The sequence below is a fragment of the Mycolicibacterium flavescens genome (assembly GCF_001722335.1).
GTDB classification, from domain to species: Bacteria; Actinomycetota; Actinomycetes; order Mycobacteriales; family Mycobacteriaceae; genus Mycobacterium; species Mycobacterium flavescens.
Window position 1 is genome coordinate 1 of record NZ_MIHA01000012.1, and the last position, 57,671, is coordinate 57,671.

The 57,671-nt window shown below is 68.0% G+C and carries 47 protein-coding genes, 1 tRNA gene and 1 rRNA gene (1 of these 49 running past the window's edge); 11 read left to right on the forward strand and 38 right to left on the reverse strand.

What is annotated here, in order from left to right; all coding sequences use genetic code 11:
- Positions 1–60: ribosomal RNA gene (locus BHQ18_RS16605) — 16S ribosomal RNA — on the reverse strand; the annotation flags it as partial.
- A 329-nt stretch (positions 61–389) separates the two neighbouring features.
- Positions 390–1,643 carry a UDP-N-acetylglucosamine 1-carboxyvinyltransferase gene (gene murA, locus BHQ18_RS16610; RefSeq protein WP_069414747.1) on the reverse strand — a complete coding sequence of 418 codons (1,254 nt, stop codon included), beginning with the start codon at positions 1,641–1,643 and terminating at the stop codon, positions 390–392.
- A 70-nt stretch (positions 1,644–1,713) separates the two neighbouring features.
- Here murA and BHQ18_RS16615 point away from each other — a divergent pair, with 70 nt between their 5' ends.
- Complete coding sequence (locus BHQ18_RS16615) at positions 1,714–2,292, forward strand: cob(I)yrinic acid a,c-diamide adenosyltransferase (RefSeq protein WP_069414748.1); 579 nt, start codon at positions 1,714–1,716, stop codon at positions 2,290–2,292.
- Here BHQ18_RS16615 and BHQ18_RS16620 read toward each other — a convergent pair.
- From BHQ18_RS16620 to fadD1, 17 genes are all read right to left on the reverse strand, one after another.
- Positions 2,289–2,735 (reverse strand): DUF2550 domain-containing protein, encoded by a 447-nt coding sequence (locus tag BHQ18_RS16620; protein ID WP_069414749.1) that lies wholly within the window; start codon positions 2,733–2,735, stop codon positions 2,289–2,291. The genes BHQ18_RS16615 and BHQ18_RS16620 overlap by 4 nt on opposite strands.
- 10 nt (positions 2,736–2,745) lie before the next feature.
- Entirely contained in the window at positions 2,746–3,111 is a 366-nt protein-coding gene (locus BHQ18_RS16625) for a F0F1 ATP synthase subunit epsilon (RefSeq protein WP_069414750.1), read from the reverse strand.
- A gap of 29 nt (positions 3,112–3,140) precedes the next feature.
- A complete protein-coding gene (gene atpD / locus BHQ18_RS16630; protein WP_069414751.1) occupies positions 3,141–4,637 on the reverse strand; it encodes a F0F1 ATP synthase subunit beta in 1,497 nt (498 codons plus the stop codon).
- Positions 4,638–4,652: 15 nt separating this feature from the next.
- Complete coding sequence (locus tag BHQ18_RS16635) at positions 4,653–5,579, reverse strand: F0F1 ATP synthase subunit gamma (protein WP_069414752.1); 927 nt, start codon at positions 5,577–5,579, stop codon at positions 4,653–4,655.
- A 6-nt stretch (positions 5,580–5,585) separates the two neighbouring features.
- On the reverse strand, positions 5,586–7,232 hold the full coding sequence (gene atpA, locus BHQ18_RS16640) for a F0F1 ATP synthase subunit alpha (protein ID WP_069414753.1): 1,647 nt from the start codon (positions 7,230–7,232) through the stop codon (positions 5,586–5,588).
- A 49-nt stretch (positions 7,233–7,281) separates the two neighbouring features.
- Positions 7,282–8,619 carry a F0F1 ATP synthase subunit B/delta gene (locus tag BHQ18_RS16645; RefSeq protein WP_069414754.1) on the reverse strand — a complete coding sequence of 446 codons (1,338 nt, stop codon included), beginning with the start codon at positions 8,617–8,619 and terminating at the stop codon, positions 7,282–7,284.
- 6 nt (positions 8,620–8,625) lie between these two features.
- Entirely contained in the window at positions 8,626–9,144 is a 519-nt protein-coding gene (locus BHQ18_RS16650; protein WP_069414892.1) for a F0F1 ATP synthase subunit B, read from the reverse strand.
- Positions 9,145–9,152: 8 nt separating this feature from the next.
- Positions 9,153–9,398 (reverse strand): F0F1 ATP synthase subunit C, encoded by a 246-nt coding sequence (locus BHQ18_RS16655; RefSeq protein WP_069414755.1) that lies wholly within the window; start codon positions 9,396–9,398, stop codon positions 9,153–9,155.
- A 66-nt stretch (positions 9,399–9,464) separates the two neighbouring features.
- A complete protein-coding gene (gene atpB, locus BHQ18_RS16660; RefSeq protein ID WP_069414756.1) occupies positions 9,465–10,220 on the reverse strand; it encodes a F0F1 ATP synthase subunit A in 756 nt (251 codons plus the stop codon).
- Complete coding sequence (locus BHQ18_RS16665; protein ID WP_069414757.1) at positions 10,217–10,663, reverse strand: ATP synthase subunit I; 447 nt, start codon at positions 10,661–10,663, stop codon at positions 10,217–10,219. Before BHQ18_RS16665 ends, atpB begins: the two co-directional genes overlap by 4 nt.
- Before the next feature lie 236 nt (positions 10,664–10,899).
- On the reverse strand, positions 10,900–12,117 hold the full coding sequence (locus tag BHQ18_RS16670) for a glycosyltransferase family 4 protein (RefSeq protein WP_205866127.1): 1,218 nt from the start codon (positions 12,115–12,117) through the stop codon (positions 10,900–10,902).
- A 1-nt stretch (position 12,118) separates the two neighbouring features.
- The gene (locus BHQ18_RS16675) at positions 12,119–12,772 is read right to left on the reverse strand and encodes an L-threonylcarbamoyladenylate synthase (RefSeq protein WP_069414758.1); all 654 of its coding nucleotides are present in this window, start codon (positions 12,770–12,772) and stop codon (positions 12,119–12,121) included.
- On the reverse strand, positions 12,769–13,605 hold the full coding sequence (prmC, locus tag BHQ18_RS16680) for a peptide chain release factor N(5)-glutamine methyltransferase (protein WP_069414759.1): 837 nt from the start codon (positions 13,603–13,605) through the stop codon (positions 12,769–12,771). The genes BHQ18_RS16675 and prmC overlap by 4 nt, the downstream gene beginning before the upstream one ends.
- Positions 13,602–14,696 carry a peptide chain release factor 1 gene (prfA, locus tag BHQ18_RS16685; protein ID WP_069414760.1) on the reverse strand — a complete coding sequence of 365 codons (1,095 nt, stop codon included), beginning with the start codon at positions 14,694–14,696 and terminating at the stop codon, positions 13,602–13,604. Before prfA ends, prmC begins: the two co-directional genes overlap by 4 nt.
- Before the next feature lie 87 nt (positions 14,697–14,783).
- Entirely contained in the window at positions 14,784–15,017 is a 234-nt protein-coding gene (rpmE, locus tag BHQ18_RS16690; protein WP_069414761.1) for a 50S ribosomal protein L31, read from the reverse strand.
- A gap of 153 nt (positions 15,018–15,170) precedes the next feature.
- The gene (locus BHQ18_RS16695; RefSeq protein WP_131815701.1) at positions 15,171–15,611 is read right to left on the reverse strand and encodes a hypothetical protein; all 441 of its coding nucleotides are present in this window, start codon (positions 15,609–15,611) and stop codon (positions 15,171–15,173) included.
- A 79-nt stretch (positions 15,612–15,690) separates the two neighbouring features.
- Positions 15,691–17,265: a fatty-acid--CoA ligase FadD1 gene (gene fadD1, locus BHQ18_RS16700; protein ID WP_069414763.1), complete on the reverse strand. Its 1,575-nt coding sequence runs from the start codon at positions 17,263–17,265 to the stop codon at positions 15,691–15,693.
- A 100-nt stretch (positions 17,266–17,365) separates the two neighbouring features.
- Between fadD1 and BHQ18_RS16705 the strand changes: the two genes are divergently transcribed.
- Positions 17,366–17,971, forward strand: a complete 606-nt coding sequence (locus BHQ18_RS16705) for a TetR/AcrR family transcriptional regulator (protein ID WP_069414764.1) — start codon at positions 17,366–17,368, stop codon at positions 17,969–17,971.
- 55 nt (positions 17,972–18,026) lie between these two features.
- Here the strand turns inward: BHQ18_RS16705 and rho are convergent, their stop codons facing one another.
- The 6 genes from rho to argS form a co-directional block, all read right to left on the reverse strand.
- A complete protein-coding gene (gene rho / locus BHQ18_RS16710) occupies positions 18,027–20,054 on the reverse strand; it encodes a transcription termination factor Rho (RefSeq protein WP_069414765.1) in 2,028 nt (675 codons plus the stop codon).
- 297 nt (positions 20,055–20,351) lie between these two features.
- Entirely contained in the window at positions 20,352–21,296 is a 945-nt protein-coding gene (gene thrB, locus BHQ18_RS16715; protein WP_069414766.1) for a homoserine kinase, read from the reverse strand.
- A gap of 3 nt (positions 21,297–21,299) precedes the next feature.
- Complete coding sequence (gene thrC, locus BHQ18_RS16720) at positions 21,300–22,382, reverse strand: threonine synthase (protein WP_069414767.1); 1,083 nt, start codon at positions 22,380–22,382, stop codon at positions 21,300–21,302.
- Positions 22,379–23,704 carry a homoserine dehydrogenase gene (locus tag BHQ18_RS16725; RefSeq protein ID WP_069414768.1) on the reverse strand — a complete coding sequence of 442 codons (1,326 nt, stop codon included), beginning with the start codon at positions 23,702–23,704 and terminating at the stop codon, positions 22,379–22,381. Before BHQ18_RS16725 ends, thrC begins: the two co-directional genes overlap by 4 nt.
- Positions 23,705–23,706: 2 nt before the next feature.
- A complete protein-coding gene (gene lysA / locus BHQ18_RS16730; protein WP_069414769.1) occupies positions 23,707–25,125 on the reverse strand; it encodes a diaminopimelate decarboxylase in 1,419 nt (472 codons plus the stop codon).
- A complete protein-coding gene (gene argS / locus BHQ18_RS16735; protein ID WP_069414770.1) occupies positions 25,122–26,774 on the reverse strand; it encodes an arginine--tRNA ligase in 1,653 nt (550 codons plus the stop codon). Before argS ends, lysA begins: the two co-directional genes overlap by 4 nt.
- A 102-nt stretch (positions 26,775–26,876) precedes the next feature.
- Here argS and BHQ18_RS16740 point away from each other — a divergent pair.
- Positions 26,877–26,949 (forward strand) — tRNA-Arg (locus tag BHQ18_RS16740).
- Between the two features lie 450 nt (positions 26,950–27,399).
- On the opposite strand, the gene BHQ18_RS16745 is transcribed toward BHQ18_RS16740, so the two are convergent.
- Both BHQ18_RS16745 and BHQ18_RS16750 read right to left on the reverse strand, forming a co-directional pair.
- Positions 27,400–28,140, reverse strand: coding sequence for a hypothetical protein (locus BHQ18_RS16745; protein WP_131815702.1), 741 nt, complete (start codon positions 28,138–28,140; stop codon positions 27,400–27,402).
- A gap of 202 nt (positions 28,141–28,342) precedes the next feature.
- Positions 28,343–29,497, reverse strand: a complete 1,155-nt coding sequence (locus tag BHQ18_RS16750) for a serine hydrolase domain-containing protein (RefSeq protein WP_069414772.1) — start codon at positions 29,495–29,497, stop codon at positions 28,343–28,345.
- 281 nt (positions 29,498–29,778) lie between these two features.
- Between BHQ18_RS16750 and BHQ18_RS16755 the strand changes: the two genes are divergently transcribed.
- The 3 genes from BHQ18_RS16755 (at position 29,779) to BHQ18_RS16765 (ending at position 37,941) form a co-directional block, all read left to right on the forward strand.
- The gene (locus tag BHQ18_RS16755; RefSeq protein WP_069414773.1) at positions 29,779–32,661 is read left to right on the forward strand and encodes a PQQ-dependent sugar dehydrogenase; all 2,883 of its coding nucleotides are present in this window, start codon (positions 29,779–29,781) and stop codon (positions 32,659–32,661) included.
- 65 nt (positions 32,662–32,726) lie between these two features.
- Complete coding sequence (gene fabG, locus BHQ18_RS16760; RefSeq protein ID WP_069414894.1) at positions 32,727–33,503, forward strand: 3-oxoacyl-ACP reductase FabG; 777 nt, start codon at positions 32,727–32,729, stop codon at positions 33,501–33,503.
- 217 nt (positions 33,504–33,720) lie between these two features.
- Complete coding sequence (locus tag BHQ18_RS16765; protein WP_069414774.1) at positions 33,721–37,941, forward strand: cadherin-like domain-containing protein; 4,221 nt, start codon at positions 33,721–33,723, stop codon at positions 37,939–37,941.
- On the opposite strand, the gene BHQ18_RS16770 is transcribed toward BHQ18_RS16765, so the two are convergent.
- A complete protein-coding gene (locus tag BHQ18_RS16770) occupies positions 37,942–38,832 on the reverse strand; it encodes an SDR family NAD(P)-dependent oxidoreductase (RefSeq protein ID WP_069414775.1) in 891 nt (296 codons plus the stop codon).
- A gap of 386 nt (positions 38,833–39,218) precedes the next feature.
- Here BHQ18_RS16770 and BHQ18_RS16775 point away from each other — a divergent pair, with 386 nt between their 5' ends.
- Positions 39,219–43,430, forward strand: coding sequence for a cadherin-like domain-containing protein (locus tag BHQ18_RS16775; protein WP_109789324.1), 4,212 nt, complete (start codon positions 39,219–39,221; stop codon positions 43,428–43,430).
- A 1-nt stretch (position 43,431) separates the two neighbouring features.
- On the opposite strand, the gene BHQ18_RS16780 is transcribed toward BHQ18_RS16775, so the two are convergent.
- Entirely contained in the window at positions 43,432–44,316 is an 885-nt protein-coding gene (locus BHQ18_RS16780) for an LLM class flavin-dependent oxidoreductase (protein WP_069414895.1), read from the reverse strand.
- Between the two features lie 54 nt (positions 44,317–44,370).
- Here BHQ18_RS16780 and BHQ18_RS16785 point away from each other — a divergent pair, with 54 nt between their 5' ends.
- The 4 genes from BHQ18_RS16785 (at position 44,371) to BHQ18_RS16800 (ending at position 48,581) form a co-directional block, all read left to right on the forward strand.
- A complete protein-coding gene (locus BHQ18_RS16785; protein WP_069414896.1) occupies positions 44,371–45,636 on the forward strand; it encodes a DUF4032 domain-containing protein in 1,266 nt (421 codons plus the stop codon).
- A gap of 82 nt (positions 45,637–45,718) precedes the next feature.
- Positions 45,719–47,041 carry a sensor histidine kinase gene (locus BHQ18_RS16790; protein WP_069414777.1) on the forward strand — a complete coding sequence of 441 codons (1,323 nt, stop codon included), beginning with the start codon at positions 45,719–45,721 and terminating at the stop codon, positions 47,039–47,041.
- Positions 47,029–47,673: a response regulator transcription factor gene (locus BHQ18_RS16795; RefSeq protein ID WP_069414778.1), complete on the forward strand. Its 645-nt coding sequence runs from the start codon at positions 47,029–47,031 to the stop codon at positions 47,671–47,673. Before BHQ18_RS16790 ends, BHQ18_RS16795 begins: the two co-directional genes overlap by 13 nt.
- 20 nt (positions 47,674–47,693) lie before the next feature.
- Positions 47,694–48,581: a DUF4097 family beta strand repeat-containing protein gene (locus BHQ18_RS16800; RefSeq protein WP_069414779.1), complete on the forward strand. Its 888-nt coding sequence runs from the start codon at positions 47,694–47,696 to the stop codon at positions 48,579–48,581.
- Between the two features lie 5 nt (positions 48,582–48,586).
- Here the strand turns inward: BHQ18_RS16800 and BHQ18_RS16805 are convergent, their stop codons facing one another.
- The 9 genes from BHQ18_RS16805 to BHQ18_RS16845 form a co-directional block, all read right to left on the reverse strand.
- Positions 48,587–49,063 carry an Rrf2 family transcriptional regulator gene (locus BHQ18_RS16805; protein ID WP_069414780.1) on the reverse strand — a complete coding sequence of 159 codons (477 nt, stop codon included), beginning with the start codon at positions 49,061–49,063 and terminating at the stop codon, positions 48,587–48,589.
- Between the two features lie 27 nt (positions 49,064–49,090).
- Complete coding sequence (locus BHQ18_RS16810) at positions 49,091–49,690, reverse strand: cysteine hydrolase family protein (protein ID WP_069414781.1); 600 nt, start codon at positions 49,688–49,690, stop codon at positions 49,091–49,093.
- A gap of 49 nt (positions 49,691–49,739) precedes the next feature.
- Positions 49,740–50,468: a 3'(2'),5'-bisphosphate nucleotidase CysQ gene (locus BHQ18_RS16815; RefSeq protein ID WP_069414782.1), complete on the reverse strand. Its 729-nt coding sequence runs from the start codon at positions 50,466–50,468 to the stop codon at positions 49,740–49,742.
- Positions 50,465–52,351, reverse strand: a complete 1,887-nt coding sequence (gene cysN / locus BHQ18_RS16820; RefSeq protein ID WP_069414783.1) for a sulfate adenylyltransferase subunit CysN — start codon at positions 52,349–52,351, stop codon at positions 50,465–50,467. The genes BHQ18_RS16815 and cysN overlap by 4 nt, the downstream gene beginning before the upstream one ends.
- Positions 52,351–53,286, reverse strand: coding sequence for a sulfate adenylyltransferase subunit CysD (gene cysD / locus BHQ18_RS16825; RefSeq protein ID WP_372516624.1), 936 nt, complete (start codon positions 53,284–53,286; stop codon positions 52,351–52,353). Before cysD ends, cysN begins: the two co-directional genes overlap by 1 nt.
- 412 nt (positions 53,287–53,698) lie before the next feature.
- Positions 53,699–54,190 carry a beta-class carbonic anhydrase gene (locus BHQ18_RS16830; protein ID WP_069414784.1) on the reverse strand — a complete coding sequence of 164 codons (492 nt, stop codon included), beginning with the start codon at positions 54,188–54,190 and terminating at the stop codon, positions 53,699–53,701.
- A 78-nt stretch (positions 54,191–54,268) separates the two neighbouring features.
- Positions 54,269–54,559: a hypothetical protein gene (locus tag BHQ18_RS16835; protein ID WP_069414785.1), complete on the reverse strand. Its 291-nt coding sequence runs from the start codon at positions 54,557–54,559 to the stop codon at positions 54,269–54,271.
- Between the two features lie 22 nt (positions 54,560–54,581).
- Positions 54,582–56,465, reverse strand: a complete 1,884-nt coding sequence (locus BHQ18_RS16840; protein ID WP_069414786.1) for an ArnT family glycosyltransferase — start codon at positions 56,463–56,465, stop codon at positions 54,582–54,584.
- Positions 56,466–56,487: 22 nt separating this feature from the next.
- A protein-coding gene (locus tag BHQ18_RS16845; protein ID WP_069414898.1) for a bifunctional glycosyltransferase family 2/GtrA family protein crosses the window boundary here: on the reverse strand, positions 56,488–57,671 show its 3' portion. It continues 70 nt past the right edge of the window; 1,184 of the gene's 1,254 nt are visible here — the last part of the coding sequence; its start codon lies off the right edge, out of view — the gene reads right to left on this strand; the stop codon is at positions 56,488–56,490.

Sequence of the window (57,671 nt, forward strand, 5' to 3'; positions counted from 1 at the left end):
TTGCATGTGTTAAGCACGCCGCCAGCGTTCGTCCTGAGCCAGGATCAAACTCTCCAAACAAAACCTAAAAGGCAATTCAGAAAAATCTGACCTCAAAACAAGACACCAAAAACTGGCATCAAAAAAAACCACACCCACAAACGGGAAAACAGGGCATGGCAAAAAACAAACAACAAACAAAAACCACCAAACACACTATTGAGTTCTCAAACAACACGCCCGGTTTTGGGGCAACCCTGCCAGTCTATAACGATCTGTCGGGCCACGTCAAGCCCCGTCCTCCAGTCCGATTGGCCTGGGGCCGTGGGCTTATGAGTAAGAGCCTACGCCATACCGGCGCATAACCCAAAGCGGGTCCCCGTCGACGGCATCCGCCCAGATGGGGACCCTCAGACCACCCTCTCGATCTCGGCGCCCAGGCTCTTGAGGTTCTCGACGAACAGGGGATAACCGCGGTCGATGTGGAAGACGTCGTGCACCTCGGTGTCGCCGTCGGCGACCAGACCCGCGAGCACCAGGCCGGCGCCGGCCCGGATGTCGGACGACCAGACGGGTGCGCTCGACAGCTGCGGGATCCCCCGGACCACCGCGTGATGACCGTCGGTCCTCGCGTCGGCCCCGAGTCGAACCATCTCCTCGACGAACCGGAACCGCGCCTCGAACACGTTCTCGGTGATCATCGACGTGCCGTCGGCGATCGCCGCCAGGGCGATCGCCATCGGCTGCAGATCGGTCGGAAAGCCCGGGAACGGCAGTGTCGCGACATTGACCGCCTTCGGGCGCTCGTACTGGGCGATCCGGAAGCCGTCGTCGCTCTGAGTCACGGTCGCGCCGGCGTCGTGGAGTTTGTGCAGCACCAACTGCAGGTGCTGCGGGTCCACACCGGTGACCGAGATGTCCCCGCGGGTGATCGCCGCGGCAATCCCCCACGTCGCGGCGACTATCCGGTCGCCGATCACCCGGTGCTCGGTGGGATAGAGCCGATCGACCCCGGTGATGGTCATCGTCGAGGTCCCGGCACCGGTGATCTGCGCACCCATCTGGTTGAGCATCGCGCACAGGTCCACGACGTCCGGCTCCCGTGCGGCGTTGTGGATGGTCGTCACACCCTCAGCCAGCACGGCGGCCATCAGGATGTTCTCGGTCGCCCCCACGGAAGGAAACTCCAGCTGGATCTCGGCGCCGCGGAGGTGGTCGGCCTCGGCAACCACGCATCCGTGTTCGATGTTGCAGCGGGCACCGAGCTGCCGAAGCCCAGCTTGATGCATGTCCAGCGGTCGCGAGCCGATCGCGTCGCCGCCTGGCAACGCCACCTTCGCCCTCTTACACCTGCCGACGAGCGGACCCAGCACACAGACCGACGCGCGGAACTGGCGAACCGCAGCAAAGTCCGCGTCGTACTTGGGCTCATCGGGCGAGGTGACCCGCACGATGTCGCCGTCCAGTTCCACGGTGGCTCCGAGTCCGCGCAGCACCTCGGCCATCAGCGGCACATCGAGGATGTCCGGGCAGTTGGTGATGGTGCTGGTGCCCTCTGCCAGGAGGGCGGCGGCCATCAACTTCAGAACGCTGTTTTTTGCTCCCCCGACGGCAACTTCGCCTGATAACCGGTTTCCGCCGGTCACCACGAATCGCTCGCTCACGCGGGTAAGTGTAAACAGCGCCGCGAACCATGTCAGTTTCCTCGGCAAGGCGTTCCGGTACGGTCTGTGCATGGCTGTCCATCTGACCCGGATCTACACGCGTACGGGTGATGACGGGACCACGGGGCTCAGCGATTTCAGCCGGGTGTCCAAGACCGACGTCCGGCTCGTGGCCTACGCCGATTGCGATGAGACCAATGCCGCCATCGGCGTGGCGATCGCGCTCGGCGCGCCAAGCGAGCAAATCTCCAAAGTTCTCAAGCAGATCCAGAACGATCTCTTCGATGCAGGCGCTGACCTGTCAACGCCCGTCGTCGAGAACCCTGAGCACCCGCCCCTGCGGATCACCCAGAGCTACATTGAGCGGCTAGAGAATTGGTGCGACGAGTTCAATGAGCCGTTGCCCGCGCTCAATTCGTTCGTCCTGCCCGGCGGTACCCCGCTGTCGGCGCTGCTGCACGTGGCCCGCACCGCGGCCCGTCGCGCCGAGCGGTCGGCCTGGGCCGCGGTTGATACGCACGGCGATTCGATCAGCGTACTGCCGGCCAAGTACCTGAACCGACTCTCGGATCTGCTGTTCATCCTGTCGCGGGTGGCCAACCCGGACGGGGACGTCCTCTGGCAGCCTGGCGGTCCGGCAACGGATTAGAAGTTGCGTCGGCGCGCCCGCGGCGACGGCCTGGACTCCAACCAGGACAGAAACGCGGTCAGCGCACCGCGATCCAGCGCGATCTCGTATCCCTGACGACGGTCGGGTCCAGTGTCACGGACCTCCAGCACGACGATCTCGTGCGTCATGATGTCGAATTCGTCGCCTCGGGGTGCGCGCCTCGACACGATCTCCAGGCCACGCCGGCTCAGCCGACGATCCGGCCACCACCGCAGACTCGACAACCGGTAGAAGCCGGCTTCGCCTCCGCGGTAACGCATCACGCCGTGACGCCACCCTTGTCCGCCGACGGCGGGAACGTCACGCAGAATCGCCGCGGTCCCACCCACCTGCCGCAATTTCCACAGCCGGTAACACAGAGCGACGACGACGAGCAGCAGGACGCAGATGAGCGCGACCATGAGGTACATGAGCGCGCTCATCGAGCGTCCGCTAGTCGATCTTGCCCAGGGCGCGAAGCCTCGCCCGACCCTTGGCGGCGGTCGCGGGGTCGTCGGACTCGGCGTCGCGCTCGGCAGCCGCTTCGTTGATCTCCGAATCGAATTCGGCGCTCTCGGCGAGCACGGTCACGAGCTCTTCGGTGACCGACAGGAATCCGCCGTCCACCGCGATCCGCAGGTCGTCCTCACCTTCGCGCTCGACACGCACCATGGCGTCGTCGACCAGCTGTGCCACGACCGGAATGTGGTTCGGCAGGATGCCGATCTCCCCGGCCGTGGTCCGGGTGAACAGGAAGGTGCCCGTGCCCGACCAGATCTTGCGGTCCACCGCGACGATCTCGATGTTCAGTTCGGCCATTTCACGCTGCCTTCCGGTGCCGCCGAAGGCTAGTCATCCTTCTTCTCACCATCGCCCGAACCCGAGCTGGCGTCCTCGAGCTTCACGCCGAAGGTCTCCGCCTTCTTGGCCAGATCGTCGAGGCCGCCGATGAGGAAGAACGCCTGCTCCGGCACGTGGTCGAATTCGCCCTTGGTGAGGCGGTCGAACGCCTCGATGGTCTCCTTGACCGGCACGGTCGAACCCGGCTGCCCGGTGAACTGCTCGGCCGCCATCATGTTCTGCGACAGGAAGCGCTCGATACGACGCGCCCGGTTGACCAGCTGCTTGTCCTCCTCGGACAGCTCGTCGATACCGAGGATCGCGATGATGTCCTGAAGGTCCTTGTAACGCTGCAGGATTCGGATGACTTCCTGGGCGACGCGGTAGTGCTCGTCGCCCACGATCGCCGGGTCGAGAATCGTCGAGCTCGACGCCAGCGGGTCCACCGCCGGGAAGATGCCCTTGGAGAACACCGAACGGCTCAGCTCGGTGGTCGCGTCGAGGTGGGCGAACGTGGTCGCCGGCGCCGGGTCGGTGTAGTCGTCGGCGGGCACGTACACGGCCTGCATCGAGGTGATGGACCGGCCGCGGGTCGAGGTGATGCGCTCCTGCAGCTCACCCATCTCGTCGGCCAGCGTCGGCTGGTAGCCCACCGCGGACGGCATACGTCCGAGCAGCGTCGACACCTCGGAACCGGCCTGGGTGAACCGGAAGATGTTGTCGATGAACAGCAGCACATCCTGGCCCTGCTCGTCGCGGAAGTACTCGGCCATGGTCAGCGCCGACAGCGCGACGCGCATACGCGTGCCGGGCGGCTCGTCCATCTGACCGAACACCAGCGCGGTGTCCTTGAGCACGTCGGCCTCGCCGAGCTCGACCCACAGGTCGTTGCCCTCACGGGTGCGCTCGCCCACGCCGGCGAACACCGAAGTGCCGCCGAAGTTCCGAGCGATACGGTTGATCATCTCCTGGATCAGCACCGTCTTGCCCACACCGGCACCGCCGAACAGCGCGATCTTGCCGCCACGCACGTACGGGGTCAGCAGGTCGACGACCTTCAGACCGGTTTCCAGCATCTCGGTGCGCGGTTCGAGCTCGTCGAAGGCCGGCGGCTTGCGGTGGATCGGCCAGCGGTCGAAGTCCTTGCCGTACTCGGGGTCGTCGAGGCAGGCGCCCAGCGCGTTCCACACGTGGCCCTTGGTCCCGTCACCGACGGGCACCGAGATGGGCCGTCCGGTGTCGACGACGTCGACGCCGCGCACCAGGCCGTCGGTCGGCTGCATCGAGATGCAGCGCACCAGGTTGTCGCCGAGGTGCAGCGCCACTTCGAGGGTCAGCGTCTTGGCGAGCTCCTCGAAGGTCACCTCGGCGTGCAGAGCGTTGAACAGCTCCGGCACCGAGCCACGGGGGAATTCGACGTCGACGACCGGGCCCGTCACCCGGACCACTCGGCCGTTGATGTCCTTCTTGCTTGAGCTGCTGGTCTTTTCAGCGGTAGCGGTCATGTCTTCTTCTTCCTATTAACGACTGGCGTCGGCCAGCGCGTTGGCGCCACCGACGATCTCGCTGATTTCCTGGGTGATCTGGGCCTGCCGCTCCCGGTTGGCCTCGAGGGTGAGCGCCTTGATGAGGTCGTCGGCGTTGTCGGTCGCCGACTTCATCGCGCGCTGGCGCGCCGCCAGCTCCGAGGCCGCCGCCTCCAGCAGCGCCGCGTACACCCGGGTCGCCAGGTAGCGCGGCAGAAGCGCGTCGAAAAGCGTTGTCGCGTCGGGTTCGAACGAGTACAGCGTGCGCGGCCCGGTCTCTTCCTCGCCGACGTACTCGACGACCATCGGAGCGATCCGGTTGGCCACCGGTGTCTGCGACATCATCGACTTGAACTCGGTCGAGACGATGTGCAGTTCGTCGAGGCCGAGGATGCCGTCGGCACCGGGGTCGTCGCCTTCGTCGTCAGCGCCCGCCATGAACGCCTCGACCAGGGTTGACGCGATCTCCTGTGCGTTCTCGTAGGTCGGCTGCTCGGAGAAGCCGTTCCACGAGTCGGTGATCTCCCAGTTGCGGAACCGGTAGTAGTTCAGCGCCTTCCGCCCCACCGCGTAGACGAAGGGCGTCTTGCCCTCGCTCCGCAGAAGCGCGAACAGCTCCTCGGCGCGCCGGAAGACGTTCGAGTTGTACCCGCCGGCCAGACCACGGTCCGACGAGATCACCAGCACGCCGGCCCGCTTGGGCTCGTCGCGCTCGACGAGCAGCGGGTGGTCCAGCGCGGCCTCGGCGGCCAGCGTGGTGAGCATCGACGTGATGTCGAACGCGTACGGGCGCGCCGCGTCGAGCCGGGCCTGCGCCCGGCCGATGCGCGAGGTCGCGATCAGCTCCTGGGCCTTGGTGATCTTCTTGATCGACCCGGCGGAGCGGATCCGACCGCGTAACTCTCGGAGTGTGGCCGCCATTGCTACCTACTTCTTCTTCGGAGCGGGCTTGCGAACCTTGACCGTTTCCTTCTCGAGGTCCTCTTCGTCCAACGCTTCTACGTGCTCTTCGGGGACAACCGAGCTGCCGTCGGAGGCGGAGAAGCCCTTCTTGAAGTTGTTGACCGCGTCGGTCAGCTTCTCGGCGAGTTCGTCACCGAGCTTCTGCGACTCGCGGATCGAGTTGAGGATGCCGTCGTCGGCGCCCCGCAGGTGGTCGAGGAACTCGCTCTCGAAGCGCTGCACGTCCTCCACCGGCACCGAGTCCAGGTGGCCCTGCGTGCCGAGGAAGATCGAGACGACCTGCTCCTCGACGGCCAGCGGCTGGTACTGCGGCTGCTTGAGCAGCTCCACCAGCCGCGCGCCGCGCTCCAGCTGAGCCTTCGAGGTGGCGTCCAGGTCCGAGGCGAACGCCGCGAACGACTCCAGCTCGCGGTACTGCGAAAGATCCAGTCGCAGTGAGCCGGCCACTTCCTTCATCGCCTTGATCTGCGCGGCGCCGCCCACGCGGGACACCGACACACCGACGTTGATGGCCGGTCGCACACCCTGGTTGAACAGATCGGACTCCAGGAAGCACTGCCCGTCGGTGATCGAGATGACGTTGGTGGGGATGTAGGCCGAGATGTCGTTGGCCTTGGTCTCGATGATCGGCAGGCCGGTCAGCGAGCCGCCACCGAGTTCGTCGGAGAGCTTCGCGCAACGCTCCAGCAGCCGCGAGTGCAGGTAGAACACGTCGCCCGGGAAGGCTTCGCGGCCCGGCGGGCGGCGCAGCAGCAGCGAGATCGCGCGGTAGGCGTCGGCCTGCTTGGACAGGTCGTCGAACACGATCAGGACGTGCTTGCCGTTGTACATCCAGTGCTGGGCGATCGACGAACCCGTGTAAGGGGCAAGCCATTTGAAGCCGGCCGAATCCGACGCGGGGGCTGCGACGATCGTGGTGTACTCCATCGCGCCGCCCTCTTCGAGCGCACGCGCGACCGCGGCGATGGTGGTGCCCTTCTGACCGATCGCGACGTAGACGCAGCGAACCTGCTGCTTCTCGTCGCCGGTCTCCCAGTTCTTGCGCTGGTTGAGGATCGTGTCGACGCACACCGCGGTCTTGCCGGTCTTGCGGTCGCCGATGATGAGCTGACGCTGACCGCGACCGATCGGCGTCATGGCGTCGATGGCCTTGATGCCGGTCTGCAGGGGCTCACCGACACCCTGGCGCTGCACCACCGAAGGCGCCTGGATCTCCAGGGCACGGCGGGTTTCGGCCTCGATGTCGCCCTTACCGTCGATGGGCTGGCCGAGCGGGTTGACGACCCGGCCGAGGAACGCGTCGCCGACCGGCACCGACAGCACCTCGCCGGTCCGCTTGACCTGCTGGCCCTCTTCGATCTTCTCGAAGTCGCCGAGGATCACGGCGCCGACGCTGTGCTCGTCGAGGTTCAGCGCGACGCCGAGCACACCACCGGGGAACTCGAGCAGTTCCTGCGTCATCACCGAGGGCAGACCCTCGACGTGGGCGATGCCGTCGCCGGCGTCGATGACCGTGCCGATTTCCTCGCGCGCGGTGTCGGCGGTGAAACCGGAGACGTACTCCTCGATCGCACCCTGGATGTCGTCAGCGGAGATGGTCAACTCTGCCATGGCTTTTCGTCTTCCTGCTTCTACGGTGTGGGTCTTTGGTGTGGGTGGGTCAGTCCGGCAGTTTGGTCTCGGCGGCGGCGAGCTTGGATGACAGCGTGCCGTCGATCACCTCGTCGCCGACGGCGATGTTCAGCCCGCCGAGCAGTTGGGGGTTGATGTGCAGCTGCACCGACACCGGGTGGGCGTAGATGCGGCTCAGCACCTCGGTGAGCCGGGTGCGTTGCGCGTCGCTGAGTTCGGCGGCGGCGCTGACATGCGCGACCACTTCACCGCGACGGGCCACGGCCAGCTCCGCGAGATCGAGGACCGCCTCGTCGGCACGTTCCCCGCGCAGCAGCTCGATGGTCTGCGAAAGCAGTTGCGCGGCCAGCTTGTTGGCGCCGGTACCGCTGCCGAGCACGTTCTTCAGCAGCGCCAGCCGCCCCTCGGCCGGCGCCGTGTAGTCACCGAGCAGGGTGGCCAGGCGCGGCTCGGAGTCCAGGACCCGGCCGAACCGGAACAGCTGCTCCTCGACATCGGCGGCGGCGTCCTCGCGCTCCGCGCGCACCAGCAGTGCGAGACGCGCCACGTGCTCGACGGCGTCCACCAGGTTGTCGTTGGTCGACCACCGGCCCGACACTGCGGCCTTGAGCACCTCGAGCGCCGGATCGCCGACCTTGTCGCCGATCAGCCGTTCGAGCAGCCTGACCTTCGGCTGTGCATTGTCCGAGGGGTCGGCGAGGTGGCGGGTCAGGATGTGTTCGCGCGACAGCAGTTTGACCACCGAGGCCAGCTCGTCGGCCAGCTTGGAGAGGTCGTCGGGCTGTAGCCCGGACGTGACGTCGTCGAACTTCTCGACCAGCGCACCCAACGATTCCCGGCTTGCCGAGCGCAGGCGCGAGGTGGCCCTGTCCTCTACGACGGCCTCCGACGGCGCCATCGCGTCGAGTTCGTCGAGGAACCGGTCCACTGTCGCGGACTGTTCGCCGGGATCCGAGACGAACTCGCGCACGAGTTCGCCTGCCCGCGTGATCGATTCGCGGCCCAGATCCGCCCGCAGCTGACGGATCAGCTGGGCGCGCTGCAGTTGGACCTGCTGTTCGCCCTGCACCTTGATCCGCTCGACTTCGGCATCGGCCTGGTCACGCAGCTGCTGGAGGATGCGCTTGGCGTCGGCCGCGGCCTCCTCGGTCAGCCGCCCGGCCTCGGACTTGGCCCGCTCCACGGCCTTTTCGTGTGCCTTCGTGGCCTCTTCGAGCCGCTTCTTGGCCTCGGCACTTTCGTCGAGCTGGTTGCGGACGTTCTCCTGCTGGCTGGCCATCGCCTTGCGCACCGGCGGGACGACGAAGCGCACCAACAGGAACACGATGACAACGAACCCGAGGAGCTGACCGATGAATGTCGACACTTTGAGTTACCGCTCCTGCCCTGATGTGACCGGCACGGTACGAGTGGTCACCTCGACACCGAGCACCCTGCTGGCCAGCGTCCGCGACAGCGAGTCGACCGATGACCGCAGATCGCCGGAGATCGCGTCCGACTGCTGTTTGAGTTGCTCCTCGGCCCGCGCCATGGTGGCCGCCGCTTCCTCGGAGGCACGACCACGCATGTCGTCGACGATCTTTCGGCCTTCGGTCCGCGCTTCGTCACGGACGCGGGAAGCCTCGCCGCGCGCCTTGGCCATCTCGGATTCGTAGTCCGCCTCGGCGGCCGAGAACTGATCTGCGGCCTTACGGCTGTCCTCGGTCGTCTGCTTGACCATGGCCTCGCGCTCGTGCAGCACCTTGGAGATGGGCGGAACAACCCATTTCGCGATCACGCCGAGCACGATCAGGAAGATGATCAGCACGAAGATGAAGGTGCCGTTGGGGATGAGGAAGTTGCTCTGGCCCCCTTCCTCAGCCGCCAACAGAACGATGTCCGAGTCAGCCATGACGGGCATTAAGCAACCGGGGTGGCGAAGACGAACAGCGCCATGAACGCCAGGTTGATGAAGTACATGGCCTCCACCAGACCGACGGTGATGAAGAACGGCACGAACAGCCGGCCCTGAGCCTCTGGCTGACGGGCGACGCCGCTCACCAGTGCGCTACCCACGACACCGTCGCCGATCGCGGCACCGATGGCGCCACCACCGAGCAGAAGTCCACCGCCGATGAGTGCGCCGGCAGCGATAGTGGGATCCATTTTTCTATCCTCCTTGATAACTGGTAGCGGAACTACCAGGTGATTGGTCGAGCACTTGCGATTGGATCAATGGTGTTCGTCTTCGAGCTCCATCGACTGGCCGAAGTACAGGATGGTCAGCAGCGCGAAGATGAAGGCCTGGATCGCGCCGATGAACAACTCGAAGGACTTCCACAGCGCGTTGGGCGCCCACATGATGTAGGCCGGGAACAGCGCGATGATCGTGACCATGATGCCGCCGGCGAACACGTTGCCGAAAAGTCGGAGTGAGAGCGAGACGGGCTTGGCGATCTCCTCGACGAGGTTGATCGGGGCCAGGAAGGCCACGTGTCCCTTCAGCAGTCGGACCGGGTGGCCCAGCGGACCGCGGCGCCAGAACCCGGCGGCGTGGTAGCAGACGAAGACGAACAGGCCGAGCGCCACAACGAAGTTGATGTCGGAGGCCGCCGGTTTGAGCACCTCGTGGATACCGGTCTCGTCCCGGTACTGCCACGGGAAGACCGAGAGCCAGTTCGCGACCAGGATGTAGACGAACAACGTGACGGCCAGCGGCAGCACGAACGGAGCGATGCGCATGCCGATCGCCGACTCGATCTGGTTGCGGACCTGGACCGTGATCGCTTCCCAGAACAGCTGCACTCCGCTCGGGACGCCACTCGAGGTGACTTTTGCCCGCAGGTAGAACGCCAGCGCGAGCACGATCACCGCGGCGATCGAGGCCGACAGCAACGTGTCGGTGTTAACGGTCAACCCGAACCAATCCGCCTCGGTGTGCGTGCCGACATGAATACCGGAGTCGGCGGCAAGGATCGTTTCGGTCATGGTTGGGCGGTCTCCCCTTCGGATTCGTCAACGGCACCAGCTCGCAGTTTCCTGGCAACGGGCAACGCGGTCGTGAAGACCAGCAGCATCTGGAACAGGGCCATGCCGAAGACCACACCGAGGCCTTCGGGCCTGAACACGAACGCGATCACCAGACCGATCACGGTCAGGATCATCAGTCGCACGGCGGAGTTCACCGCCATCTTGCTCTTGAGCGGATGGGCGTGGGCGGTGATCTTGAGCGCGGACCGGCGCACCATCACCGCGTTGATCAACCCGAGTCCGAGGCCGACCCCGAAGAACAGGCCGACCGTCAGGTGTCCGAGCAGAGCGGTGCCCAGGGTCGCCAGACCGGTGAGCGCTACGCAGATTGCCAGCAGGCGCACCGGACGGAAGGCGACCGACGGCAACACCAGTGGCGCGTCTTGCGCTGGCGTCGTCACTACTTCACCTCAATCCGCGGTCACGGTAGTTGCCCGAGTGGTTTGCGTGCGTGCGCCCAAAAGCGTATCGGAGGGCGTTTGGCTCGCTGGAATCACCCACGGGGCAGCTCCCTTTGTCGGTCGTAGTTCCGTGCCGATCGGTTGTTCACCGAGGGCCCGGGGGCCGGCAACCCGCGAGGTTTTTTCGGGTTCTGTCTGAACCTTAACACATGGTGGGAGGCACAAAAGAGGGTCTACTACTTTTCGTCGTACATTTCCTCGAACTGCCCGTTTCTGCGGCGCAGCAACGGAATCAAGGTCACGATGACGGCGACCACAATCGCCGCCAACATGACCGCCCCGCTGTAGCGGGGGTCGAAGAAGATCGTGCTGGCCGCACCGAAGCAGACGATGCTCACCCACAGGTAGATCAGCAGCACCACCCGCCGGTGGGAGTGCCCGATCTGCAGCAGCCGGTGGTGCAGGTGCATCTTGTCGGGCGTCGTGAAATGCACGCCCGCGCGGGTGCGCCGGATGATCGCCAGCAGGGTGTCGAGGGCGGGCACGAACATCACCGCGATCACGAGCAGGAACGGCGACAGGAGCGCGAACACGTCACGCACGCCGTACGCGGTTTGCGAGATCGGGCCGGCCGCGGTCGTCGAAGCCGCCGCCAGCATCAGCCCGATCAGCATCGAGCCCGAGTCGCCCATGAAGATCTTGGCGGGGTGGAAGTTGTGCGGCAGGAAGCCCAGACAGACGCCGGCCAGCACCACCGAGATCACCGCGGGCGGGTAGAACAGCACGTCGCCACCGTGGTCGCGCAGCAACCCGACCGAGAAGATGCAGATCGCCGACGCGGTGATCAGCCCGAGTCCGGCGGCCAGCCCGTCGAGGCCGTCGATGAAGTTCATCGCGTTGACGATCGACACGGTCAGCGCAAGTGTCAGCAGGATCGACGACACCTGGTCGAGCACGATGGTGCCGACGCCGCCGATCGGGATGTAGAGCACGCTCCACGCCACCCCCATGGTGACGAGCACGCTGGCCGCGGTGATCTGCCCGGCGAACTTGGTCAGCGAGTCCAGCCCCCAACGGTCGTCGATCAGCCCGACGACCATGATCAGGCCGCCGGCGACGACCACGGCGGGCATGCCGCTCGAATAGACGAAGCCCCGGGTCAGCGCCGGCAGCTGAGAAGCCAGCAGCACCCCGACCGCCACACCGATGTACATCGCCAGCCCGCCCATGCGCGGGATCGGCGCGGAGTGCACGTCGCGGTCGCGCGGGATCGCCACCGCACCGACCCGGCGGGCCAGCACCCGGACCCAGCCGGTGGCGAAGTAGGTGACGATCGCCGAGGCAAGACCGACGAGCGCCAGCTCGCGGATGGGCACGCCTGCGCCGCGTTCGTTGAGCGCAAGCAGGGTGTCGGCCGCGGAGACCACCGGTGCACCGTACTGCACGACGCTCAAGTCAGTCCGTCAGCGATTCGGGTTCGACGCCGAGTACGTCGGCGACGGCCGCCGCGGTGATCGGGCCCTGCCGCAGCACGCGCGGGTGGGCGCCGGTCAGGTCGACGATCGTCGACGCGGCCTGTTGCTGGGACGGTCCGGCGTCGAGGTAGACCTCGACGAGGTCGCCGAGCTGCTCGCGGGCCTCGGCCGCGGTGACGGCGGCGGGCCGGCCGGAGATGTTGGCGCTCGAGACCGCCATCGGGCCGACCTCCCGCAACAGTTCGATGGCCACCGGGTGCAGCGGCATGCGCAGCATCACCGTGCCGTGCGCGTCGCCGAGGTCCCACTGCAGCGACGGTGCCTGGCGGACCACCAGGCTCAGCGCCCCCGGCCAGAACGCGCGGATGAGTTCGCGCGCGGACTGCGGAACGTTGTAGACCAGACCTTCGATGGTGTGCCACGAGCCGACCAGCACCGGTACCGGCATGTCGCGACCGCGGCCCTTGGCGGCCAGCAGCGATGCCACCGCGTCGCTGTCGAACGCGTCGGCGCCGACTCCGTACACGGTGTCGGTGGGCAGCACCACGAGGCGACCGCCCTTGAGCGCGCTGATCGCCGAGGCGATACCGGTCGCGCGCTGGTCGGTGTCGGAGCAGTCGAACAGGTTGGTCACATCGCCCTCCGTGCCGTCACGAACCTCGGGCGCCCGGCGAGATCCAGCCGGGCGGTGATGTCATCGAAAGCGCCTGTGCGGGTGAAGGACTCGACGGTGCGCGACGAGGTGGTGTCGTCGTGTTCGACGGCGCAGAACCCGTCGTCGACCAGCCACCGGGCCGCCAGCGCGGTGATCGCGTCGATGACCCGCATCCCGTCCGGTCCGCCGAACAGCGCGTGCGCCGGATCATGTTCGGCCACTTCGGGTTCCAGGGCTGCCCCGTCGGGAATGTAGGGCGGGTTGGCGACGACGAGGTCGACGGCGCCGTCGAGTTCGGGCAGCAGGCCGGGGGCGGTGACGTCGACTTCGACGAGTTCGACCTGCGTGCCGGCGACGTTGCAGCGGGCGTACTCGAGGGCCCTCGTGGAATCGTCGACGGCCAGCACCCGGGCGGCCGGCAGATGCCGGGCCAGCGCGAGCGCCAGCGCACCGGTGCCGGTGCACAGGTCGACGACGACGGGGTTCTCCGGCAGGTTCCGCGTCATCGCCCACTCGAGCAGCGCCTCGGTCTCCGGGCGCGGGATGAACACCCCGGGTCCGACGTGCACCTCGACCGGGCCGAACGGCGCGGTACCGACCAAGTGCTGCAACGGGATCCGCCGGGCCCGCCGGGTAATCAGGTCGTCGTACCGGTCGGGGAAGTCGGGGCCGGCGTCGATCAGCGGCAGCCGGCCGCGGTCGGCGCCGGCGACATGGGCGGCCAGCAGCTCGGCGTCGACGCGCGGCGCGGGCACCCCCGCCTCGGCCAGCGTCACCGCCGCAGCGTCGATGAACTGGCTCAGCCGGGTCATGCCTGCTGCAGCCTCGCCTGCTTGTCGGCGGCGGCCAGGGCGTCGAACAGGTCGTCGAGTTCGCCGTCGAGCACCTGGTCGAGGTTGTGGGCCTTGAAGTTGATCCGATGGTCGGCGATCCGGTTCTCCGGGAAGTTGTACGTGCGGATGCGTTCGCTGCGGTCGACGGTGCGGATCTGGCTGGCCCGGTCGGCCGACGCGTCGGCCTGCGCCTGCTCCTCGGCCATCGCCTGCAGCCGCGCGGCCAGCACCTGCATCGCGCGCGCCTTGTTCTGCAGCTGTGACCGCTCGTTCTGGCAGGTGACGACGATGCCGGTGGGCAGGTGGGTGATGCGCACCGCCGAGTCGGTGGTGTTGACGCCCTGTCCGCCCTTGCCTGAGGACCGGTACACGTCGATGCGCAGATCCGACTCGTCGATCTGCACTTCCTCGATCTCGTCGGGTTCGGGATACACCAGGACGCCGGCCGCCGAGGTGTGCACCCGGCCCTGCGACTCGGTGACGGGCACGCGCTGCACGCGGTGCACGCCGCCCTCGAACTTCAGCCGGGACCAGACGCCGTCGGCGGCGTCCCCCTTGCTGCGGATCGACAGGGTGGCGTCTTTGTAGCCGCCGAGATCGGAGAACGTCTCGTCGAGCACGGTGACGGTCCAGCCGTGCCGTTCGGCGTACCGGATGTACATGCGGGCCAGGTCGGCGGCGAACAGCGCGGACTCCTCGCCGCCCTCCCCCGACTTGACCTCGAGGACGATGTCGTCGGCGTCATGCGGGTCGCGCGGCGCCAGCAGGTCGGTGAGCTGGGTGTCGAGTTGTGCGACGGTGGCGGTCAGCTCGTCGACCTCGGCCGCGAACGACGCGTCGTCGGCGGCCAGTTCCTTCGCGGCTTCGAGGTCGCCGCGCGCGGTCTCCAGCTTGCGGTACGTCGCGACGATCGGCGAGATCTGCGCGAATCGTCGGCCCACCTTGCGGGCCATGCCGGCGTCGGCGTGCAGGTTCGGATCGGACAGCTGACGCTCGAGGTCGGCATGCTCGGCCAGCAAGGCGTCGATCGATCCCCCCGGCTGCGCCGGGAGGTCAGCGCGAGCACTCATGTCGACCTCCTCTGGTGAGCTTCCTGTAGACACAAACCGACGCCCGGCCTGGCCGCGGGTGCGGCAGATCGGGCGTCGGGGTGGAAGCTACTTGTCCGCAGCCTTGTCTGCCGACTTGCGCTTGCCGTAGCGCTTCTCGAAGCGGGCGACGCGGCCGCCGCTGTCGAGGATCTTCTGCTTGCCGGTGTAGAAGGGGTGGCACTGCGAGCAGACCTCGACGTGGATCTGTCCACTCTGCTTGGTGCTGCGCGTGGTGAACGAGTTGCCACAGCCGCAGTGCACGGTCGTCTCGACGTAGTCAGGGTGAATACCCGTTTTCATGGTTTCCTCTTCGATCGTGGCTCCGGGTCGCCCCTCCACAACATGGAGGTGACGGGCGTGAACCGGAACCGAGGGTCGGCGATCCATTATGCCAGCTCAACCGCCAGTGTCCTAAACGCGTGCGCATGGGCCGGTATTCCGGTGCGCGCCTGCTCAGAGCAGCCCACCACCGCCCAGCAGGCCGCGGCGTTCCCGGTCGCCGGTCTGCGGCGACTGATTGGGGAACGGCGCACGTGTCTCCGGCGCGACGCTCATCGGCGCCCTGGTCTGGGGCGGGGGTAGTTCGGTCAACGTGCGCTCGGGTGCGGTGCTCACCGGCGACGGCGGCGCAGCGGGTGCTTCGGCCGCGGGCGCTGCCGGCGCGGACGGCGGCGCTTCGGCGGGCGGGTCAACCGGGGCCGGTTCAGCGGGCGGCGGCTCGACAGGAGTCGGCTCAGGGGCCGGCGGGGTGGTCGCCGGTGCGCTGGTCGACGTGGTCGCGGTCGCCGCGGGCGTCGGGTTGAGCGGTGCGTCCGTCGACTCGACGGGACCGGTGCGCATCAGCAGGAGCACGATCGCCACAGTCGCGCTCGCCGTTGCTGCCGCGATCACCATCGACCACAATTTTGTTTGCTTACCGGTTGTGCGCCTGCGGTGCGCTCCACCCTTGCGCATGAACCGATCCTACATAGCGCTAATCGGCGGCCCAGTGGTATTTGCTGCCGTCGCGGTGCAGGAGTTTTCTGCCGGCGGTACGGGTGCCGAGCGCGATGAGTTCGCGTTTCAAGATCTTGTTGGTCGCGGTGCTGGGCAGGTCGTCGGCGATCCAGAGGTATCGCGGCCAGGCCTTCGGCGACAGGTCACGTTGGGCGGCCAGGAACTGCTCGAACGTCTCGGGGGTGACCTCGGCGCCGTCCCGGAGCACCGCGGCGGCCATCACCTGGTCGCCGACGAGTTCGTCGGGCACCGGGTACACCGCGACGCGGTTGATCGCCGGCAGGCGCAGCAGGATGCGCTCGATCGGCGCGGTCGCCAGGTTCTCGCCGTCGACGCGCATCCAGTCGGCGGTTCGCCCGGCGAGGTAGATGAAGCCGTCGGCGCCGCGGTACGCCAGATCGCCCGACCAGTACATGCCGTGGCGCATCCGCTCGTCGGTGGCGTCGCGGTCGTTGTAGTAGCCGCGGAACAGGCCGCTGCCGTCGGTGTTGACCAACTCCCCGACCGCGACGTCGGCGTTGGTCAGCGCGCCGTTGGCGTCGAACTCGGCGACGGGACATTCGGTCACGGTCTCGCTGTTGTAGATCGCCACACCCGGAAAACCTTGGCCGATGGACCCTTTCGGGGTGTCCGGGGTGCGGGTGATGATCACCGCGTTCTCGGTCGAGCCGAAACCGTCGTCGACGACGACGTCGAACCGCCGGGCGAACTCCTCGATGTCGCGGTCGGTGGCTTCGTTGCCGAACGCGACGCGCAGCGGGTTGTCCCGGTCGTCGGGGCGCTCGGGCGTGGCGAGCACGTAGGCCAGCGGTTTGCCGACGTAGTTCATGTAGGTGACGCCGTAGCGGCGGATGTCGTCGAGGAAGCGCGACGCGGAGAACTTCGCGGGGACCATGGCGGCGCCGGCGACCAGGGCCGGCGCCCAGCCGCCGACGACGGCGTTCGAGTGGAACATCGGCATCGACAGGTAACAGGTGTCGCCGCGGGTGAGCTCGAACCGTTCGGCGAGTGCGGTGCCGGCGAACAGCGGCATCATGTGGGCGACCTGCACGGCCTTCGGGTCGCCGCTGGTGCCGGAGGTGAAGATCATCATGAAGGTGTCGTCGACGCCGACCGTGCGGTGCGGCGCGAACGCCGGCGCGGCGCCCACGAACTCGGTCCAGGCGGGCTGTGAGGTGTCGAAGACGGTGACGCCGGGCAGGTCGAGACCGTCGAGCAGTGGACGGTGCTCGGCGTCGGTGATCAGGAACTGGCAGTGCACCTTGAGGATGTCGCGCGCCAACGCCTCCCCGCGGCGGGTGGTGTTGATCCCGCACAGCACATAGCCGCCGACCGCGGCCGCCGCGAGCGCGCCCAGGATGTCGGGGGTGTTGCCCAGCAGAACTCCGACGTGCAGGGGGCGGTTCGGATCGGCGGCCGCGATGAGGGCCGCGGCCTGGGCGCGCGCGTCGGCGACGTACTCGCGGTATGACCAGGCGCGGTCCCCGTACCGGACGGCGACCGAGTCGTCCTCGGCGCGCTCGCCGAGCAGCTGCTGGAGCGTGTCCGCCATGGCGCACCTCTCGACAGTGAACAGATCTCGGGGTGTGTCTACCATGACACAATGCGGTGATCGGCCCACTTGACGCGAGACCAACTGAGGAGTCGACCTGGTGACGAGCGGCACGGCGACCAAGAACGTCCGCGATCGCCTGATTGACGCGGCGGAAGTCTGTCTGCGCGCCAAAGGGATTCGGTCGACGACGGTGTCGGAGGTGGCCGAGGCCGCGGGTGTGTCGCGCGCGTGGCTGTACCGGCATTTTCCGGACAAGGTGACGCTGCTCGGCGCGGCGATCGTCCGGCTGAACGACGCGTACTGGTCGGAGGCCCACGCGATGCTCGAGCGTGTCGAGGGCCTCGACCGCCAACTGACGGCGGGCATCCTGCACGGGCGCACCGCCTACGACGATCCCGGCGCCCTGCTGATGAAGCTGCGCATCGAGGAGCCCGAGGAGTTCGCCGCCTGCGCGGGCGCCGGCGTTCAGGGCCTGGTTCCCGACCTGGCGGATTTCTGGTCGCGCTATCTGATCGCGGCGCGCGAGACCGGTGAGATCCACCCCGACACCGATATCGCCGAGGCATCGGAATGGCTTGCCCGCGTGCTGATCTCGATCGCCACGGTGCCGGGTGACACGCTGGACCCCGGTGACGCCGACGCGGTACTGCGGTACCTACGCCGTTACGTGACGCCGGGATTGCTCGCCGCCCCCGCCGAGTGATTTCGGTGCCGCCGGTGGCGCTGAGCGCAACCAGCGGCACCGAAGTCGCCGAAAATTAGTCGGCGTCCGCCGAACCCGGGGCGGTCTTGGAGACCTGGACCAGGAACTCGTAGTTGTTCTTGGTCTTGCGCAGCTGGCTCATCAGCAGGTCGATGGCCTGGTGCGGGTCGAGCCCGGACAGCACGCGACGAAGCTTGTGCACGACCGCGAACTCATCCGCGGACAGCAGCAGCTCGTCCTTGCGGGTGCCGGACGGGTTGACGTCGACGGCCGGGAAGACCCGGCGCTCGGCGATCTTGCGGTCGAGTTTGAGCTCGGCGTTGCCGGTGCCCTTGAACTCCTCGAAGATCACCGTGTCACCGGTCGAACCGGTCTCCACCATGGCGGTGGCGACGATGGTCAGCGAGCCGCCCTCTTCGATGTTGCGCGCCGCGCCCAGGAACCGCTTCGGCGGATAGAGCGCGGTCGAGTCGACACCACCGGAGAGGATGCGACCCGAGGCCGGCGACGCGTTGTTGTACGCGCGGCCGAGACGGGTGATCGAGTCCAGCAGCACGACAACGTCCTTGCCCTGTTCGACCAGGCGCTTGGCCCGCTCGATCGCCAACTCGGCGGCCTGGGTGTGATCGGACGGCGGACGGTCGAAGGTCGAGGCAATGACCTCGCCCTTGACCGAGCGCTGCATGTCGGTCACTTCTTCCGGACGCTCGTCGACGAGCACCACCATCAGGTGGCATTCCGGGTTGTTCGTGGTGATCGCGTTGGCGATGTCCTGCATGATCGTCGTCTTACCGGCCTTCGGCGGGGACACGATCAGCGCGCGCTGACCCTTGCCGATCGGCATGATCAGATCGATCACGCGCGTCGTCAGCTTGTCGGGCGAGGTCTCCAGGCGCAGCCGCTGGTTCGGGTACAGCGGGGTCAGCTTGTTGAAGTCGGGCCGCTTCTTGGCCTCCTCGACCGGCTTGCCGTTGACGGTGTCGAGGCGGACCAGCGGGTTGAACTTCTGGCGCGGATTCTGACCGCCGCCGTCGCCGCCCTCCTTGGGCACCCGCACCGCACCGGTCACCGCGTCACCGCGGCGCAGGCCGTTCTTGCGCACCATGTTCATCGACACGTAGACGTCGTTGGGTCCGGCGAGGTAGCCGGAGGTGCGGACGAACGCGTAGTTGTCGAGGACGTCGAGGATGCCCGCGACGGGCTGCACGACGTCGTCGTCACGCAGTTCGGTCTCGCCGCCGCCACCGTCGCCGCCGCGTTCACGGCGCCTGCGGTCCCGGAACCGGCGGCCGCGTCGACCGCCGCGGCCGTCGCCGTCGTCGTCGTTGTTGTTGTTGCGGTTCTGGTCGCCCTGTTGATCAGAGGACTGCTGGTCGCCGTCGGACTTGTTCTCCGACTTGGCCGACCTCTGGCTGCGGTCGCCCTGATTGCGGTCACCCTGGCTGCGGTCGCCCTGATTGCGGTCACCCTGGCTGCGATCGCCCTGGTCCTTGGCGCCCTCAGCTTTGTCGCCGGCGTCCTTGGCGTCGTCGCCCTTGGCCTGGTTGCCTTTGGCATCGCTGTCGTTGGCCGCTTGGGTGTCGGCGCCCTCGCCGGCGCCGTCGGACGGCGCGGACGCGTCCTGCCCGACCGGTGCGCCCGCGGTGCGCGACGCGCCGCGGCGCTGGCGGCGAGGCGGCGAGGCTTCGGCATCAGCGTTCTCGGCGGCCGGCTTCTCGGCCGCCGGCGCTTCGGCTGCCGGCGCTTCGGCTGCCGGTTCCGCGGCCGCCGCGCGCGGCTGCTTGCCGCGCCCGTTGGCGTCACCTCGACGCTCACGGATGGCCGCGACAAGTTCGCTCTTGCGCATACCCGATGCGCCCTCGACGCCGATTTCCTTGGCCAGGGCGCGCAGTTCCGGCAGCACCATCGTGGACAGGGACGCGGCGCGGTCGCCGGATGCGACGTCGGCCGTCGGTGCGGTCTCAGCGGTGGGCGTTTCAGCCGCCCCGCCCGCTGCCGCAGAAGTTGTATCTGGACTCACGGTGTCCGACAGCGCACCGTTGTCGCTGCTGCCCCCAGCCGTGAACAGGTCCGTATCAGTCACGGAGTTCCTTTCTTTCCCTCGCTGAACAAGTCATGCGGGGATTCGGTGCGCTCAGCTGATCCACTGAACGCGTGGGCTCCACCATTTCCTCTGCAACGGTGATAGCCGGGACCCGCCGCTGTGCGGCGAACCGTCAATCCACGAGTAGCCCCAAAGGGAAATGAGTGGTGTCCTAGTGTCGGCGCAGGTAGAGACGCTGCGATTGCCTGACGAAAGCGAGAATATCCCGCATCGCTGCGGGAATCAAGGAAGACGTGCGTGTCGTGTGGCTTCCGTGAATCCGGGCCGGCACCGATGTCAACTCCGAACTGCGACGCCAGACGTCCAACGGACACCGTTCCCGACGGTCATCTCGCTGACGGTGAACCCGTTCGCGGTGGCGAACTCGAGGGCTTCGGCCGGCAACTTCGGCGTCGTGCTCAGCGCCAATACCGAGGGGCCGGCCCCCGAGAGCACCGCCGCACAGCCACAACGCCGCAAGACCCGCAGGTATTCCGCGGACGCGGGCATCGCCGCGGCCCGCTGAGGCTGGTGCAGGACGTCCTCGGTGGCGGCCATCAGCAGATCGGGCCGTTCAGTGAGCGCCACAACCAGCAACGCAGCGCGGCTCACGTTGAACCGGGCGTCGGCGTGGCTGACATGGTCGGGCAGCAGCACGCGGGTCTCCGCGGTCGACGACCGCTGGGTCGGGATGCCGGAGAACAGGCGGATGTCGGGGTGCACGCGGATCGGCGCGGCGGCGTACCGCGGCGCCGCTCCGTCGTCCTCGGTCCACGACACCACTCCCCCACCCAGCACCGCGGCCGACGCGTTGTCCGGATGTCCCTCGAACTCCGAGGACAACTGGACCAGTTGCTGTTCGGTCAGCGGAGTCAAACCCGCCTGCGCGACAAGCCCGTTGACGACGGCCAACCCGCCGACGACCGCGGCCGCCGAGGACCCGAGGCCCCGCGAGTGCGGAATGTCGTTGCGGCAGCGCACCGTCATGCCCGCGGCGGTGACACCGGCCGCCTGCAGACCCCGGTCGATCGCGCGGACCACCAGGTGGCTCGCGTCGAGCGGGACCTGCCCCGCGCCTTCACCCTCGACCTCAACGGTCAACCCGGATTCGGTTGTCTCGACGACGATTTCGTCATAGAGACCGAGCGCGATCCCGAGGCTGTCGAAACCCGGTCCGAGGTTGGCGCTGGAGGCGGCGACGACGGAGGTCGCGGTGAGTCCGACGGGTAGTGCGTGAGTCACCGGCTAGCCCAGACCCAACTTCTCGACGACGGCGACGGGGTCGACGGGCACCGGGATCACCTGCGGCATGCCCTTCAGCGCGGTGTCGGGATCCTTGAGACCGTTGCCGGTCACCGTGCACACGACCGTCGACCCCTTGGCCACCCAACCGTCCTCGATGGACTTGAGCAGACCGGCGATGCTGGCCGCCGACGCCGGTTCGACGAACACGCCTTCGGTGCGGGCGACCAGGTGGTAGGCCGACAGGATCTCCTCATCGGTGGCGGCCAGGAAGCGGCCGTTGGACTGCTGCTGAGCCTCCACCGCGGTCGCCCACGATGCGGGTGAGCCGATCCGGATGGCGGTGGCGATGGTCTCCGGGTCGCTGACCGGCGCGCCGTGCACCAGCGGGGCGGCTCCGGCGGCCTGCGTGCCCAGCATCCGGGGCAACCGGTCGGCCAACCCGTCGCGGTGGTACTCGGTGTAGCCCTTCCAGTACGCGGTGATGTTGCCTGCGTTGCCGACCGGCAGGGAGTGCACATCGGGCGCGGTGCCGAGCGCGTCGACGATCTCGAAGGCGGCGGTCTTCTGCCCTTCGATGCGGAACGGGTTGACCGAGTTGACCAGCGACACGGTCGGGAAGTCGGCGGTCAGCTTGCGCGCCAGCTCCAGGCAGTCGTCGAAGTTGCCGTCGACCTGAATGATCTTGGCGCCGTGCATGACTGCCTGCGCCAGCTTGCCCATCGCGATCTTGCCCTGCGGCACCAGCACCGCACAGGTGATGCCGGCCCTGGCGGCGTAGGCGGCCGCCGAGGCCGAGGTGTTGCCCGTCGAGGCGCACAGCACCGCCTGCTGGCCGTGCGCGACCGCTTCGGTGACGGCCATCGTCATACCGCGGTCCTTGAACGAACCGGTCGGGTTGAGACCCTCGACCTTCAGATGCACGGTGCAGCCGGTGAATTCGGAGAGCCGGGGGGCCGGCAGCAACGGTGTGCCGCCTTCGCGCAGGGTGATCGGGGTCCAGTTGTCCTGGACCGGAAGACGGTCCCGGTACGCGGCGATCAGCCCCGGCCAGGGCTGGTGCACGGTCTGCGACGGGGTGCTCATTCGGTCGTTCCTTCCATGCGCAGCACGCTGTTGATGGCCTGCACCACTTCGAGATCCGCGAGCGCCTCGACGGTCTCCGACAGCGCGGCGTCGTTGGCCTGGTGGGTGACCACGACGATGCGTGCCCCGCACCGCTGACCACCCTCGTCGACCATGCCCTCCTGGCGCACCTCGGCGATACTGACCTCACGCTTGGCGAATTCGGCTGCCACCGCAGACAGCACACCCGGCCGGTCGGCGACGTTCATGTTGACGTAGTAGCGGGTCGGGATGAACCCGATCGGCGCGATCGGCAGCTTGGCGTACTTGGACTCCCGGGGCCCGCGGCCGCCCTGCACGCGGTTGCGCGCGGCCATCACCAGGTCGCCCATCACCGCCGACGCTGTCGGCGCACCGCCGGCGCCCTGGCCGTAGAACATCAGCCGGCCGGCCGCCTCGGCCTCGACGACCACGGCGTTGAAGGCGCCGTTGACCGAGGCCAGCGGGTGGTCCAGCGGCACCAGCGCCGGGTAGACGCGCGCCGAAACACGTTGTTGGCCTTCGTCTGAGGTGAGGCGCTCGCAGATCGCCAGCAGCTTGATGGTGCAGCCCAGAGCCCGTGCGGATTCGAAGTCGGCGGCGGTGACCTTGGTGATGCCCTCGCGGTAGACGTCGTCGGCGGTGACCCGGGTGTGGAACGCGATCGAGGCGAGGATCGCCGCCTTGGCCGCGGCGTCGTAACCCTCGACGTCGGCGGTCGGGTCGGCCTCGGCGTATCCGAGCGCGCCCGCGTCGGCCAGCGCGCTGGCGTAGTCCGCGCCGGTGGAGTCCATCTCGGAGAGGATGTAGTTGGTCGTGCCGTTGACGATGCCGGCCACGCGCACCACGCTGTCGCCGGCCAGCGACTGGGTCAGCGGGCGGATCACCGGGATCGCACCGGCTACCGCGGCCTCGAAATACAGGTCGACGCGGGCGTTTTCGGCGGCTTGGGCCAGTTCGCCGGTGGAGACCGCCATCAGCGCCTTGTTGGCGGTGATCACCGACTTGCCCTGTTCGAGCGCGGACAGGATGGCCTTGCGCGCCGGCTCGACCGGACCCATCAGTTCGACGACGATGTCGACGTCGTCGCGGGAGACCAGATCGTCGATGTTGTCGGTCAACAAGTCGACGGGTACACCGCGGTCTTCGGCGACGCGCCGCACACCGACACCCCGCAACTGCAGCGGTGCGCCGATGCGGGCGGCCAGGTCGTCGGCGCTCTCCTCGATGATGCGCACCACCTGGCTGCCGACGTTTCCCAGACCGAGGACCGCTACGCCGATCGGCTTCTCAAGGTCAGTCATCGTTACCTCACTTCCAGACTCAGCAGGTCGTCGACCGTCTCCCGGCGCAGGATCAGGCGGGCGTGCCCGTCGCGCACGGCCACCACAGCGGGACGACCGATCAGGTTGTAGCGGCTCGACATCGAATAGCAGTAAGCACCGGTGGCCGCGACGCCCAGCAGGTCACCGGGTTCGATGTCGCCGGGCACCCACGTGTCGCGGACGACGATGTCGCCGCTCTCGCAGTGCTTTCCGACGATCCGGGCCAGTGCCGGTTCCGCATCGCTGACGCGGGAGATCAGCCGCGCGTCGTATTCGGCGCCGTAGAGCGAGGTGCGGATGTTGTCGCTCATGCCGCCGTCGACACTGACGTACCGGCGGTGCGCGGTGGGGCTGACCGCGACATCCTTGACCGTGCCGACCCGGTACAGAGTGATGGTGCCGGGCCCGGCGATGGCGCGGCCGGGTTCGACCACCAGCCGCGGGGCGGGCAGGCCGACGGCGGCGGACTCATCGCGCACGATCTTGGCCAGCTTGGCAGCCAGTTCGGCGACCGGCGGCGGGTCATCGTCGGGCAGGTATGAAATGCCGAGTCCCCCACCAAGGTCGACGATCGACATCTGGGAGGTCTTGTCGACGCCGAACTCGGCGACCACGTCGCGCAGCAGACCGATCACGCGGTGCGCGGCGATCTCGAATCCCGCGACGTCGAAGATCTGGGAACCGATGTGGCTGTGCAGACCTTTGAGCCGCAGATGGCCGGCCTCGAAGACGCGGCGTACGGCGTCCATCGCGGCACCCGAGGCCAGCGACAGCCCGAACTTCTGGTCTTCGTGGGCGGTGGAGATGAACTCGTGGGTGTGCGCCTCGACGCCGACGGTGACGCGCACCAGCACGTCCTGAACCACGCCGGCGGCGGCCGCGATCTCGTCGAGGCGGTCGATCTCGATCATCGAGTCGACCACCACGTGCTCGATGCCGGCCTTGACCGCGGCGGTCAGCTCGTCGATCGACTTGTTGTTGCCGTGCAACGCGATCCGCTCAGCCGGGAAGCCGCCGGCCATCGCGACGGCCAACTCGCCGCCGCTGGCGACGTCGAGGGACAGGCCTTCTTCGGCGATCCAGCGGGCGACCTCTTTGCACATGAACGCCTTAGCGGCGTAGCGGACGTTCTCACCGCCGCCGAACGCGTCGGCGATCTCGCGGCAGCGGAACCGGAAGTCGTCCTCGTCGACCACGAACGTCGGGGTGCCGAACTCGGCGGCGATGTCGGAGACTTTCACGCCGCCGATCGACACCTCGCCACGCTCGTCGCGAACGGTGCTGCGGGGCCACACATTCGGTGCGAGCAGCAGCACCTCATCGGGGGACTGCGGATGGGCCGGCGCGCCGGTGTGGTGCACCTCTTCGGCGTGCCGGGGTCCGGCGGGATGGGCGATCACATGCGCTCCGGAGCGGTGACGCCGAGGATGCCCAGGCCGTTGGCGATGACCTGGCGGGTGGCCTGACACAGCGCCAGACGCGCACCGTGCAGCTCGTTGGGCGTCTCGTCGCCCTGCGGCAGCACCCGGCAGGAGTCGTAGAAGCGGTGGTAGTCACCGGCGAGGTCTTCGAGGTAACGCGACACCCGGTGCGGTTCGCGAAGCGTGGCAGCGGTTTTGAGTACGCGCGGGAACTCGCCGATGTTGCGGATCAGCGTCCCCTCCTTGTCGTGGGTGAGCAGCTGCAGGTTCGCGGTGTCCGGGGCCACGCCGAGGTCGGCGGCGTTGCGGGCCAGCGCCGAGAGCCGCGCGTGGGCGTATTGCACGTAGTAGACCGGGTTTTCGTTGGAGGCCGAGGACCACAGCGCGAGGTCGATGTCGATCGGGCTGTCCACCGACGACCGGATCAGCGAGTACCGGGCGGCGTCGACACCGATCGCGTCGACCAGGTCATCGAGGGTGATCACGGTGCCGGCCCGCTTGCTCATCCGCACCGGCTGACCGTCGCGCACGAGGTTGACCAGTTGGCCGATGAGCACCTCGACGGTGGCCGGGTCCTCGCCGAGCGCCGCGGCGACGGCCTTGAGCCGGGCGATGTAGCCGTGGTGGTCGGCGCCGAGCATGTAGATGCACAGGTCGAAGCCGCGGGCCCGCTTGTCGAGGTAGTACGCGATGTCGGCGGCGATGTAGGCCGGGGCGCCGTCACTCTTGATGACGACCCGGTCCTTGTCGTCGCCGTAGTCGGTGGTGCGCAGCCAGACGGCGCCGTCTTTCTCGTAGATGCTGCCGGCCTCGCGGAGTTGGGCGATGGCCTGGTCGACGCGCCCGGAGGTGTGCATCGAGTCTTCGTGGGTGTAGACGTCGAAGTCGGTGCCGAATTCGTGCAGCGACTGCTTGATGTGGCTGAACATCAGGTCGACGCCGATGGCGCGGAAGGTCTCGCGCATCTGGTCGTCGGGCAGGTCGAGGGCGCCGGGGTCCTTGGCCAGGACCTGCGCGGCGATGTCTTTGATGTAGTCGCCGGCGTACCCGTCCTCGGGGGTGGGCTCACCCTTGGCGGCGGCGATCAGCGAGTTGGTGAACCGGTCGATCTGGGCGCCGTGGTCGTTGAAGTAGTACTCGCGGGTGACCGCGGCGCCCTGGGTGGACAGCAGCCGGCCCAGCGCGTCGCCGACCGCGGCCCAGCGGGTGCCGCCGATGTGGATGGGGCCGGTGGGGTTGGCCGAGACGAACTCGAGGTTGATGTTGTGGCCGGCCAGCGCGTCGGAGTGGCCGTAGGCGGGTCCGGCGGCGAGCACGTCGGTGACGATGACGTTCTGCGCGGACGCCTCGAGGCGCAGGTTGACGAAGCCGGGGCCGGCGACGTCGGCGCCCGAGATGCCCGGGTGCGCGGCCAGCGCGGTGGCCAGCCAACCGGCCAGTTCGCGCGGGTTGGCGCCGACCTTCTTGCCCAGCTGAAGGGCCAGGTTGGTGGCGTAGTCGCCGTGGTCGGGGTTGCGTGGGCGCTCGACGGTGACCGTCTCCGGCAGGGCGGACGCGTCGAGGCCATGCTCGGCCAGCACCGCGGCGGCGGTGGTCTTGAGCAGGTCGGCCAGATCGGCGGGGGTCACGGGGGTCCATCCTATGGTCTCGGGTGGTCAGCCCCCGAATCCGTTAGGCGTCGCGGCCATGCGTTAGGCTGTGCAGGCCCATCGGCGCAGTTCCACTCATGCGCCCCCGTAGCTCAGGGGATAGAGCGTCTGCCTCCGGAGCAGAAGGCCGCAGGTTCGAATCCTGCCGGGGGCACCCAGGTTTTTCCAGATCAGAGGCATTTTCGCAACCGCGCCAGGCGACGTGGTCGATATCTTCTGATGATCATGCTGCACACGGTGGACGAGCAGACAACGTGGTGCCAGATATGGCCTGAGTGGTGGTCGACTGCCCTCCGCATCGCCGCGGGTTTCGTGCTTCTGTGCTGGCGCTCATCGTCGTTCTGCGGACCACGCGACCGGGCGACATCGGTCAGCGCGACTGCTCCCAGACCTCCTGCGGTCGTTGAGACGATTCGCTGACCGGCGGCACTGTCCAAGCACCCTCCGGGAACGCCCGACGCCTCGTCACGGTTCACCGCCCGTTCAGGATCCCGGACAAAGAGTGGGTACGCGAGGCTCCACGACCATCACAATGTGTGCGTTCTCTGCGCCGGCGATGCCGCCGCCGGTATCCATCGGATCGTGCGCAGGGGTGGCGAAGGACTCAACGTTGTCGTCGGTTTCGTTGCACCAGCCTGTCGTATTTGGCGAGCAGCCGGGAACTTTTGTTAGCCATTCTCCCGACACCGCGCGAATACGGGTCCTTCCCTCCTGCGGCATTCCGCGCTTTCGCAGACTCGATAGCCGAATTGAGAGCGTTCATCTCCGTGCGAATGCCGTCAATCTTCTCCTCCAGACGGGTCTTGGGAGCCGGAGCCCTGCGCTCGGATCTCGGCTGTCGTTGGCCTGTGTTCTCAGCAACGATTCGTACCGCTATGTCGGCGAGGTAGCTCTCGATCGATACTCGTTGTTCGTGGTCATTGCCGATGTCCACATACAGTTCTCCGTCGGGCGAAAGCTGGGGACTACGGCCTCCGAGATTGACGCGACCGGATAGAAGGCTGTCGGCCGTTATCGGCACAGTCTCCTCATTGTTGTAATCGGAGTAGACGTATACCTCACTATTCACAGTAAGCAGGCTGAGGCCGATGAGGCGGGAATCGATACCACCGTGGCTCTCGCCGAGCACGTACCCGGCAGGCGACCACCAATGCGGCAACCGGACCTGACACGGCTCGACCCCTTCCGCGCTGAGCCGGTTCAGGAATTCTTGGAGAAGTCGGCTGAGATCACCCGCAGCCGCCTCTGCACCACGCCGTCGGCGGTCTTGCGCGTTCAATTGCTCTGCGTCTCTGGCCTGTTGCTGGGCGGCCAGCTTGCGGAACTCCTGGTCAAAGCTCGACATACGAGCCATGGTAATTCAGCACGAGCCTTCGGATGGCTCGATTGCGTGCCCTCTGTGTCGATCTCGCGGACTCAGAGCCCAGTCACCACTTTCTGTTGACATACAACGCAGTTCATGCTTCGCATGCCGGTCGAATAGCACGTGCGAACTCGGCGGGTGGACGACCTCAGCCTGATGGCGCCACAAGACATGACGCTCAGGCTCATGGCTCGTCGATCAACTCGGGCGGTTCTGAGCCCAACTCGTAGACGTTCTGCGGCATCACCAACCGAGTCACGTCATAGGCGATCTGTCCCGCCGAATGCGGTTCGGCCACATCCGAGTTCACGAACACCACCAATGTGGCGTCCCGTTCGGGAAGGTACACCGCGACCGTCGCGTACCCCGGGATGTCGCCGTTGTGGCCGCGCCACCCCTGGACATCGAAGATCGCGAATGAATAGTCGACGCCCGGAACCACCGACGAGCCGCCGCTGATCCGCTGGGCGTGGGTGTCGGGCCGCAGCAGCGCGCCGCTCCCCAGCGCCTTCGCCCAGGCACGCATGTCGTACACGTTCGACACGATCTTTCCCGCCGCATCCGCCCACGACAGGTTCCACAGCGTGGTCTCGACGATCACCTCGTCCGGGCTCTTGTTGTATCCGTGCGCGTACGGGCCCGGCAGCCAACCATCGGCGGGATAGCTGGTCTGCGTCAACCCGAGCGGACCGAAGATGTTGTCCTGCAGGTACTGCCGCAACCGCACGCCCGACACCTTCTCGACCACCATCCCGAGTAGCACCGTGTTGGTGTTCGAGTACTCATAGTCGCTACCCGGCGCGAAGTTCAACGGTTTCGCGAGGGCGACCTCCACGAGTTCGCGCGGCATCATCGCGAAAGCAACAGGGCCCCTTGGCGATTCTCGGTAGAGCCGTTCGACGAACCCGGTGTCGTCGGTGTAGTTGGCCAAGCCGCTGCGCATCCGACCCAGCATGTCCAGCGTGATGACGTCGCCGGACGGCACGCCCTCGACATACCGGGCGATCGGATCGTCCAGTCGGATCCGCCCCTCGTCGACGAGTTGCAGCACCGCGGTTCCGGTGAACGTCTTGGTGACGCTCCCGATCCGTGTGTGGTTGTCGACCAGCATCGGCATGCCGGACGCGGTGTCGCCGACCCCGAATGCCTTCACATAGTCAACCTCACCGGGTACCGACAGGCTCACGATCGCCCCCGGAGCGCCCATCTGAGCCAGCCGCTCGGCGATCACCTTGTCGAGCGCCGCCGCCAGATCGCGCGGCTGCGCCACCGCGGCCGGCGCTGCGCCCACCGTCACGATCACGAGGAGGAACACCGCCAACACCCGCTCGACTCGCATCCGGATCCCCCGCTCGTTGGTTACGCGCCGACCATAACCAAGAATGCCGGTGACCCGCGTCCGACATCTGCAATATTGCCGAGGTGAGGTTCTTGTTGTCTCACATGGATAAAGCTCCTCAAGAATCATTTTCAGCGAATCAACTCCCGACGCCGCCTCAAACACGTAAAGAGATCGAAACGTCCTGATCAACTTGTTTTGCCGTACGAGCCGAAACGCAGTGCCATAGTTAGCCAGCGAAGCTTCTCCGTTAGCCAACTGATCATCGTGGGGGATACAGAATGGCCGTTTCCGGTTACGCGAAGTACATCGGTCGTGTCGGCGCACTCGCCGTCGCACTGGGAGTCACCGGGGCGGTCGCCAGCAGCCCGGGAATCGCGTGGGCCGACGAACAATCGTCGTCGACCTCCACCGGCGCGGACACCTCGAACACCACCCCATCGGACAACACCGCCGGATCGCCCGGCACCACGACGACAACGGACCCCGGCACCGACCCGTCCGACACGACGACCGGTGACGCGGACGACACCGACCCGGACGCGGAAGACCCGGACCTCGACGACGAAGACCTCGACGACGAAGAGCTCGTGGAAGAGGAGCCAGGCGACGGCGACGTGACCGGAGACGGCGACGCCGAAGAACCCGGCGAGGAAACGGCCGTCGACGACACGGAATCCGACAACGTCACCGACCAGTCAGAGACCGATGCGCTCGTCGAGGCCGTCAAGGACGACTTCACCGCGCCCGAGGATGAGCAGTCGCCGGCCGACGACACCACACTGCTGGCCGCCAGCACCCAACGCAGCGCCACTCACACCGAAGGCGAAGCAGAGCAACCGGTGTCGGTCGCCCACGTACCGGTCGCCGCCCCGTTCCGGCTACCCACACCCGAGCAGGTCGTCCGGCAGGTCCGTCAGGCCGTCACCACCTGCGTCTGCAACGTCATCACCGGCACGATCAACTTCGTCAACGCCGCGATGTCGCTGTTCACCGGCGGCGGCGGAGCAGCCGGCCCCGGCGGCCCCGCCTCGCCGCTGGGCAACCCGCTCATCGCCGCGGTGATGGAATGGGCCCGCAGAGAGACCACCCGTGTCATCGAGTTCGTGAGCCGCACGCCGGTCGCCCAGTTCGTCCACGGCGTCACCCAGCAGATCACCCAGGCCTTCGCCGACTTCACGAATTCGCCGTTCGGGCGGGAGATCTCGACACAGATCGCGCAGTTCCTGACCAGTTGCGAGGATTCGACATCGTTGCCCGATGAGCTCGAACGTGTCGTCGTCGTCGGCGGCCTCAACGAGCCGACGGACTTCGCGTTCCTGCCCGCCGATGGCGACAGCGACACCATCGACCGAATCTTCATCACCGAAAAGTCCGGGGCCATCAAGGTTTACAATCCGCAGGATGGAACGGTCAGCACGCTGATCAGCCTGCCGACCGTGACGGCAGACGGGGAACGCGGCCTCGTCGGCATCGAGGTCGACCCGCAGTTCTGGACCGACGGCGCCGAGGGCTATCACACCATCTACGTGGCCTACACGGGCGCCGACAACTACGACCGGCTGTCCAAGCTCCGGCTCGACCCGGCGACTCTCGGGTACCTGAGCGAAGAAGAGCTACTGGTCTCGACCGAACTGGGCAACAACTTCCACCACGGTGGTGAACTCCAGTTCGACCCGCAGGGCGAATACCTCTACTGGGCGGTGGGCGACAACACCGAAGGCGCCAACGCCCAGGACCTGACCAACATCCACGGCAAGATCCTGCGCCTCGACCGCAACGGCGAAGCTCCGGCCGACAACCCCTACGTCAATACGCCCGGCGCGATCAAACAGATCTATGCGATCGGCCTGCGCAACCCGTTCCGCTTCACTTTCACCCCCAACGGCAAGTTGCTGGTCGCCGACGTCGGTGAAGCGGAGTGGGAGGAGCTCAACGTCGTCATCCCCGGCGGCAACTACGGCTGGCCGTCCGAAGAGGGTGAGTGCAGCGACTGCGAGTTCGTCAACCCGATCTACGCCTACCCGCACTCCGCGCCGCCGGCCAATGCGGGCTCGATCACGGCCGTCGTCGTGTACACGGGCACAACGCTTCCCGAGGAATACCAGAACAAGGTCTACATCGCCGACTACTCCCTGGGCTGGATCAAGGAGCTGACCTTCGACCAGGAGTTCACCAGCCTGATCAGCGAGCGCACCTTCGACAGCAAGGCGGGCACCGCCGTCAAACTCGACCAGAGCCCGGACGGCAACATCTACCAGCTCAACATCTATCCGGGTCAGCTGTCGGTCATCCGGCCGTCCGGCGGCAACCGTGGCCCGACCGCCGTCATCACCGCCTCACCCACCGCCGGGGCGGGCGACTCGCTGACCGTCAACTTCTCGGCCGCCGACTCGACGGACCCCGACGGTGATCAGTTGCAGTACCGCTGGACATTCAGCGACGGGCGCACCTCCGACGAGATGAATCCGACGATGACGTTCACCAACACCACCGGCACCTACACCGCCTACACCGCGACGCTGACAGTCACCGACGGGGACAAGACCAGCACCGCGACCCAGCGGGTCGTGGTCGGCAGCACCCCGCCGGTCGCGACCATCAAAGACACGCTGCCCGACAACTACAACGCCGGCGACACCATCACCTTCGAAGCGGAAGCCTCCGACGCCGAGGACGGCGCCCTACCTCCGGACGCCTACAAATGGAGCGTGGTGTTCCACCACGCCGAGCACACACATCCGTTCCGCGACAGCATCACCGGCACCACCGGCAGCGTGACCATCCCCCGCACCCGCGATCAGCTCGGCAATACCTGGTATCGGGTCACGCTGACGGTCACCGACAGCAGCGGCCTGTCGACGACCACCTTCCGCGACATCCATCCGAACACGGTCGAGTTGACGTTCAACGCCAGCCATCCGGACGCGGCGTTCACCGTCGACGGGGTCCGGTATGTGGGTTCGCACGTCATCCCCGACGCCGTCGTTGGCGTCGAGCGCGTGGTCAGCGCGCCGTCCCCGCAGGGGACCGATGGCGGCCAACTCGAGTACGTCAGCTGGTCGGACGGTGGAGCGCAGAGCCACACCATCACCACACCCGAGGACGCGACGGACTACACGGTGACCTACAACTTCGTGCCGGCCATCGCCATGGTGGTATAAACCGGGCCACCCACAGCAGCTCGGGCAGCGCTGCGAAGAAGCGCCCGGTGACCGAGACTTGGGCGATGTTCTCGCTCACGGGAAGGTCGGTGGTCGTCACCGGCGGCAGTAAGGGAATCGGTCGCGGCATCGCCGGCGTCTTCGCCGAGGCAGGTGCGAACGTGGCAGTGGCCGCCCGCTCACCCGGCGACCTCGACGACACGGTCGCGGCACTCGACGGTCTCGGCGACGGCAAGGTGATCGGTGTCCGCGCCGACGTCAGCGACCCCGAGTCGTGCGGCGCCATGGCGAGCGCCGTCGTCGAATCCTTCGGCGGCATCGACGTTCTGTGCGCCAACGCCGGAATCTTCCCCGAGGCGCCGCTGGCGTCGATGACGCCCCAGCAGCTCGCCGAGGTGCTCGACACCAATGTCAAGGGCACCGTGTTCGCCGTGCAATCCTGCCTGCCCGCACTGATCGCATCGCGCCGGGGCCGCGTCATCCTGACGTCGTCGATCACCGGGCCCATCACCGGGTTTCCCGGCTGGTCACACTACGGCGCATCGAAGGCGGCCCAGTTGGGGTTCATGCGCACCGCCGCGATCGAACTCGCACCGCACGCGATCACCGTCAACGCGATCCTGCCGGGCAACATCCTCACTGAAGGACTCGCCGACCTCGGCGAGGACTACCTCGCCGGGATGGCGCGCGCAATCCCCGCCGGCGCGCTCGGCACCCCGGCCGACATCGGCTACCTCGCCGCGTTCCTCGCCTCCGACGAGGCGGGATATCTCACCGGCCAGGCGATCACCGTGGACGGCGGGCAGGTGCTGCCCGAATCACCAGACGCGCTCGCCGGCTAGCACCCCGCTAACCACAGCGCTTAGCTTAAGTTAAAACGCCCTCACCGGCGGAAACGTACCCGACACCGGAGCGTTTGCCTGATCCTTCGGCTAGGCCAACTTTCAGCAGGTAGAACCCACCTTCCGAGGAAGGCGGACCATTTCCCCGAGCTTCAGCAATTGACGCCTCGCCTGGGCTATCGTCAGCTGTGCGTTACTGAGCAAATGGGGGTAGGGGATGGGATACAGCGGCTATATCGGCCGGGTCGGGGCGCTCGCGGTCGCGCTAGGGATCGGATTCGCGGTGGGCTCGCCTGCCGGCGTCGTGTGGGCGGAGCCGACGGACGGCAGCGCGGCGGATGCGAACCCGTCCGCCGATCAGCCGGCCGACTCCCCCACCAAGCCCGAGAGCGCCGGCGACGAGTCGACCGACCCCGAATCGGAGTCCGACCCGATCTCCGAACTCGACGACGGCGTGGTGGCTTCCGACCCGGACGACGCGACGCCGACCGTCGAGCCCGATCCCGAGCCTGAGCCTGAGCAGGAACCGGCGGCGAAGCCCGCCGACCGCGACAACGATTGGAACGCCGCGCTCAACGCCGAACCGGCCGAACCCGCATACGCCAACCAGGTCTCCGGCCCGGCGGCACCGCCGGACGTCACCGATCTGCAGCTCCGGTCGGCCGCCGCCGAGGAACCGCCGGTCGAGCAGCCGGTCGACGCTGCGGCACAGCAGTTCGTAGCCACCTCGCTCGTCCACGAGACCCAGCAGGAAGAGGATCAACAAGAGCAGGCGCCCGTCCCGGCGCCGGCTCCCCCGCCCTCGATCTTCACTGCACTCAACACCCTTGTGGCGCCTGCGATCTCGGGGTTCTTTGCTGCGCTGTCCGGCAATCCTTCGGGCTCGCCGCTGGCGTGGCTGTTCGCGGCCTTCGCCCGCAGGGACGTCGGCGAGAGCACCGCGCTCGCCGTCGTCAACGAGTCCCCTACGGTGTCAACCGAATTCGACTCGCAGGTCGCCGCGACGGGCGCTGTCACCGGCAGGATCGTCGCCGTCGACCCCGAGGGCAACAAGCTCACCTACAAGCTCACGTCAGCCCCCACCGACGGCACCGTGTCGTTCGACGCCAAGACCGCGAAGTTCACGTACACCCCCACGACCGCGCAGCGGATCCTCGCCGCCACCACACCCGAGATCGATACGGTCGCGATGACGGTGACGGTGTCCGACGGCACCAACAACATCGTGCAGGTCATCGACGTTCCGGTCGGCGAGGCGCCGATCGCCAAACTGGCCGACATCGGCCCTGTCGACGACACCACCGCCGTCGTCACCACTGCTACGCGTGCCTACGTGACCAACCGGGCCGCCGGCACGGTAACCGTCATCGACACGGTGAACAACACGGTCATCGGCACGCTGAACGCCGGGCCGACGCCCGACGCGCTGGCCGTCAAACCCGACGGCACCCGCCTGTACGTCTCGAGCGTCGAAAACAATACGGTCACCGTGCTCAACACGGCGACCGGCGCGGTCGTGAAAACCATCGCCGTCGCCTCACCTACTGCGATCGCGATGAGTCCGCGCGGCGACGTACTGTACGTCGCAGGTGATTCCGGGGCGCTCACCAGGATCAACACGGCGTACAACTCGATCGACTCCGTCGTGAAGCTGCCCGCCGGGACGCGGCCGACCGGCCTGGTCATCGGCTCGGACAGTGCCACGGTCTACGTCATCGGAACCAAGCCCGACGGCACCGGCTCCGTCTCGGTCACGCAATACGCCTGGTTCTCGGCCCGATCCACCGCGTTCGCCGAACCGCCCGTCGCCCCAACGAGTATCGCGATCAGCCCGGACAACAAGCGGCTCTACGTCGGCGCCGCGGACGGCACGCTGACCGTTTACGACACCGGCACCCGGACGGTGGTCGGCTCCTACAACAGCATCGGCCTGGACCCGATCACCGCGCTGACCGTCAGCAAGGACGGCTCCATGGTCACCGCGCTGAACCAGCGCGGCTGGATCATGACCGTCGAGCCGAAAACCGGTGAGAGGCTGCGCATGTTCTGGACGCGGCCGGAGATCGAACCGTTGGCGGCCACACCGAGGATGGCGGCCAGCCCCGACGGCCGGACGCTGTTCACCACGAACGCCGACGCCGGCGTCGTCTACGCCGTCTCACTCATCGGCCCGAACACCGCACCGACCACGGCCGCGGCGACCGTCGGTGCACCCAACGCGAGCACGGGTGCGGTCACGGGTGCGATCCGCGCCTCCGACGCGGACAAAGATCCGTTGACGTACGCGGTCACCAGCGGGCCGGCCAAGGGCAAGCTCACGCTGAGGACCGACGGGACGTTCACCTATACGCCCACCGCCGCGGCACGCCACGCGGCGGCCGGCGCCGACGGGTCCTTGAAGAGCGATTCGTTCACCGTGGCGGTGTCCGACGGCCGCGGCAGCGTGGCCTACTCGACCGTCGAAATCGACATCTCGCCGGCCAACAAAGTCCCGACGATTACCAAAACCGTTGGCAATCCGAACAGTTCGACCGGAGTGGTCACGGGAAAGGTCTCCGCCAGCGACGGCGACAGGGATGCGCTGAGCTACACGGTGAGCACCGCCCCGGCCAAGGGGACGGTGACGCTGAGTCCCACCGGGTCGTTCACCTACACGCCGACCGCGGAGGCCCGCCATCAAGCGGCCAGAACCGGTGCGGCGGCCGCCGCCAAGCAGGACACCTTCACCGTCACCGTCGACGACGGGCACGGCGGCGTCGTTCCGGTGACGGTGGCCGTCAAGATCAGCCCGCTGAACTCCAAGCCGACCGCCGTCACGGCGACGGACGTGTGGGCCAATCCCAACAGCGGGGTGGTCACCGGCAAGCTGTCCGCGACCGACGCCGACAACGACACCCTGAGCTATTCGGTGACTGCTCCGAAGAAGGGCACGCTGGCCGTCGGCGAGGACGGACGGTTCACCTTCACGCCGACCGACGCCGCCCGCCGGGCCGCGTCGGCGCCGAGGGCCACCGCAGCGGCCAAGACCGAGACGGTGACCGTCACCGTCGCCGACGGTCACGGCGGTACCGCCACCTACAAGCTGAACCTGGCAATCACCCCGCTCGGTCACGTCAATGTCGCGCCGGCCAATCCGGTCGCGACGGTCAATGACCCGACGCTGGCGATCGGCGCGGTGACCGGCGTCGTGTCAGTCGACGATCCCGAGCGCGACACCCTCACCTACACGGTTCAGACCGCTCCGACGAAGGGGCTGGTCAAGGTCGACGCGGCGACGGGCGCGTTCACCTACGTGCCGGACGTCGAATCCCGTTACGCCGCAGCGGCTTCGCCGAGCGACGCCACCGACACCTTCACCGTCACCGTCAGCGACGGTTACGGCGGCACCGCGACCACGACCGTCGTGGTGGCGATCGCCCCGCCGGACACGGCGTCGTCGGCGATCGACCAGCGCGCGACCACGGTTGCCGTGGCCACCCCCGAGTTCTGGTGGTACTCCGACGAAGACCTCGCCAAAGGCCTGGACCTGATGAAGGAATCCGGGGTGGACACCATCCGGATCCTGATCCCCTGGGCCCTGGTGGAACCCGAGGACGACGTGTGGACCTGGGACCGCACCGACCGGCTGGTCAACGGCGCGCGCGACCGCGACATCAAGGTCCTCGCGGTGCTCAACCATCCGCCGGAGTGGGCCGTGACGCCGGGCACGGATCCCCTCGTCGGATCCCCCGCCGACCCGGCCCAGTACGCCGAGTACGTGGGCATGGTGGCGACCCGCTACAAGGGGCAGGTCGGCGCCTACGAGATCTGGAACGAACCCAACGGCCAAATGTTCTGGCAGCCGAAGCCGAACGCCGCCGACTACACCGAACTGCTGCAGGCGGCCTATCCGGTGATCAAGGAGATCGACCCGGACGCGGTGGTCATCGCCGGCTCGATCGGCGCCATCCTCGACGACGGCGACTGGACCACCGACTCGGTGCGCTTCCTGAAGGAGATGTACGAGGCGGGTGCGGCCGGCTACTTCGATGCGCTGTCCTACCACCCGTACCACTACACGACGCCGTTCTCGACCGGCGCCTGGCTCCAGGGCTCACCGATCAACCAGCTGAACGAGATGCGCGCGCTGATGACCGCCCACGGCGACGGCAACAAGAAGATCTGGGCCACCGAGTACGGTCAGCCGGCCTCGGTGGAGTCCGAGCTGAACCAGGCCTACTACATCGCGGACTTCCTGCAGGCCTGGCGCGATCTGGATTACGCGGGTCCCGCGTTCATCCACACCATCCGCGACCTTCCGCCGGAGATCCAGAATCCGGTCGAGGAGTCCCTTGGACTGTGGCGGTGGGACTGGTCGGAGAAACTGGCGCTCGGCGTCGTCGAAACCATCATCGAGGAGAACAAGGAGCGGCTGAACCAGCCGCCGAGCGAGCTGTAGCTAGAGCGGAAGGCTTGTGCCCGTTTCCTTCTCGGCGAACTCCCAGAGCCGGCGCGCGTCGGTGTAGTCGCACGCCACCGCGGCCCTGCCGCTGAGCGTCGGAGCGCCCTTCAGACCGAGCCTGCTGTCGATGCCCACGTAGCTGCCGGGCGGGATCGGTTCGGTCATGCAGTACAGGGTCGGTGCGGCCCCGGCATCGGTGTTGTTGGCGAGCACGTTCGCCGCGGCCTTGACCACCCTGTGGAAGGCCGCCATGACGGGCTTTTCGGAGACATTGGACAGGTTCGAGGCCACCCATCCCGGATGGGTCAGGTAACTGCACACCGGTGACCCGGCCTCGCGGAGGCGGCGGTCCAGTTCGAGCCCCCACAGCATCACCGCGAGCTTGGACCGGGCGTACGCCGGAAACGCCGACCACTTGGCCCGGCGCAGGTGCGGGTCGTCGAAGTTGATCGTGGCCGTCTTGTGCGCGTCGGAGCCGACGTTGATGATCTGTGACCGGACCCGGGGAAACAGCAGGTTGGTCAACGCGAACGGCCCGAGGAAGTTGGTGCCCAGGGTGTTCTCGAAGCCGTCGACGGTTTCGGTACGTTTCTGCGCGACCAGGCCCGCGTTGTTGATCAGGATGTCGACGTCACCGTCGAGCAGGTCGGGGAACGCCCGCACCGACGCCTGGTCAGCCAGATCGAGTTTCACGATCGAGGTGTCGCCGCCGATCTCGGCCGCCCGCTGGGCGCCGAGTTCGAGGTTGCGCACGGCGAGCACCACATGCGCGCCGGCACGAGCCAGTGCCGTGGCCGTAGCAAGGCCGACGCCGTTGGTGGCCCCGGTGACGATGATCCGCTGTCCGCTCAGATTGCCGAGTCGGCTCGGCGACCAGTTCGTAACCACCGTTCGAGATTAACGACGGGCGTCGCGGCGACGGGTCGCGGCCGTCACAGCGCCCGGCAACCAGAAATCCCGCCCGTGAACTTATTTCGTTCCCGAAAGTAACTGAATTTGAGCTATCAAGATCAGAAGTTTGCTATTTCACACAATTGGTGGCGCAATAACCTGGCTTATGTCACGTTTTACCGGCAAACGGTTTTGCCACCGTTGAACACTGCCGACGCGTCCTGTTGACCGCCGATTAGATCGGCGGCTTCGGTTCCAAGATCATTTGCAAACCGCCTCCGACAAGCGCATATTTGATTTACGTTGATGTCAATTCCCGGCGCTCTCAGCCCAGAGCAGACGGGGAGAGTTCCTGCGGGCAATTGCCCAGCTAACACTGAACGATGGGGGCCCGGCTAATGGGATACAGCAGTTACGTCGGCCGGGTCGGTGCCCTCGCCGTCGCATTGGGAGTCGGCGTGGCGATTGCCTCGCCCGCAGGAATTGCGTGGGCCGAGACCGAGACGACGGCAACCGATTCCGGGCCGTCGGCAGCCGCACCGGCCGAGAATCAGGACGCCCCGGGGTCGACCGACACCACCGCGTCCCCTGACACGTCCGCCCCGCAGGAAGCCGACGCTGACGACGACCCCGCCCCGTCGACCGAGACGACCTCACCGTCGAACCAGACCGTCGAGGTCGCCGACGGAGTGACCGTGTCGAGTTCCGGCGGTGCCCACACCTCCACCCACGGCGACACGACCGAAGAGGCCGACGACGAGGTGGTGCCTGAGGACGAACCCGACGAGCCGGCACCGGCCGACAAGAGCTCGAACAACGACACGGGGGACGCGGCGCCTGCGGAGAAGCCCGTCACCCAGGTCTCGGCGCACACCGTGCAGACCGACGGCTTCGCGCAGCCTGCGGAGGAACCCGCGGTGCCCCAGCCCGAGCCCACCAGCGTCGCTGTCGCGGAGCCCGCCGCTCCCCCGTCGACCACCCAGGCGCCGACGGTGGTCGACACGGTCGTCGAAGCCCTTGTCACGCCACTGATCTCACGGATCCTCACCGCGTTCCCCGGTGATCCGGCCACCTCCCCGCTCGGCTGGCTGCTGCTCGGTGCGGCCCGACGTGAGGTCGGCGCCCTCGACGCCGCCGCCATGCAGAGCAGCGCCGTGAGCAGCGGCCCGACTGTCGGCGTCACGCTGGACGCGCCGCTGTCCGCGACCGGGGCCGTCACCGGCCGCATCGTGACCGACGGCTTCACCGGCGGTCCGCTGACCTACACCGTCACCGGGGCTCCCGCCACGGGCAGCCTGGTATTCGACGCGGCGACAGCGACATTCACCTACACACCGACCACCTCGCAGCGCCTCGACGCGGCCACCACCGCCGCGTCCGACGCCGTCGCGATGACGATCACCGTCAGCGACGGCACCACCAGCGTGGCCTCCGTCGTCGACATCCCGGTGGCCGCCTACCCGATCTCACCCACCACCGATCTGGGTTCCGTGGGCAACGCCCACAGCATCGCGGTGGCCGGCAAGTACGCCTACGTCACCAACCGGGCCGCGGGCACCGTCACCATGATCGACACGACCACCAACACCGTCGTGCGCACCTACGCGGTCGGCGCCACCCCCGACGGCGTCGCGGTCAAGCACGACGGCTCCCGGATGTACGTGTCGAGTTCCGCGGGCAACACCGTGCGGATCATCAACACAGCCAACGGCAAGGTGGTCAAGACCATCAAGGTCGCCGCCCCCAGCGCGATCACCGTCGACGCGTCGGCCTCCACGCTGTACGCCACCAGCCTGACCGACGGCACCCTCAAGAAGATCAACCTGAAGTGGTTCTCGGTCTCCACGGTGAAACTGCCCGCGGGGTCGCGGCCCACCGACGTGGCGGTCGGCCCGGACCAGCGGATCTACGTGGTCAGCAGCCACGCCGACGGCCGCGGCTCGATCGCGGTCCTGGGCCCCTCGTCGAAGGCCGCCACCGCGGTCCTCGACCTGCCCGGCGGCACAGGCGCTCTGGCGGTGGGTCCGGACGGCAAGCGGCTGTACGTCACCTCGTCCGACGGCAATGTGCACGTCGTCGACACCGCCACCACCGCGATCGTCGCGAGCCACCGGGTGTCCGGTGTGCCGGCGGCCGTCGCGGTCAGCAGGGACGGCAGCACGCTGCTGGTCACCGACGGCGACGGCGTGATCACCGCGCTCGACGCCGCGACCGGCGCAGCGCTCGGCACGGTCGCCACCCGCGCCCCCGACGAAGCACCGCGCGTTGCAACGGGGTTGACGCCGAAGGCCGTCGCCAGCCTCGACGGCACCAAGCTCTACGTCACCGACCCCGGCACCGGCCGGATCCACACCGTCGCCCTGCCCCCGATCAACAGCGCACCCGAGGCGGGCGCACCGCAACTCGGCACCCCGGTGACCAAGACCGGAGCCGTCAGCGGGCACGTCGGCGCCGTCGATCCCGACGGTGATCCGCTCAAGTACGCGCTGGCCTCCGCCCCGGCCCGGGGCAAGGTGACGGTCAAGGCCGACGGCACGTTCACCTACACCCCGACGGCGCAGGCCAGGCACGCGGCGTCCGCGGTCGGCGTCACCGCCGTCACCACCGACTCGTTCACGGTGACCGTGACCGATGGCAAGGGGGCAACCAGCCTCGCCACGGTCACCGTGAACATCTCCCCCACCAACGCGGCCCCGGTCGTGAAAATCAGTGTCGGGAAACCGAACTCGACCACCGGCGTGATCGGCGGCAGCGTCACCGCCAGCGACGCCGACAAGGACGTCCGCACCTACACCGCGACCGTCCAGCCCACCAGGGGCACACTGGTGCTCGACCGGGCCACCGGCAAGTTCACCTACACGCCGACCGCGGAGGCGCGCCACGCCGCCGCGAAACTCGGCGCACCGGCCGCCGCGAAGGCCGACACGTTCACCGTCACCGTCGACGACGGGCACGGCGGCGTCGTCGAGAAGACGGTCACCGTGACGGTCACCCCGACCAACGCGAAACCCACCGCACCGACGGTCAACTCGTCGGTGGACCCGACGACCGGCGAGGTGGTCGGCACCGTCAAGTTCACCGACACCGACGCCGACGCGCTGACCTACACCGCGACCGCCGCGAAGAAGGGCGTGTTCTCGGTCGACGGCAACGGTAACTTCACCTACACCCCGACCGCGGCCGCCCGGCAGGCCGCTGCCGCACCGGGCGCCAAGGCGGCCGCGAAGGTCGACACCGTCACCGTCACCGTCACCGACGGGCACGGCGGCACCGCCACGGTCACCCTGAATCTCACGGTCACACCGGCACTTCCGCAGTCCGGAGCCGGCTACGAGGCCTCCAACCCGACGGCGGCGATCGGAACCGTGATCGGGAAGGTGACCGCCGTTCCGGCCGCCGACGGCCCGACCTACGCGTTGGGCACGGGCCCGGCCAAGGGGCTGGTGAAGGTCGACGCAGCCACCGGGTCCTTCACCTACGTGCCCAACGTCGACGCGCGGTACGCCGCCGCCAAGACAGCGGGCGTCGACACCGACACGTTCACCGTCACCGTCACCGACGCGTTGGGCTTGAAGACCACCGTGACCGTGAACGTCGAGATCGCCCCGCCGCTGGCGTCGGCGATGGACCAGCGCCCGACCACGATCGCGGTGACCGCGCAGGAGATGTACTTCTACAACCAGGCCGACACCGACCGGGCGCTGAACCTGTTGCAGGAGGCCGGTGTCACCAACATCCGCATCCTGGTGCCGTGGATGAGCGTCGAATTCCTCGACGACGTCTGGACCTGGGGTGCGGTCGACCGGATGGTCAACGGCGCGGCGGCCCGGGGCATCGAGGTGCTCGCGGTGTTGAACTCGCCGCCGGTGTGGGCGTCGGTGCCCGACGTGCCGCTGCTGTCGGGCCGGCCCGCCAAGGTCGAGGAGTTCGCCGAGTACGCCGCCAAGGTCGCGGCCCGTTACGCGGGCAAGATCTCGGCCTACGAGATCTGGAACGAGCCGAACTACTGGGGCTTCTGGGCGCCCGGCCCGAGCCCGGCGCAGTACACCGAGCTTCTCAAGGCCGCCTACCCGGTGATCAAGGCCGCCGACCCGAACGCCGTCGTGCTCGCGGGATCCGTCGCCTCGGTGATCGACTTCCTCAACATCACGATCAACCCGGTGCGGTTCATCAAGGAGATGTACGCCGCGGGCGCAGCGGGTTACTTCGACGCGATCGCGTTCCACCCCTACCTGTACGGGTTGCAGTTCTCCAAGGGCGGGTCGACGGTCAACGCGCCGCTGTGGCAGGCCAAGGAGATCTACAAGCTGATGGTCGCCAACGGCGATGGGAACAAGAAGATCTGGGCCACCGAGTACGGCCAGCCCTCGCATCTGGTGTCCGAGGACAGCCAGGCGGCATTCATCGCCGACTTCCTGCGCAGCTGGCGCAACCAGTCCTGGGCCGGCCCGGCGTTCATCCAGACCATCAAGGACAACACCGAAGCGGATCCGAACGCCGCCAACATGGGGTTGTTCCGCAAGGACTGGACGCCGAAGGCGGCGTGGACCACGCTCATCGAGCTGATCCAGGAGAATGCCCGGCTGCTGACCTGAGCTACGGTGCGTAGACGCCGACCGCGTCGGCCACCCGGCGCAGCTGGTCGATGTCGGAACTGGTTGGGATCAGATGGATCTCGTCGGTGCCGATGTCTTCGAAGCGGCGTAGCACGTCGAGCAGTTCCTGCTCTGTGCCGGCCCAGCCGGTGGTGGGCGCCATCGCGTCGACGACCTCGGCGGGAATCCAGTTCATGTAGCGGCGCAGATGCCGGTGCACCTGGGCGCGCGGCTCGTCGCCGTCGCCGAGCGCGAACCAGAACGACGTCGCCAGATGCGGTGCGGGCCTGCCGGTCTCAGCCCATGCGGTGCGGGCCACGTCGAACAGTTCGTTCTGCCGCTGCAGGTTCAGGTCGAGGGTGATCCCGGCCAGACCTTCGGCCCACCCGGCCGCGCTGCGGATCGTCTTGGGCCCGATGGTGCCGACCAGCAGCGGCGGCCCGCCGGCCTGCACCGGTGGCGGCCCCACCGGCACAACCGATTCGGTGACCTGCTCGCCGGCCCAGATCCGCCGCATCACCGCGACGCGTTCGGCCATGCCGCGCATGGTCTGGGTGGCCGGGTCCGCGGCGACCGCGCGGTAGTCCTCCTCCCGTCCGCCGACACCGAGACCGACGGTCAGCCGGCCACCGCTGAGCATGTCGCCGGTGGCCAGCGCCTTGGCCAGCATCACCGGGTCGTGCAGTTGCGGCACCACCACCGTCGTCACCAGCCGGACCCGGTCGGTCCACGCGGCGAGCGACCCGAGCAGGGTGAGCGAGTCGGGGTTGTCGAACGCGATGCGCTCACCCCAGCACAGCGACGAGAACGGCCCGCCGTCGACGACCCGCGCCCAGGCCTGCAGCGTCGCCGCGTCGAGGTTGGGCTCCATCACCGGCATCGTCATCCCGATCTGCACGACCGCGATTCTGGCACGGCTGGCAGCATGAACGGCATGCCCATGGGCGTACCCGAGTTGCGGCTGCGCGCGCCGACCGCGGAGCTGCTGGCCCTGCCGTGGGAGCGGCCGCTGGCAGACTGGACCGTGCCCGACGTGCCGCTGCGCGATTTCGCGGTCGGGCCGAGCCGCCACCTGGTCAAGTTCGTCGAGGCCGACGGCCGCGTGTGGGCGGTCAAGGACATGCCGCCGCGGATCGCGGACAAGGAATTCGCGGTGCTGCGCAGGCTCGAGGACATGGCGCTGCCCGCGGTGCGGCCCGCCGGGCTGGTGCGCCAACCACATCTGGACACCGCGCTGCTGGTGACCCGCTACCTCGACGGGTCCTGGCAGTACCGGCGGTTGTTCCGGCGGCTGCCACCCGACCAGCCCAAGCACCGCGCCCGGCTGTTCGACGCGATGGCCAACCTGATGGTCGAGCTGCACCGGCACGGCGTGTTCTGGGGTGACTGCTCGCTGGCCAACACGTTGTTCAGCCGCGACGGGCAGGTGCTGCAGGCCTCGCTGGTGGACGCCGAAACCAGCGAGGTGCATCCGTCACTGTCGAACGGTCAGCGCGAACACGACATCGACATCCTGGTCGAGAACGTCGCCGCGGGCATGGTCGATCTCATCGAGCAGCTGGGCCGCCCCGAGCTCGAGGACACGATGATCGAAGAAGCCCTCGACATTCGCGTTCGCTACCAACGACTTTGGGACATCCTGCACGCCGAACCGGTGTTCACGCTGGCGGACCGCTACCACGTCGAGGGCACCATCCGCCGGCTCAACGAGCTCGGTTTCGCGGTCGAGGAGATCGCGTTGGCGCCGTTGAGCGACGGGTCCGAACAGCTGCGGCTGCACGTCGCGGTCGGCGATCGGCGTTATCACGCCCAGCACCTGCGCGAGCTGACCGGACTCGACGTCGGCGAGGGGCAGGCGCAGATCCTGCTCGGTGACCTGCGCACCTATCAGAGCCTGCTGTCCCGTGAAGCCGGCTACGACGTCGACGAGTCCACCGCGGCACGGCTGTGGGTGATGGAGGTGGCGACGCCCGGGATGCACCGCGCGCACGCCGCCGTCGGCAACACCGGGTCGGCGATTCAGGCCTACTGCGATCTGCTGGAGGTGCGCTGGCTGATGAGCGAGCGGGCGGGCCGCGACGTCGGCACCGAAGCCGCGCTGGCGGCGCTGGCCCGCGGGGTCATCCCCACCGACTCCGCAGCGAAGATGGCCGTCGCCGAGACGCCGACCGCGCCGATGGACCGCATCGAACTCGACGAAGACTGACCGGACGCGGGGGGTTATCCCCCGGGAAACCGGTGGGGAAACGGTGTGTCGCCGGCCGCCGCGAATCCATAGGTTGAACGGCATGGTCTTGGACACTGCTCCGGTCAGCGACACCGTCACCGACGCTGCTGACACAGCCGGACACAGCGAGGCGCCGCACCCTCGACCGATCGGTCGGGTGCCGACCGCGTCGATGATCACCGGCGCGGCGGTCGCCACGGTGTGGTTCTGGATTCCGCTGTCGATCTTCATCCTCGGCATCTCCTCGATCCCCAGCGTGATCGGCTTCGCACTCGCGACAGTGGTGTTCGTCTACCTGATCCGCGGGGTCGACTGGGTCGAACGGATGCGCAGCGAGGCGGTCTTCGGCATGGGCATCGCGGTGCCGCCGCGCCGCGCGTCGCACTACACCGGCTTCCAGGGCTGGCTGCACCAGTTGTGGCTCGACATCAGCAGCGCCCGGTTCTGGAAGGCCGCGGCCCACCACTATCTGCGGATGGTCTACGACCTGCTGGCGGTGGGGATCGCGTTCGCTCTGGTGGCCTTCGCTGTGCTGGGGCCGGCGGCCGCGGCGGCGATCGAGCAGAGCGACGACGACGCCGGGTTGAGTTTTCTGCCGGTGCCGGTGGCGTGGCTGCTGGCGCTGGTGGCGGTGGCCGCGGCGGTCGCGATTTTGATCGTGGCGCCCGCGGTGGACGCCGCGATCGACCGGTGGCTGTTGCCGCCGTCGTCGACGGCCGCGCTGCAGCACCAGGTCAGCGCGCTGGCCGACGCGCGGGAAGGCGCGGTGTCCTCAGCGCAGACCGAACGCCACCGGGTGGAACGGGATCTGCACGACAGCGTGCAACCGCGGCTGGTCAGTCTGGCGATGACGATCGGGCTGGCCCAGACCAAGCTGGACACCGACCTGCCCGCTGCCAAGACGTTGATCGCCGAGGCGCACGACGACGCCAAGAGCGCGCTGGTCGAACTGCGCAACGTGGTACGCGGCATCGCGCCGACCATCCTGTCCGACCGGGGTCTGGACGCGGCGTTGTCGGCGGTGGCGCAGCGTTCCCAGAACATGGGGGTGCCGACGAGCCTGGAGGTGCATCTGCCGCGCCGACTACCCGATGAAGTTGAGGCGTGCGCGTATTTCGTTGTGGCCGAGGCGTTGACGAATGTCGCCAAACACTCGGGGGCCACCCAGGCGATCGTCACCGTGCGCTACGACGAAGCCTCGGACCAGCTGTCGGTGTCGGTGTTCGACAACGGCGCGGGCGGCGCCCGGATCACCTCGGACGAAGACGCCACCGGGTTGCGCGGCCTCGAGGAACGGGTGCGCGCCGCCCGCGGCACGTTCGCCGTGTCCAGCCCGCAGAGCGGGCCCACCATCGTCACCGCGGTGCTGCCATGCGGATCGTGATCGCCGAGGACTCCGCGCTGCTGCGGGCGGGCATCGAACGGATCCTCACCGACGCCGGCCACGACGTGATCGCCGGTGTGCCCGACGCGACGAACCTGCTGCGATTGGTCAACGACACGCGACCCGACCTGGCGATCCTCGACGTGCGGATGCCGCCGACCTTCACCGACGAGGGGATCCGGGCCGCGGCGCTGCTGCGCAGCCAGAACCCCGAGTCACCGGTGCTGGTGCTGTCGCACTACGTCGAGGAGCGCTACGCAGCCGACCTGATCGCCTCGGACACCAGAGGATTCGGGTACCTGCTCAAGGACCGGGTGGCCGACGTGCCGGCGTTCCTCGACGCGGTCTCGGTCGTCGGCAGGGGTGGCACCGTGCTCGACCCGGAGGTCGTCTCGCAGATCCTGGTGCGTTCGCACCGGCGCAACATGCTCGACGCCCTGACTCCCCGGGAGCAGGAGGTGCTGCAGTTGATGGCGGAGGGCAAGACGAACTCCGCGATCGCCGCCGCGCTGCACGTCTCGGTCGGCTCCGCCGAGAAGCACATCGCCTCGATCTTCACGAAGCTGGACCTGGCACCCGACGAAAGCGAGAACCGCCGCGTGCTGGCGGTGCTGCGCTATCTCGAATCCTGAATTCGCGGAAGGAAACTCACGTGACCACCCTTGCTCCCCCACCGCCGGCACCGGCGAACCCGCCGCCCCCGCTCTCCCCGGGCGGCCGGTCCGCGGTCCGCGTCACGCTCATCGTCGCCGCCGCGGTGATCACGTTGGGGGCCCTCGTCGCGCTGAGCGCGCTGGCCTGGGGGGTCACGAACTTCCGGGTGATCACCGACTCCAAGGCGCTGCCGCCGGCGCTGCGGGCGCTGGTCGTGGACACCGGCACGGTGCCGATGGCGGTCCGGCTGACCACCGACCGTGACGCCACCGAGCCGCGAGCCGACCTACGGATGGTGAATTCCACTCGGGCCGCGGCCAATCCGCTGGCGTTGACGTCAGAACGCGGCGAAGCGCGGCTGACGATCACCGGTGAAGCCTCGGAGTTTCTGCAGTGGACCCGCGCCGGCGAGCTGACCGTCGTGCTGCCGCCGGATCTGGCCCGACGGCTCACCGTCACCGTCGAGCAGAAGACCGGGGTGCTGATGGCGCGGGCGGACCTCGATCAACTCGTGGCCCGCACCGACGACGGCGCGGTGGTGCTCAGCGGGGCGGCGCGCCGCGTCGAGATCCACAACGTCAACGGCGAAGTGGTGGCTCGTGAGCCGATCGCGGTGACCGAATCGTTCTCGGCCACCACCGTCAGCGGCGACGTGGTCGTCGACTTCGCCGAAGCCGCACCGCGTTCGGTGGACATCAACAGCCAGGACGGTGACATCGTTGTCGGGCTGCCTGCCAACGGGACCTACCTGGTCAACGCCGACTCCGACGCCGGTCGTGGGGAGACCGTGGTGCGGGTCCCGCGCACGGCGGACCGCGACGCCGCCGACGCGCAGGTGACGGCGCGCTCGCAACACGGCGACGTGGTGATCGACGATCTGCGCTGACGCTTCTAGTTGAGTGAGTGGCCGCGCTTGAGTTCCTGGCCGCGGTATTCGTCGGCGAGTGCGCGGACGTGCTCGGGCAGTGCGCCGGCCGCGACGTCGGCGAGGCTGGTCTGTTCCAGCACCGAGCGCATGCTGGCGCGCAGCGCCCGCCACACATCGGTCAACGCGGCGGTCGGCCCCGAGTACGGCAGATCGCCGAGGCCGATGTCGCGGACACTGGCCAGCGGGCCGTCGATGGAACGCAGGACGTCGGCGATGCTGATCTGCGCGGCCGGACGGCCCAGCTCGTAGCCGCCGTCGCGGCCACGGTGACTGCGCACCAGGCGGTCGGCCCGCAGCGCCGACAGGATGTCGACCAGGAACTGCGGCGGAATGCCCTGGGCCTTGGCCAGGTCGTCGGTCTTGGCCAGAACACCGGCCTCGATGGTGGCCAGTTGCACCATCGCGCGCACGGCGTACTCCGCCTTCGCCGACATCCGCATCACACGGATTGTGCCACTGCTTGCGGCTCAGTCCGGGATGGCGGCGCCGTCGGGTACCACGACCGCGAACAGGTCGGCGACCGCGGCCAGGCTCGCCGCCTGCACTGCCTCGGACGGAACCTCGCCGCCGTCCGGGCCCGGCAACGGTCGCGTGGCCGTCGCGGCGGCCACCACCGTCGGCGCGTAGCCGAGGTTGAAGGCGCCGCGCGCGGTCGAGTTGACGCACATGTGCGTCATGAACCCGGCCAGCACCAGGTGCTGGGTGCCCGCCGCCTTCAGTCGTTCGTCGAGGTCGGTGCCGACAAAGGAGTTCGGATAGTTCTTCACGACGACGGCCTCATCGCCGCGCGGTGCGACGGCCTCGACGATCGCCCCGATCTCGGCGCGGATGTCGTACGGACTGCCGGGCCCGGCGTCGTGCTGGATGTGGATGATCGGGATGCCCGCGGTGCGGGCCCGGTCGAGCAGGGCCGCGGTCTCGTCGAGGGCGGTCTGCACGCCGTCGAGTTCCATGACGCCGCGCGTGTAGGTGTTCTGGCAGTCGATGAGGATCAGCGCCGAGGACGCGAGGCCCTGCGGTTGCGCGGGGAGTCCGGTCAGGGCCCGCAGCGTGGGGTGCTCGGTCATTACTGGAATCTATCCGAGGTCGGTCCGGATGAGGCGACGATCCGGCCCGTCAGGTCGTGACCGCGAGCACCGCGTCGGCGAACTCCGGTCGGCAGACCACCAGGTCGGGCAGCAACGGGTCGGCGCGGTTGTACACCAGCGGTGACCCGTCGATGCGCGACGTGTGCAGACCCGCGGCGCGGGCGACGGCGACCGGCGCCGCCGAATCCCACTCGTACTGGCCGCCGGCGTGCACGTAGACATCCGAGAGCCCCTGCACGACAGAAGCCACTTTCGCGCCTGCCGAACCCATTTCGACCAACACACCGTCGAGAGCGTCGCGCACCGCGAGCGCGACCGCCGGAGGGCGGGTGCGCGACACCACGATCCGCGGCCGGCCCTGATGCTCCGGAGGCGGCGCGACCGTCGGCGTCGTCAACGTGACGCCCTGCGCCGGAAGCGCAACCGCGCCGGCGACCAGTTCCCCGGCCTGCCACAACGCGACGTGCACCGCCCAGTCCTCGCGCCCGAGTTCGGAGAACTCCCGGGTGCCGTCGAGCGGGTCGACGATCCACACCCGGTCGGCGCTGAGCCGGACCGGGTCGTCGGCGCCCTCCTCCGACAGCACCGCATCGTCGGGACGCTCCGCGCCCAGCGCCTCCATCAGGAAGTCGTGAGACCGCTTGTCCCCCGCGGCTTTGCGTTCCTCGGCGGACGCGTCGGCGAGTTCGCGGCGGACGTCGAGCAGCAGCGTCCCGGCGGCCGTCGCCACCCGGCCGGCGAGCTCGTGGTCGCTCACTGCCTGCTTTCCAGCAGCTCGATGACCAGATCGGCGAGCTCCTCGGTTTCCCGGTCGGGCGTGAGCCGCAGGTCCGGGTTCTTCGGCCGCTGATAGGGGCTGTCGATCCCGGTGAAGTGCGTGATCTCACCGGCTCGGGCCTTGGCGTACAGGCCCTTGGGATCGCGACGCTCACAGTCCTCGAGCGGGGTGTCGCAGAACACCTCGAAGAACTCCAGCCCGGCCTCGGTGGTCACCTTGCGCGCCAACGCCCGGTGCTCTTCGAGCGGGCTGATCGCCGGCACCAGCACCACCTGGCCGGAGTCGGCGAGGATCGCCGCGACATGGGCGAGCCTGCGCTGGTTCTCGGCGCGGTCGGCCATCGAGAAGCCCAGGTCCGCGTTCAGGCCGTGGCGCAGGTTGTCACCGTCGAGAACGTAAGCGGGCACGCCCTTTTCGATCAGCTTCTGCTCGACGAGCATCGCCACCGAGGACTTGCCCGAACCGGACAGCCCGGTGAACCACACCGTGCGGCCCTTGGACAGGCGGTCCTCGGCCTTGCACAGCGACTCGTGACGCACGGTGTTCGGGCTCGACGTGCGCGTGCTGATCTGCGGCAGGATCATGCCGGCGGCGACGGTGCCGTTGGTGTTCGGGTCGATCAGGATGAACGATCCCGTCGAGGCGTTGCGGCTGTACTCGTCGAGCAGCAGCGGCTGCTGCGTGCGCAGCGAGACCCGGCCCAGCTCATTGAGTTTGAGCGCGGTGGCTTCCTTGTCGCGGTGCAGCGTGTTGACATCGAGCCGGTAGTCCAGCGCGGTCACCCGGGCCCGGGTGGTCCGGGTGGTGTGCTTGATCAGGTAGTCGCGGCCGGGTTCTAGCGCGGATCCGTCGGCCATCCAGCACACGGTGGCGTCGAATTCCTGGGTGACCCTCGGCTGGTTGTTGGGCCGGGCGATCAGGTCACCGCGGGAGATGTCGATGTCGTCGGTCAGGCTGATCGCGACGGCCATCGGCGGGAACGCCTCGTCGACGGGTCCCGACGGTCCCTCGATGGCCGCGATCCGCGAGGTCTTGCCGGCCGGCAGCACGACGACGTCGTCGCCGACCTTCATCACGCCGCCGGCGACCGTGCCCGCATAGCTGCGGTGGTCGTGGTGCTCGAGGCTCTGCGGGCGGATCACGTACTGGACCGGGAAGCGGACGTCGACGAGGTTGCGGTCACCGGCGATGTACACCTCTTCGAGGTGGCTCAGCAGCGGCGGGCCTTCGTACCACGGTGTTTTCGCCGATTTGGTGACGACGTTGTCGCCGTTGAGCGCCGACAGCGGGATCGTGGTGACGTCGTGGATGTCGAGGCGCGCGGCGAAATCGTGGAAGTCGTCGCGGATCTTCTCGAAGCGCTCCTGGTCCCAGTCGATCAGGTCCATCTTGTTGACCGCGAGCACGATGTGCCGAATCCCCAACAGCGAGGCCAGGAATGCGTGTCTGCGGGACTGCTCGAGCAGGCCGTGTCGCGCGTCGACCAGCACGATGGCCAGCTGTGCCGTCGAGGTGCCGGTGACCATGTTGCGGGTGTACTGGATGTGGCCCGGCGTGTCGGCGATGATGAACTTGCGCTTGGACGTCGCGAAGTAGCGGTACGCGACGTCGATCGTGATGCCCTGTTCCCGCTCGGCGCGCAGCCCGTCGGTCACCAGCGCGAGGTCGGTGTAGTCGTGCCCGCGTTCCTTGGAAGTGCGCTCCACGGAAGCCAACTGGTCTTCCATGACGGCCTTGGAGTCGTACAGCAGCCGGCCGATCAGCGTCGACTTGCCGTCGTCGACGGAGCCGGCGGTGGCGATACGGAGCAGCGTCGCGCCGGGCCGGGTGGTGGCGCCGGTGCGATCGACGGTGCGGGTCATCAGAAGTACCCCTCACGCTTGCGGTCTTCCATACCGGCCTCGGAGATCCGGTCGTCGGCGCGGGTGGCGCCGCGTTCGGTCAGCCGCGACACCGCGGTCTCGGCGATCACCTCGGACACCGTCGCCGCGGTCGACTCCACGCAGCCGGTGCAGGTGACGTCGCCGACGGTGCGGAACCGCACGGTCTTCTCGACAATCTCCTCCTCCTTGCGGGGCTGCAGGAAGCGGTGCACGGCCAGCAGCATGCCGTCGCGCTCGAACACCTTGCGGCGGTGGGCGTAGTAGATCGACGGCAGCTTGATGTTCTCGGCGCCGATGTAGGACCAGATGTCGAACTCGGTCCAGTTCGACAGCGGGAACACCCGGATGTGCTCACCCTTGTGGTGGCGACCGTTGTAGATGTTCCACAACTCGGGCCGCTGCGCCTTGGGGTCCCACTGGCCGAACTCGTCGCGGAACGAGAACACCCGCTCCTTGGCGCGCGCCTTCTCCTCGTCGCGGCGGGCCCCGCCGAACGCGGCGTCGAACTTGTTCTCTCGGATGGCGCGCAGCAGGGTGACGGTCTGCAGCGGGTTGCGCGACGGGATGGTCTCGACCACGCGCCCGGCGTCGATGTCGTCCTGGACCTTCGCCACGACCAGGCGGACGCCGAACTCCTCGACCAGTTCGTCGCGGGTCTGCAGCACCTCGTCGAAGTTGTGGCCGGTGTCGACGTGCATCACCGGGAACGGCAGCCGGCCCGGGCGGAACGCCTTGAGCGCGAGGTGCAGCATGACGATGGAGTCCTTGCCGCCGGAGAACAGCAGCACGGGCCGCTCGAACTCGGCGGCCACCTCGCGGATGATGTGGATCGCTTCGGCTTCCAGCGAGCGCAGATGGCTGAGCTCGTAGCGACCCGCGTTGACCTGCGCGGCTTGTTCGGTAGTGGTCATCATTTCCTCGTAAAGTTGGTAGAAATGACCATATTTACGATCATTACCCGATATTAGACACCTGGGGCGTCGGCGATGTCAACGCCGTCGCCGGCCCGCCCTGTTCCGCGAACGTGCATGTCTGCACACGACACGCCGCGGCATCTGCGGCGGTTGTGCACGCTCGCGTCGTCGTGAGTACGGCCGGCCGTCGCACCCGGTCCGGCTCACTGGCGCACACCGAGTGACGTTATGCAGACAAAGTCCGAGGAAGGTGTCGCAAAGAATTCGAAATGTGCGACGTCTGATGTTCCCGGCACACCTGCGGCATCAGCCGCCCCAGGAGCAATGCACGCTCGCGGGACCGCAAGGGTGCGCGACGTGCGGATTTTTCCCGGCGTGTCGTGCGCAAACGTGCACGCTCGCCGAATGGTGGTTACAGGGTGACCTCGGTCAGGCGGCCCGTCGCGACGTCGAAGACGAAACCGCGCGCCGACTCGTGCCTGGTGACGAACGGGCTGGCCTCGATGCGGCGCAACGACTGCCGCACGTCCTCCTCGACGTCGATGAACGACTCGGCGGCCCACTCCGGCTTGATGCCGAGTTCGTCCTGGATCTGCTGTTTGAACCCGTCGTCGGTGAACGTCAGCATGCCGCAGTCGGTGTGGTGGATGAGGATGATCTCCTTGGTGCCGAGCAGCCGCTGACTGATCGCCAGCGAGCGGATCTCGTCGTCGGTGACCACGCCGCCGGCGTTGCGGATGACGTGCGCCTCGCCGTCCTTGAGCCCGAGGATCCGGTAGACGTCGAGGCGGGCGTCCATGCACGCCACCACCGCGACGTGCTTGCTCGGCGGCAGCGGCAGCGGACCCGAGAACGTCTCCGCGTAGGCCTCGTTGTTCTTCAGGTATTCGTCGGTCACGGACATGAGATCGACACTAGTCAACTGCCGACCCGCTGCGGGGCGAGAAAATCACGCCGATCGAAATGCGGGCCCGATGGCGGCTCAGAGCGGAATCCAGACCGGGCCCAGCCAGAAGCCCCAGCCGGCGCGGGCCGGATCGAATACGGGCGTCACCCACCGCCCGTGGTACTGGAACGGACGATGGTCGTGCCCGGCGTGCTCGTAGCCGCCGCGCCACGGACCGCCGGGCCGCTCGTGGATGGCCGCGTGGCCGTGCCCATGCGGGCCGCCGTATCCCGGATCGGCTTCGGCAACTCCGGTCGACATACCGAGCGCCGCGGCGCCCAGACTGCCGGCGATGGCGGTACTTGCCAGGAGTTTCGTCAGTGACATGACGGTTTCCTTTCTCGGTCGGTCAGCCGCCGACCGGTGCGTCAAGGTCGTAGACCGTGGTTCCGCCGACATCGATGGGGGCGAAGTTCTTCTGCACCCACGCCGCGATGTCGCCGGCGGTGCTCGATGCCCGCCCGGGTGGGCCGCCGTGGCCGCCGACGATGAAGTAGCGCACCTCGCGGTGGGCGACGTACTGCTGGAACTGCGCGAGGGTGGGTGAGTCGTCATGCCCGGAGAACCCGCCGATCGCCATCACCGAGGCACCGGTCTTGAGTTCCAGGCTGCCGGCCCGCATCGACGCGATGGTCGCGGCGGCCCATCGGTTGTCGGCTCCCTTGATGAGGTTTTCCAGTGCCGGGTTCTCGGCGTCCGGGCCGAAGCCGCCGGGCGGCCGTTGCGCGCCGGGACCGCCGAAGATGTCCGTGGTGCGGGGGCCTGCGACGGCCATCGGACCGCTGTGGGTGCCCGCGACCGTCGCCACCGTGTAGGCAGCGCTCGCGACTCCCCCGAAAAGCGTTGCGGCGCAGATGACTGTTAACGCGGCGCGACCGAACCGATGCGCGCCGACAGCCAGAATCGAGGCTGCCACAACCGATCCGGTCAGTACCACCCAGCGCAGCGCGGGCCACCAGTCGGGTGTGCGGGCCAGCAGGATGAACGCCCAGACCCCCGTCGCCGCCGACATTGTCGCCAGCGTGACGCGCGGTGCCAAAAATCGCCTGCCACGCCACAGTTCTCGCACCGAGATGCCGACGAGCGCGGCGATCGCCGGCGCCAGCGCCACCGTGTAGTACGGGTGGATGGTGCCGTCCATGAAGCTGAACACCGCGCCGGTCACCACCAGCCAGCCGCCCCACATGAGCAGCGAAGCACGCACAGTCGCGGTCCGTGCGCTCCGGCGGGTGAACCACAACCCGGCGGCCAAACCGATCAGCGCGGCGGGCAACAGCCACGAGGCCTGCGTGCCCATCGAGTGTCCGAACATCCTGCCGATACCGGGTTCACCGCCGAAAAACAGGGGGCGTTCGCCGCCCGGCGCGCCGGGACCGGGTCCCATGCCCGTGTGACCGGCGATGCGTTCGATTCCGTTGTAGCCGAGCGCAAGCTGCAGCAGGCTGTTGTCGGTCGAGCCGCCGATGTACGGGCGTGAGTCGGCGGGCCAGAGCTCGACCAGCAGGAGGTACCAGCCGGCCGACACAACCATCGCGGCCGCACCGATCGCGAGCGTGCCGATCCGCCGCCACATCCCGACCGGGGCGGCGATGAGGAACGCCAGCCCGAGACCGGGCACGACGAGGAACGCCTGCAGCATCTTGGCCAGGAATGCGAACCCCAGCGCACAGCCCGCCAGCGCCATCCACCGGGTGCTCGCGGTCTCGGTCGCCCGCACCACGCAGTACGCCGCGACGACCATCAGCAGCACCAGCAGCGCGTCGGGGTTGTTGAAGCGGAACATCAGCGCCGCAACAGGGGTCAGCGCGAGCGCGGCACCGGCGATCAGTCCCGCGGCGGGACCGCTGACCCGGCGCACGGCCGCATACAGCACCGCCACCGATCCCACGCCCATCAACGCCTGCGGCAGCAGCATGCTGAACGCGCTGAAGCCCAGCACCCGCCCCGACAGCGCCATCACCCACAGCGCGGCGGGCGGTTTGTCGACGGTGATCGCGTTGCCCGCGTCCAGCGAACCGAACAGCCACGCCTTCCAGTCCTGCGTGCCCGCTTGTGCCGCGGCCGCGTAGTAGTCGTTTGCCCAGCCGGCGGAGCCGAGTCCCCACAGGTACAGCGCGGCAGTGGCAAGCAGCAGCGCCGCCAGCGCCGGTCGGGCCCAGCGGGGGCCGGACGGGCCGGTCGGCACGTCGGATTCGGGGATGTGGCGTGGTCGCACGTCGGCGGCGAGAGTCATCGAGGTTTCCTTGTGTCCGGGGTCAACGTGTCCGACGCGGGTGAAAAACCCAGTCGCGCAACAACACAAACCTGACGGCGGTGGCCACCAGGTTGGCGAGCACCAGCACGCTCAGCTCGAGCAGGTCATGCGGTTCGGCGACGACGGCGTGCAGAAGTACGAGCGCTCCGCTGGTGATCGCCAGGGCGACGCCGAACACGATCAGACCCTCGACGTGATGGCGCGTCACACGGCCCAGGCCGCCGATGCCGAAGGTGAATCGCCGGTTGGCGGCGGTGTTGCCGATCGCGGTGACCAGCAGCACGATCAAGTTGGCGAGCTGGGCGCCGAGCCAGCCCTGCATCAGCATGAACAGCGCGATGTAGGCCGCGGTGGACACGATGCCGACAGCAGCGAACCGCACGACCTGCCGCAACAGCGACCGCGGCGGCTCGCTCGCCGGTCCGAGCTGTGCGGCGATGGCGTGCACCGGGATCGAGCCGTCGGTGAACCCGCGCAGCAACCGGGCGATGCCCTTGAGGTCGGCGACGGCGGTGGCGAGGATGTCGACGCGGCTGTCCGGATCGTCGACCCAGTCGACCGGTACCTCGTGGATGCGCAGTCCGCTGCGTTCGGCCAGCACCAGCAGCTCGGTGTCGAAGAACCAGTCGGTGTCGGCGACGTGCGGCAGCAGCAGCTGTGCGACGTCGGCACGGATCGCCTTGAACCCGCACTGTGCGTCCGAAAACCCTGCGGCCAGAGCCGATTTCAGAATCAGGTTGTAGCAGCGCGAGATGACTTCGCGTTTGGCCCCGCGGATGACGCGCGCCCCCCGGCCCAACCTCGTGCCGATCGCGAGGTCGGAGTGCCCCGAGATCAGCGGCGCCACAAGGGGCGCGAGGGCGGTCAGCTCGGTGGACAGGTCGACGTCCATGTAGGCCAGCACCTGCGCGTCGGACTCCGACCACACCGCGTGCAACGCCCGCCCGCGACCCTTCTGCTCGATTCGCACCACGCGGACGTCGCTGAGCTCGGCGGCCAGTTCCGCCGACACCCGGGGGGTGTCGTCGTCGCTGGCGTTGTCGGCGATCGTGATGCGCGCCGGGAACGGGAAAGAGTCCTGCAGATGCCGGTGCAACCGCCGCACCGACGCCGCCAGGTCGGCCTGCTCGTTGTACACCGGGATCACGACGTCGAGCACCGGTACGCCCGCGTCGCGCGCGATCA

What these genes read in the sequence shown, in the direction of transcription:
- BHQ18_RS16615 (WP_069414748.1), top strand. Translation starts at nt 1,714, where the DNA reads ATGGCTGTCCATCTGACCCGGATCTACACGCGTACGGGTGATGACGGG.
- BHQ18_RS16620 (WP_069414749.1), bottom strand. Translation starts at nt 2,735, where the DNA reads ATGAGCGCGCTCATGTACCTCATGGTCGCGCTCATCTGCGTCCTGCTG.
- BHQ18_RS16625 (WP_069414750.1), bottom strand. Translation starts at nt 3,111, where the DNA reads ATGGCCGAACTGAACATCGAGATCGTCGCGGTGGACCGCAAGATCTGG.
- atpD (WP_069414751.1), bottom strand. Translation starts at nt 4,637, where the DNA reads ATGACCGCTACCGCTGAAAAGACCAGCAGCTCAAGCAAGAAGGACATC.
- BHQ18_RS16635 (WP_069414752.1), bottom strand. Translation starts at nt 5,579, where the DNA reads ATGGCGGCCACACTCCGAGAGTTACGCGGTCGGATCCGCTCCGCCGGG.
- atpA (WP_069414753.1), bottom strand. Translation starts at nt 7,232, where the DNA reads ATGGCAGAGTTGACCATCTCCGCTGACGACATCCAGGGTGCGATCGAG.
- BHQ18_RS16650 (WP_069414892.1), bottom strand. Translation starts at nt 9,144, where the DNA reads ATGGCTGACTCGGACATCGTTCTGTTGGCGGCTGAGGAAGGGGGCCAG.
- BHQ18_RS16655 (WP_069414755.1), bottom strand. Translation starts at nt 9,398, where the DNA reads ATGGATCCCACTATCGCTGCCGGCGCACTCATCGGCGGTGGACTTCTG.
- atpB (WP_069414756.1), bottom strand. Translation starts at nt 10,220, where the DNA reads ATGACCGAAACGATCCTTGCCGCCGACTCCGGTATTCATGTCGGCACG.
- prmC (WP_069414759.1), bottom strand. Translation starts at nt 13,605, where the DNA reads ATGACCCGGCTGAGCCAGTTCATCGACGCTGCGGCGGTGACGCTGGCC.
- prfA (WP_069414760.1), bottom strand. Translation starts at nt 14,696, where the DNA reads ATGAGTGCTCGCGCTGACCTCCCGGCGCAGCCGGGGGGATCGATCGAC.
- rpmE (WP_069414761.1), bottom strand. Translation starts at nt 15,017, where the DNA reads ATGAAAACGGGTATTCACCCTGACTACGTCGAGACGACCGTGCACTGC.
- BHQ18_RS16695 (WP_131815701.1), bottom strand. Translation starts at nt 15,611, where the DNA reads ATGGTGATCGCGGCAGCAACGGCGAGCGCGACTGTGGCGATCGTGCTC.
- fadD1 (WP_069414763.1), bottom strand. Translation starts at nt 17,265, where the DNA reads ATGGCGGACACGCTCCAGCAGCTGCTCGGCGAGCGCGCCGAGGACGAC.
- thrC (WP_069414767.1), bottom strand. Translation starts at nt 22,382, where the DNA reads ATGAGCACCCCGTCGCAGACCGTGCACCAGCCCTGGCCGGGGCTGATC.
- BHQ18_RS16725 (WP_069414768.1), bottom strand. Translation starts at nt 23,704, where the DNA reads ATGACTGACCTTGAGAAGCCGATCGGCGTAGCGGTCCTCGGTCTGGGA.
- BHQ18_RS16745 (WP_131815702.1), bottom strand. Translation starts at nt 28,140, where the DNA reads ATGTCGAGCTTTGACCAGGAGTTCCGCAAGCTGGCCGCCCAGCAACAG.
- BHQ18_RS16750 (WP_069414772.1), bottom strand. Translation starts at nt 29,497, where the DNA reads ATGCGAGTCGAGCGGGTGTTGGCGGTGTTCCTCCTCGTGATCGTGACG.
- BHQ18_RS16755 (WP_069414773.1), top strand. Translation starts at nt 29,779, where the DNA reads ATGGCCGTTTCCGGTTACGCGAAGTACATCGGTCGTGTCGGCGCACTC.
- fabG (WP_069414894.1), top strand. Translation starts at nt 32,727, where the DNA reads ATGTTCTCGCTCACGGGAAGGTCGGTGGTCGTCACCGGCGGCAGTAAG.
- BHQ18_RS16765 (WP_069414774.1), top strand. Translation starts at nt 33,721, where the DNA reads ATGGGATACAGCGGCTATATCGGCCGGGTCGGGGCGCTCGCGGTCGCG.
- BHQ18_RS16775 (WP_109789324.1), top strand. Translation starts at nt 39,219, where the DNA reads ATGGGGGCCCGGCTAATGGGATACAGCAGTTACGTCGGCCGGGTCGGT.
- BHQ18_RS16780 (WP_069414895.1), bottom strand. Translation starts at nt 44,316, where the DNA reads ATGACGATGCCGGTGATGGAGCCCAACCTCGACGCGGCGACGCTGCAG.
- BHQ18_RS16785 (WP_069414896.1), top strand. Translation starts at nt 44,371, where the DNA reads ATGGGCGTACCCGAGTTGCGGCTGCGCGCGCCGACCGCGGAGCTGCTG.
- BHQ18_RS16790 (WP_069414777.1), top strand. Translation starts at nt 45,719, where the DNA reads ATGGTCTTGGACACTGCTCCGGTCAGCGACACCGTCACCGACGCTGCT.
- BHQ18_RS16795 (WP_069414778.1), top strand. Translation starts at nt 47,029, where the DNA reads ATGCGGATCGTGATCGCCGAGGACTCCGCGCTGCTGCGGGCGGGCATC.
- BHQ18_RS16805 (WP_069414780.1), bottom strand. Translation starts at nt 49,063, where the DNA reads ATGCGGATGTCGGCGAAGGCGGAGTACGCCGTGCGCGCGATGGTGCAA.
- BHQ18_RS16810 (WP_069414781.1), bottom strand. Translation starts at nt 49,690, where the DNA reads ATGACCGAGCACCCCACGCTGCGGGCCCTGACCGGACTCCCCGCGCAA.
- cysN (WP_069414783.1), bottom strand. Translation starts at nt 52,351, where the DNA reads ATGACCCGCACCGTCGATCGCACCGGCGCCACCACCCGGCCCGGCGCG.
- cysD (WP_372516624.1), bottom strand. Translation starts at nt 53,286, where the DNA reads ATGATGACCACTACCGAACAAGCCGCGCAGGTCAACGCGGGTCGCTAC.
- BHQ18_RS16830 (WP_069414784.1), bottom strand. Translation starts at nt 54,190, where the DNA reads ATGTCCGTGACCGACGAATACCTGAAGAACAACGAGGCCTACGCGGAG.
- BHQ18_RS16835 (WP_069414785.1), bottom strand. Translation starts at nt 54,559, where the DNA reads ATGTCACTGACGAAACTCCTGGCAAGTACCGCCATCGCCGGCAGTCTG.
- BHQ18_RS16840 (WP_069414786.1), bottom strand. Translation starts at nt 56,465, where the DNA reads ATGACTCTCGCCGCCGACGTGCGACCACGCCACATCCCCGAATCCGAC.